Source organism: Micromonospora sp. NPDC047756, assembly GCF_055587245.1.
Window position 1 is genome coordinate 394,038 of record NZ_JBVJGQ010000005.1, and the last position, 53,954, is coordinate 447,991.

At 70.7% G+C, this 53,954-nt stretch carries 54 protein-coding genes and 3 tRNA genes; 31 read left to right on the top strand and 26 right to left on the bottom strand.

Going from position 1 to position 53,954, the window contains the following annotated elements:
• On the bottom strand, positions 1 to 208 hold a 208-nt coding region (locus tag ACZ6NZ_RS18470), incomplete at its 3' end, for a hypothetical protein (protein ID WP_465859202.1).
• 227 nt (positions 209 to 435) lie between these two features.
• On the opposite strand from ACZ6NZ_RS18470, the gene ACZ6NZ_RS18475 reads away from it, so the two are divergent.
• The 3 genes from ACZ6NZ_RS18475 to ACZ6NZ_RS18485 are packed head-to-tail and all read left to right on the top strand — an operon-like array spanning position 436 to position 2,080.
• Complete coding sequence (locus ACZ6NZ_RS18475) at positions 436 to 918, top strand: DUF6232 family protein (RefSeq protein ID WP_355005366.1); 483 nt, start codon at positions 436 to 438, stop codon at positions 916 to 918.
• The gene (locus ACZ6NZ_RS18480; RefSeq protein WP_465859204.1) at positions 915 to 1,304 is read left to right on the top strand and encodes a DoxX family protein; all 390 of its coding nucleotides are present in this window, start codon (positions 915 to 917) and stop codon (positions 1,302 to 1,304) included. Before ACZ6NZ_RS18475 ends, ACZ6NZ_RS18480 begins: the two co-directional genes overlap by 4 nt.
• 47 nt (positions 1,305 to 1,351) lie before the next feature.
• Positions 1,352 to 2,080: a hypothetical protein gene (locus ACZ6NZ_RS18485; RefSeq protein WP_465859205.1), complete on the top strand. Its 729-nt coding sequence runs from the start codon at positions 1,352 to 1,354 to the stop codon at positions 2,078 to 2,080.
• 24 nt (positions 2,081 to 2,104) lie between these two features.
• On the opposite strand, the gene ACZ6NZ_RS18490 is transcribed toward ACZ6NZ_RS18485, so the two are convergent.
• The gene (locus ACZ6NZ_RS18490; RefSeq protein WP_465859206.1) at positions 2,105 to 2,563 is read right to left on the bottom strand and encodes a rhodanese-like domain-containing protein; all 459 of its coding nucleotides are present in this window, start codon (positions 2,561 to 2,563) and stop codon (positions 2,105 to 2,107) included.
• Positions 2,564 to 2,633: 70 nt separating this feature from the next.
• Between ACZ6NZ_RS18490 and ftrA the strand changes: the two genes are divergently transcribed.
• A complete protein-coding gene (gene ftrA, locus ACZ6NZ_RS18495; protein WP_465859207.1) occupies positions 2,634 to 3,665 on the top strand; it encodes a transcriptional regulator FtrA in 1,032 nt (343 codons plus the stop codon).
• Positions 3,666 to 3,707: 42 nt separating this feature from the next.
• Here ftrA and ACZ6NZ_RS18500 read toward each other — a convergent pair whose 3' ends face one another.
• The gene (locus ACZ6NZ_RS18500; protein WP_465859208.1) at positions 3,708 to 4,604 is read right to left on the bottom strand and encodes a ribokinase; all 897 of its coding nucleotides are present in this window, start codon (positions 4,602 to 4,604) and stop codon (positions 3,708 to 3,710) included.
• 23 nt (positions 4,605 to 4,627) lie between these two features.
• A complete protein-coding gene (locus ACZ6NZ_RS18505) occupies positions 4,628 to 5,428 on the bottom strand; it encodes an ABC transporter ATP-binding protein (protein WP_366612894.1) in 801 nt (266 codons plus the stop codon).
• A gap of 119 nt (positions 5,429 to 5,547) precedes the next feature.
• Between ACZ6NZ_RS18505 and ACZ6NZ_RS18510 the strand changes: the two genes are divergently transcribed.
• Together ACZ6NZ_RS18510 and ACZ6NZ_RS18515 are read left to right on the top strand one after the other, a co-directional pair.
• Positions 5,548 to 6,546: an ABC transporter ATP-binding protein gene (locus ACZ6NZ_RS18510; protein WP_465859210.1), complete on the top strand. Its 999-nt coding sequence runs from the start codon at positions 5,548 to 5,550 to the stop codon at positions 6,544 to 6,546.
• Complete coding sequence (locus ACZ6NZ_RS18515) at positions 6,543 to 7,556, top strand: ABC transporter permease subunit (protein ID WP_366612898.1); 1,014 nt, start codon at positions 6,543 to 6,545, stop codon at positions 7,554 to 7,556. The genes ACZ6NZ_RS18510 and ACZ6NZ_RS18515 overlap by 4 nt, the downstream gene beginning before the upstream one ends.
• Positions 7,557 to 7,680: 124 nt before the next feature.
• Here the strand turns inward: ACZ6NZ_RS18515 and ACZ6NZ_RS18520 are convergent, their stop codons facing one another.
• Positions 7,681 to 8,856, bottom strand: coding sequence for an ROK family transcriptional regulator (locus ACZ6NZ_RS18520; RefSeq protein ID WP_366612900.1), 1,176 nt, complete (start codon positions 8,854 to 8,856; stop codon positions 7,681 to 7,683).
• A 168-nt stretch (positions 8,857 to 9,024) separates the two neighbouring features.
• Between ACZ6NZ_RS18520 and ACZ6NZ_RS18525 the strand changes: the two genes are divergently transcribed.
• The 4 genes from ACZ6NZ_RS18525 (at position 9,025) to ACZ6NZ_RS18540 (ending at position 12,321) form a co-directional block, all read left to right on the top strand.
• On the top strand, positions 9,025 to 10,479 hold the full coding sequence (locus ACZ6NZ_RS18525; RefSeq protein WP_465859213.1) for a glycoside hydrolase family 3 N-terminal domain-containing protein: 1,455 nt from the start codon (positions 9,025 to 9,027) through the stop codon (positions 10,477 to 10,479).
• Between the two features lie 162 nt (positions 10,480 to 10,641).
• Positions 10,642 to 11,169, top strand: a complete 528-nt coding sequence (locus ACZ6NZ_RS18530; protein ID WP_465859214.1) for a hypothetical protein — start codon at positions 10,642 to 10,644, stop codon at positions 11,167 to 11,169.
• Positions 11,166 to 11,660: a thiol-disulfide oxidoreductase DCC family protein gene (locus ACZ6NZ_RS18535; RefSeq protein ID WP_465859216.1), complete on the top strand. Its 495-nt coding sequence runs from the start codon at positions 11,166 to 11,168 to the stop codon at positions 11,658 to 11,660. The genes ACZ6NZ_RS18530 and ACZ6NZ_RS18535 overlap by 4 nt, the downstream gene beginning before the upstream one ends.
• A complete protein-coding gene (locus tag ACZ6NZ_RS18540) occupies positions 11,623 to 12,321 on the top strand; it encodes a TetR family transcriptional regulator (protein WP_465859217.1) in 699 nt (232 codons plus the stop codon). Before ACZ6NZ_RS18535 ends, ACZ6NZ_RS18540 begins: the two co-directional genes overlap by 38 nt.
• A gap of 344 nt (positions 12,322 to 12,665) precedes the next feature.
• Here the strand turns inward: ACZ6NZ_RS18540 and ACZ6NZ_RS18545 are convergent, their stop codons facing one another.
• Positions 12,666 to 13,328, bottom strand: coding sequence for a GNAT family N-acetyltransferase (locus ACZ6NZ_RS18545; protein ID WP_465859219.1), 663 nt, complete (start codon positions 13,326 to 13,328; stop codon positions 12,666 to 12,668).
• Between the two features lie 169 nt (positions 13,329 to 13,497).
• Here ACZ6NZ_RS18545 and ACZ6NZ_RS18550 point away from each other — a divergent pair, with 169 nt between their 5' ends.
• Together ACZ6NZ_RS18550 and ACZ6NZ_RS18555 are read left to right on the top strand one after the other, a co-directional pair.
• On the top strand, positions 13,498 to 13,689 hold the full coding sequence (locus ACZ6NZ_RS18550) for a DNA repair protein (protein ID WP_465859221.1): 192 nt from the start codon (positions 13,498 to 13,500) through the stop codon (positions 13,687 to 13,689).
• 150 nt (positions 13,690 to 13,839) lie between these two features.
• Positions 13,840 to 14,358, top strand: coding sequence for a hypothetical protein (locus tag ACZ6NZ_RS18555; protein ID WP_366612912.1), 519 nt, complete (start codon positions 13,840 to 13,842; stop codon positions 14,356 to 14,358).
• Positions 14,359 to 14,368: 10 nt separating this feature from the next.
• Here ACZ6NZ_RS18555 and ACZ6NZ_RS18560 read toward each other — a convergent pair whose 3' ends face one another.
• Complete coding sequence (locus ACZ6NZ_RS18560) at positions 14,369 to 15,097, bottom strand: Clp protease N-terminal domain-containing protein (protein ID WP_465859223.1); 729 nt, start codon at positions 15,095 to 15,097, stop codon at positions 14,369 to 14,371.
• Positions 15,098 to 15,157: 60 nt separating this feature from the next.
• Positions 15,158 to 16,156: a glycosyltransferase gene (locus tag ACZ6NZ_RS18565; RefSeq protein WP_465859225.1), complete on the bottom strand. Its 999-nt coding sequence runs from the start codon at positions 16,154 to 16,156 to the stop codon at positions 15,158 to 15,160.
• 112 nt (positions 16,157 to 16,268) lie between these two features.
• On the opposite strand from ACZ6NZ_RS18565, the gene ACZ6NZ_RS18570 reads away from it, so the two are divergent.
• Complete coding sequence (locus tag ACZ6NZ_RS18570; protein ID WP_465859488.1) at positions 16,269 to 17,084, top strand: DUF72 domain-containing protein; 816 nt, start codon at positions 16,269 to 16,271, stop codon at positions 17,082 to 17,084.
• 9 nt (positions 17,085 to 17,093) lie between these two features.
• On the opposite strand, the gene ACZ6NZ_RS18575 is transcribed toward ACZ6NZ_RS18570, so the two are convergent.
• Both ACZ6NZ_RS18575 and ACZ6NZ_RS18580 read right to left on the bottom strand, forming a co-directional pair.
• A complete protein-coding gene (locus tag ACZ6NZ_RS18575; RefSeq protein WP_465859489.1) occupies positions 17,094 to 18,920 on the bottom strand; it encodes a glycoside hydrolase family 15 protein in 1,827 nt (608 codons plus the stop codon).
• 116 nt (positions 18,921 to 19,036) lie between these two features.
• Positions 19,037 to 19,363, bottom strand: a complete 327-nt coding sequence (locus ACZ6NZ_RS18580; RefSeq protein ID WP_465859227.1) for a hypothetical protein — start codon at positions 19,361 to 19,363, stop codon at positions 19,037 to 19,039.
• A gap of 202 nt (positions 19,364 to 19,565) precedes the next feature.
• Between ACZ6NZ_RS18580 and ACZ6NZ_RS18585 the strand changes: the two genes are divergently transcribed.
• Positions 19,566 to 19,991 (top strand): VOC family protein, encoded by a 426-nt coding sequence (locus ACZ6NZ_RS18585; RefSeq protein ID WP_465859229.1) that lies wholly within the window; start codon positions 19,566 to 19,568, stop codon positions 19,989 to 19,991.
• 10 nt (positions 19,992 to 20,001) lie between these two features.
• On the opposite strand, the gene ACZ6NZ_RS18590 is transcribed toward ACZ6NZ_RS18585, so the two are convergent.
• On the bottom strand, positions 20,002 to 21,216 hold the full coding sequence (locus ACZ6NZ_RS18590; RefSeq protein WP_465859230.1) for an FUSC family protein: 1,215 nt from the start codon (positions 21,214 to 21,216) through the stop codon (positions 20,002 to 20,004).
• Positions 21,217 to 21,273: 57 nt separating this feature from the next.
• A complete protein-coding gene (locus tag ACZ6NZ_RS18595; protein WP_355005386.1) occupies positions 21,274 to 21,570 on the bottom strand; it encodes a DUF6582 domain-containing protein in 297 nt (98 codons plus the stop codon).
• Positions 21,571 to 21,717: 147 nt separating this feature from the next.
• Here ACZ6NZ_RS18595 and ACZ6NZ_RS18600 point away from each other — a divergent pair, with 147 nt between their 5' ends.
• Positions 21,718 to 22,017, top strand: a complete 300-nt coding sequence (locus ACZ6NZ_RS18600) for an amphi-Trp domain-containing protein (protein ID WP_465859232.1) — start codon at positions 21,718 to 21,720, stop codon at positions 22,015 to 22,017.
• A gap of 186 nt (positions 22,018 to 22,203) precedes the next feature.
• On the top strand, positions 22,204 to 23,451 hold the full coding sequence (locus ACZ6NZ_RS18605; RefSeq protein ID WP_465859234.1) for a DUF1996 domain-containing protein: 1,248 nt from the start codon (positions 22,204 to 22,206) through the stop codon (positions 23,449 to 23,451).
• Positions 23,452 to 23,496: 45 nt separating this feature from the next.
• On the opposite strand, the gene ACZ6NZ_RS18610 is transcribed toward ACZ6NZ_RS18605, so the two are convergent.
• Positions 23,497 to 26,163, bottom strand: coding sequence for an RICIN domain-containing protein (locus ACZ6NZ_RS18610; protein ID WP_465859236.1), 2,667 nt, complete (start codon positions 26,161 to 26,163; stop codon positions 23,497 to 23,499).
• A gap of 382 nt (positions 26,164 to 26,545) precedes the next feature.
• A complete protein-coding gene (locus ACZ6NZ_RS18615; protein WP_465859238.1) occupies positions 26,546 to 29,530 on the bottom strand; it encodes a glycoside hydrolase family 3 protein in 2,985 nt (994 codons plus the stop codon).
• A 12-nt stretch (positions 29,531 to 29,542) separates the two neighbouring features.
• On the opposite strand from ACZ6NZ_RS18615, the gene ACZ6NZ_RS18620 reads away from it, so the two are divergent.
• On the top strand, positions 29,543 to 29,668 hold the full coding sequence (locus tag ACZ6NZ_RS18620; RefSeq protein WP_393223206.1) for a hypothetical protein: 126 nt from the start codon (positions 29,543 to 29,545) through the stop codon (positions 29,666 to 29,668).
• A gap of 112 nt (positions 29,669 to 29,780) precedes the next feature.
• On the opposite strand, the gene ACZ6NZ_RS18625 is transcribed toward ACZ6NZ_RS18620, so the two are convergent.
• Together ACZ6NZ_RS18625 and ACZ6NZ_RS18630 are read right to left on the bottom strand one after the other, a co-directional pair.
• Complete coding sequence (locus ACZ6NZ_RS18625; RefSeq protein ID WP_465859240.1) at positions 29,781 to 30,131, bottom strand: DoxX family protein; 351 nt, start codon at positions 30,129 to 30,131, stop codon at positions 29,781 to 29,783.
• Between the two features lie 76 nt (positions 30,132 to 30,207).
• On the bottom strand, positions 30,208 to 31,146 hold the full coding sequence (locus ACZ6NZ_RS18630; protein ID WP_465859241.1) for an oxidoreductase: 939 nt from the start codon (positions 31,144 to 31,146) through the stop codon (positions 30,208 to 30,210).
• A gap of 95 nt (positions 31,147 to 31,241) precedes the next feature.
• Between ACZ6NZ_RS18630 and ACZ6NZ_RS18635 the strand changes: the two genes are divergently transcribed.
• From ACZ6NZ_RS18635 to ACZ6NZ_RS18660, 6 genes are all read left to right on the top strand, one after another.
• Positions 31,242 to 31,877 (top strand): TetR family transcriptional regulator, encoded by a 636-nt coding sequence (locus tag ACZ6NZ_RS18635; protein ID WP_366612937.1) that lies wholly within the window; start codon positions 31,242 to 31,244, stop codon positions 31,875 to 31,877.
• A 122-nt stretch (positions 31,878 to 31,999) separates the two neighbouring features.
• A complete protein-coding gene (locus tag ACZ6NZ_RS18640; protein ID WP_465859243.1) occupies positions 32,000 to 32,332 on the top strand; it encodes a hypothetical protein in 333 nt (110 codons plus the stop codon).
• Positions 32,329 to 32,757: a MerR family transcriptional regulator gene (locus ACZ6NZ_RS18645; RefSeq protein WP_465859245.1), complete on the top strand. Its 429-nt coding sequence runs from the start codon at positions 32,329 to 32,331 to the stop codon at positions 32,755 to 32,757. Before ACZ6NZ_RS18640 ends, ACZ6NZ_RS18645 begins: the two co-directional genes overlap by 4 nt.
• Positions 32,754 to 33,098: a YnfA family protein gene (locus ACZ6NZ_RS18650; RefSeq protein WP_366612943.1), complete on the top strand. Its 345-nt coding sequence runs from the start codon at positions 32,754 to 32,756 to the stop codon at positions 33,096 to 33,098. Before ACZ6NZ_RS18645 ends, ACZ6NZ_RS18650 begins: the two co-directional genes overlap by 4 nt.
• A gap of 131 nt (positions 33,099 to 33,229) precedes the next feature.
• Positions 33,230 to 33,646, top strand: coding sequence for a hypothetical protein (locus tag ACZ6NZ_RS18655; RefSeq protein ID WP_465859247.1), 417 nt, complete (start codon positions 33,230 to 33,232; stop codon positions 33,644 to 33,646).
• A 102-nt stretch (positions 33,647 to 33,748) separates the two neighbouring features.
• Entirely contained in the window at positions 33,749 to 34,507 is a 759-nt protein-coding gene (locus tag ACZ6NZ_RS18660) for a hypothetical protein (protein ID WP_465859248.1), read from the top strand.
• Between the two features lie 460 nt (positions 34,508 to 34,967).
• Here the strand turns inward: ACZ6NZ_RS18660 and ACZ6NZ_RS18665 are convergent, their stop codons facing one another.
• Both ACZ6NZ_RS18665 and ACZ6NZ_RS18670 read right to left on the bottom strand, forming a co-directional pair.
• Complete coding sequence (locus tag ACZ6NZ_RS18665; RefSeq protein ID WP_465859250.1) at positions 34,968 to 35,387, bottom strand: carboxymuconolactone decarboxylase family protein; 420 nt, start codon at positions 35,385 to 35,387, stop codon at positions 34,968 to 34,970.
• A gap of 225 nt (positions 35,388 to 35,612) precedes the next feature.
• Positions 35,613 to 36,485: an SDR family NAD(P)-dependent oxidoreductase gene (locus ACZ6NZ_RS18670; RefSeq protein ID WP_465859252.1), complete on the bottom strand. Its 873-nt coding sequence runs from the start codon at positions 36,483 to 36,485 to the stop codon at positions 35,613 to 35,615.
• 205 nt (positions 36,486 to 36,690) lie between these two features.
• Here ACZ6NZ_RS18670 and ACZ6NZ_RS18675 point away from each other — a divergent pair, with 205 nt between their 5' ends.
• Positions 36,691 to 37,554 (top strand): helix-turn-helix transcriptional regulator, encoded by an 864-nt coding sequence (locus ACZ6NZ_RS18675; RefSeq protein ID WP_465859254.1) that lies wholly within the window; start codon positions 36,691 to 36,693, stop codon positions 37,552 to 37,554.
• 742 nt (positions 37,555 to 38,296) lie between these two features.
• Here the strand turns inward: ACZ6NZ_RS18675 and ACZ6NZ_RS18680 are convergent.
• The 3 genes from ACZ6NZ_RS18680 to ACZ6NZ_RS18690 all read right to left on the bottom strand — a co-directional run bounded on the left by ACZ6NZ_RS18680 (position 38,297) and on the right by ACZ6NZ_RS18690 (position 41,822).
• Positions 38,297 to 38,372: transfer RNA gene (locus ACZ6NZ_RS18680), tRNA-Lys, on the bottom strand.
• A gap of 61 nt (positions 38,373 to 38,433) precedes the next feature.
• Positions 38,434 to 41,511 carry a VWD domain-containing protein gene (locus tag ACZ6NZ_RS18685; RefSeq protein WP_465859256.1) on the bottom strand — a complete coding sequence of 1,026 codons (3,078 nt, stop codon included), beginning with the start codon at positions 41,509 to 41,511 and terminating at the stop codon, positions 38,434 to 38,436.
• Positions 41,512 to 41,746: 235 nt separating this feature from the next.
• Positions 41,747 to 41,822, bottom strand: a tRNA-Lys gene (locus tag ACZ6NZ_RS18690).
• A gap of 187 nt (positions 41,823 to 42,009) precedes the next feature.
• Here ACZ6NZ_RS18690 and ACZ6NZ_RS18695 point away from each other — a divergent pair.
• Together ACZ6NZ_RS18695 and ACZ6NZ_RS18700 are read left to right on the top strand one after the other, a co-directional pair.
• A complete protein-coding gene (locus ACZ6NZ_RS18695; protein ID WP_465859258.1) occupies positions 42,010 to 43,272 on the top strand; it encodes a L,D-transpeptidase in 1,263 nt (420 codons plus the stop codon).
• A gap of 248 nt (positions 43,273 to 43,520) precedes the next feature.
• On the top strand, positions 43,521 to 44,813 hold the full coding sequence (locus ACZ6NZ_RS18700) for a L,D-transpeptidase (RefSeq protein ID WP_465859260.1): 1,293 nt from the start codon (positions 43,521 to 43,523) through the stop codon (positions 44,811 to 44,813).
• A gap of 110 nt (positions 44,814 to 44,923) precedes the next feature.
• Here the strand turns inward: ACZ6NZ_RS18700 and ACZ6NZ_RS18705 are convergent.
• Both ACZ6NZ_RS18705 and orn read right to left on the bottom strand, forming a co-directional pair.
• Positions 44,924 to 44,999: transfer RNA gene (locus ACZ6NZ_RS18705), tRNA-His, on the bottom strand.
• A 112-nt stretch (positions 45,000 to 45,111) separates the two neighbouring features.
• Positions 45,112 to 45,702, bottom strand: coding sequence for an oligoribonuclease (gene orn / locus ACZ6NZ_RS18710; protein WP_357352045.1), 591 nt, complete (start codon positions 45,700 to 45,702; stop codon positions 45,112 to 45,114).
• Positions 45,703 to 45,774: 72 nt separating this feature from the next.
• Here orn and ACZ6NZ_RS18715 point away from each other — a divergent pair, with 72 nt between their 5' ends.
• The gene (locus tag ACZ6NZ_RS18715; protein WP_465859262.1) at positions 45,775 to 47,058 is read left to right on the top strand and encodes a glycosyltransferase 87 family protein; all 1,284 of its coding nucleotides are present in this window, start codon (positions 45,775 to 45,777) and stop codon (positions 47,056 to 47,058) included.
• A gap of 120 nt (positions 47,059 to 47,178) precedes the next feature.
• On the opposite strand, the gene ACZ6NZ_RS18720 is transcribed toward ACZ6NZ_RS18715, so the two are convergent.
• The 3 genes from ACZ6NZ_RS18720 to ACZ6NZ_RS18730 form a co-directional block, all read right to left on the bottom strand.
• Complete coding sequence (locus tag ACZ6NZ_RS18720; RefSeq protein WP_465859490.1) at positions 47,179 to 48,189, bottom strand: hypothetical protein; 1,011 nt, start codon at positions 48,187 to 48,189, stop codon at positions 47,179 to 47,181.
• A 149-nt stretch (positions 48,190 to 48,338) separates the two neighbouring features.
• Entirely contained in the window at positions 48,339 to 49,073 is a 735-nt protein-coding gene (locus ACZ6NZ_RS18725) for a YcnI family copper-binding membrane protein (protein ID WP_366612836.1), read from the bottom strand.
• 17 nt (positions 49,074 to 49,090) lie between these two features.
• Positions 49,091 to 50,758 carry a copper resistance CopC/CopD family protein gene (locus ACZ6NZ_RS18730; RefSeq protein WP_465859264.1) on the bottom strand — a complete coding sequence of 556 codons (1,668 nt, stop codon included), beginning with the start codon at positions 50,756 to 50,758 and terminating at the stop codon, positions 49,091 to 49,093.
• Between the two features lie 172 nt (positions 50,759 to 50,930).
• Between ACZ6NZ_RS18730 and ACZ6NZ_RS18735 the strand changes: the two genes are divergently transcribed.
• The 4 genes from ACZ6NZ_RS18735 to ACZ6NZ_RS18750 are packed head-to-tail and all read left to right on the top strand — an operon-like array spanning position 50,931 to position 53,866.
• Positions 50,931 to 51,521: a sigma-70 family RNA polymerase sigma factor gene (locus ACZ6NZ_RS18735; RefSeq protein WP_465859266.1), complete on the top strand. Its 591-nt coding sequence runs from the start codon at positions 50,931 to 50,933 to the stop codon at positions 51,519 to 51,521.
• 32 nt (positions 51,522 to 51,553) lie between these two features.
• Entirely contained in the window at positions 51,554 to 52,078 is a 525-nt protein-coding gene (locus ACZ6NZ_RS18740; protein WP_366612839.1) for a MauE/DoxX family redox-associated membrane protein, read from the top strand.
• Positions 52,071 to 52,787: a DsbA family protein gene (locus ACZ6NZ_RS18745; RefSeq protein ID WP_465859268.1), complete on the top strand. Its 717-nt coding sequence runs from the start codon at positions 52,071 to 52,073 to the stop codon at positions 52,785 to 52,787. Before ACZ6NZ_RS18740 ends, ACZ6NZ_RS18745 begins: the two co-directional genes overlap by 8 nt.
• Positions 52,784 to 53,866, top strand: a complete 1,083-nt coding sequence (locus ACZ6NZ_RS18750) for a hypothetical protein (RefSeq protein ID WP_465859270.1) — start codon at positions 52,784 to 52,786, stop codon at positions 53,864 to 53,866. The genes ACZ6NZ_RS18745 and ACZ6NZ_RS18750 overlap by 4 nt, the downstream gene beginning before the upstream one ends.
• Positions 53,867 to 53,954 lie beyond the last annotated feature (88 nt).

Sequence of the window (53,954 nt, forward strand, 5' to 3'; positions counted from 1 at the left end):
CGCGGGCGGCGCGGACGGCGGCGGCGGGCGGCGCGGGCTGCGGCGGCGGGCGGCGCGGGCTGCGGCGGCGGGCGGCGCGGACGGCGGCGGCGGCGGGCGGGCGGCGGCGGGCGGCGCGGGCGGCGGGCGGTGCGGGCTGCGGCGGCGGCTGCGGCGGCGGCGGGATCCAGCGGCGGTGACTGCGACGCGGCGACGCGTGATGTCGCAAACGATTCAGCTCCAAAGGACCATCGCACCATCACCTCTGCCCGGCTGACGGCGGACCGCGGACCGCGGACCGCGGACCGCGGTCCGCGGACCGCGGACACCCTCGGCGCCCCACCGTCTCTCGAGGGCGATAGACCGCGCCGAGAACGGGGCGGGGACGGGGCGAGGACGGCCGGACGCCGGGGGCCGAACTGGGCGAGGCTTGCCCCGCGGTGGTTAGGCTTAGTGATGACCCTCTATTACCGGGACGACGCGGTGCAGGTGACCTCCGAGTCGATCCGGGCGGGTGGTCACGTGATCGCCCTGTCCGACGTGACGTTCGTCTGGCACGCGCGGGGGCAGAAAACCCTCGCCGTACGGGGCCGTGTGCTGGGGCGCGGTGTCCTGGTCCTGCTGCTCTCGCTGCCGCCGCTGGTCGCCGTGGTCTGCGTGCTGTCGCTGGCCTGGTCGGCTCAGGATCGAGGCAACTGGCAGCTGGCGCTGATCATCCTGGCCGCCTGCGCGGCGGGGGCGCTCGCGCTGGCACCGTTCCTGGAGATCCCCCTCGGCTGGCTGGACCGCTCCTACGAGCGTGGCAGCCACGTGCACGAGTTGTGGGTGCAGCACCACGGTCGGGAGGACCTGCTGGTGCGCACCCCGGACGCGCTACGGTTCGGGCAGATCTACCGGGCCGTGCAACGCGCCGTCGAACAACAGGGGGACCACCGATGACCACCCGCCGCCGCGAGGCCGTCGCCCTGGCCGGCCTGCTGGCGACGGCCGGCGTCACCCATCTGGTACGCCCCGGCGTCTACGACCCGATCGTGCCGCGTGCGCTGCCCGGTCCGCCCCGCTTCTGGACGTACGCCAGCGGGGTCGCCGAACTGGTGGTGGCCGCGGCTGTCGCGAACCCGGCCACCCGGCGGGCCGGCGGCCGGGCAGCCGCCGCCCTCTTCGTCGCCGTCCTACCGGCGAACGTCAAGATGGCCGTGGACTGGCGGCGCCGACGCCCGACACAGCGGGCCATCGCGTACGGCCGGGTGCCGTTGCAGGTGCCGCTGGTCTGGTGGGCGCTGCGGGTGGCCCGTGCCGAGACCCCCGGTCGACAGGGACGCTGACCAGCTCCAACGCGCGGTTGTGGCAAGGCCGACGCACACTTGACCCCATGGCGATTCCCCTCCCCACCCCGACCGCCGTGGTCGGTCTGACCCGTTCCGCTCTCGACCAGGCGCTCGGCTCGGCCGCGTCGATGGCTGCCGTGCCCGCCCGCGCGTTCGCCGTACTCGACGGGGTGGAGCAGCTGCTGGCCCGGATCAACGGCGTGGTCGACCGGATCGAGACGACCCTGGATCGGACCGACCAGGTGCTCACCGACGCCGAGGGCGCGGTTCGCGAGGTGGCCGTCATCAGCGCCGCCGCGACCACCGCCATCGACACGGCCACCGAGGTGGCCACCGCCGCCGCCGCGGTGGTCGCCGAGGCCGACCGGGTCTCCCGGGTGGCGGGCATCGTGGTTGCCGAGGCCGACCGGGTCGCGAACCGCGCCTCCGTCACCGTGGGCACCGCGACGGAGGCCGCCGCCACCGCTGCCGAACTGCTGGCGGCGTACGAGCCGGCGCTGCGTCGGGCCGCGCCGATGGCCGAGCGGTTCGTCGAGGAGCTGAGCCATGAGGAGATCACCGCGGCGATCCACCTGATCGACGAGCTGCCCAAGCTCCGCGAGCATCTGACGGCGGACATCCTGCCGATCCTGGCCACGCTGGACCGGGTCGGCCCCGACCTGCACGACCTGCTCGACGTCACCCGTGACCTCAAGCTCGCCGTGGCCGGTATTCCCGGGCTGGGAATGCTGCGCCGCCGCGGCGAGAAGCTCGCCGACGAGCCGGTGGGGTGAGCGCCAGCCCGCCCGCGCCGTGGCTCAGCAGTCGCAGGTGGTCGTCGTGGCGGGCGCGGTGAGGTCGTCGACCGGTCGTCGGGTCAGCCCGGTCTCCGTCACCACCGGCAGCCCCTCCCTGACCCAGTATTCGAACCCGCCGAGCATCTCCTTCACGGGATGGCCCAGCCGGGCGAACTCCAGCGCCGCCCGGGTCGCACCGTTGCAGCCGGGACCCCAGCAGTAGGTCACGACCGCCGACCCCGGCGGGATCAGCTCCGCCGCCCGGGTCGCGATCTCGGCGGTGGGCAGGTGCACCGCGCCGGGGAGGTGCCCCTGCGCCCAGGCGGCCGCGCCGCGGGAGTCGACGACCACCAGACCCGGGGTACGTGCCGACAGGTCGGCGTGCACGTCACTGACGTCGGTCTCGACGCTGAGTCGCCCGTGGAACCAGGCGGCGGCGGTGGCCGGGTCGGCTGACGGAACGGCGAAGGTGAAGGTCATGCACCGATCCTCGCCGGGGCCGGACCACGGAGCGAGTGGCGGGAACGACATCCTGCGCTAACATCCCGCCATGCCGATCCCGACGGCCACCACGACCGGTCCGCGCCCGCTGCCCGCGCCTCGACGACCGGCGGCCGCGCACCGGGTCGCCGTGCTCGCGTACCCGGGGATGTCGGTGTTCGAGACCGGGATCGTGACCGAGGTGTTCGGACTGGCCCGGCCCGAATTCGACGTCGACTGGTACGACCTCGTGGTCTGCGCCGAGCGGCCGGGGCCGGTGCCGGTAATCGGCGGAGCGAGCCTGCACACCCCGTACGGTCTGGCCGAACTGGCGGCGGCGCGGACGGTGATCGTGCCCGGCGTACCGGACGTGACCGCTGACCCGTCGCCCGAGCTGGTGACCGCGCTGGGTGAGGCGCGTCGGCGCGGGGCCCGGATCATGTCGATCTGCTCGGGCGCGTTCGCGCTGGCGGGAGCGGGCCTCCTGGACGGCCGCCGGGCCACGACCCACTGGCGGTACGCGGAGCTGCTGGCGCGGCGCTACCCACTGGTCGAGGTGGACCCGGACGTGCTCTACCTCGACGACGGCGACCTGCTCACCAGTGCCGGCAGCGCCGCCGGGCTGGACCTCTGCGTACACGTGATCCGGCGTGACCACGGCGCGGCGATCGCCAACGCGGTCGCCCGACGACTGGTGATCCCGCCGCACCGCGACGGCGGGCAGGCCCAGTTCGTCGAGGCGCCGGTGCCCGCCGACCCGGCCGACGACCGGATCGCGGTCAGCCTCGACTGGGCACTCGCCCACCTCGCCGAGCCGCTGAGCGTCGCCCAGCTCGCCGAGCGGGCGCACATGTCGTCCCGCACGTACCTGCGGCATTTTGCCCGAGCCACCGGCACCAGCCCGATTCGTTGGCTTGTCGAGCAACGGGTCCGCGCCAGCCTGACCCTGCTGGAGGAGACCGACGCCGCTGTCGAGCAGGTCGCCCGCGCGGTGGGCTTCGACACCCCGGTGACCTACCGCCACCACTTCGGCCGGGTCATGCTGACCTCACCGTCGGCGTACCGCCGGGCCTTTCGCACCGGCGCCGGCCAGCGGGCCTGACAGGCCGCGACGGTCGGGCGGCTCGGTGCGCGAGCGACGGGGTCAGGCCGGCGCGTACAGCTCGTCGATCTCGGCGCGTTGCGGTAGCGCCACCGAGGCGCCGAGCTTGCGGACGCAGGCAGCGCCGGCCGCCGACGCCCAACGCACCGCGTCGACCAGGTCGCGCCCTTCGCCCCAGCCGACGGCCAGCGCGGCGGTGAACGCGTCACCGGCGGCGGTGGAGTCGACCACGTCGACCCGTACCGCCGGCACGTGCACCTCGGCACCGTCCCGGTCGACGTACCAGGCGCCCTCCCCGCCGAGGGTGAGCACGGCCCGGGGAGTCAGGTCGAGCAGCGCGCGCGGCTCCTCCCGACCCCGGCCGGCCAGGGCCTGCGCCTCGCCCTCGTTGACGACCAGCAGGTCCACGGCGGCCAGCAGCTCGGGTGGGAGGTCCCGCGCCGGGGCGGCGTTCAGGATGACCCTGGTGCCGGCCTCGCGGGCGGCCTCCGCGGCGGCGGTCACGGTCTGCACCGGGATCTCCAGTTGCGCGACCAGGACGTCCGCCGTCCGCACGGTGGTCAACTCCTCCTCGCTGAGGCCGACCAGGGCGTCGTTCGCGCCGGGGGTGACCACGATGGCGTTGTCCCCCTGGGCGTTGACCATGACCAGCGCCACTCCCGAGGTGCCGTAGACCACGCGGAGCTGACTGGTGTCCACGCCGGCCGCGGTGATGCGGGCCTTGAGGGTGACACCGAAGGCGTCCGAGCCGATCGCGCCGAGGAAGGCACAGGACGCGCCGGCCCGGGCCGCGGCCACGGCCTGGTTGGCACCCTTGCCGCCGGGCACCATCACGAAGTCGGTGCCGAGCATGGTCTCGCCCTGCCTAGGCAGGGCGGGCGCCATCGCGACGAGGTCCATGTTGGCGCTGCCCACCACGGCGACCCGGGTCTGTGGCACGGCCGTCTCCGCCTGTCCGATGCTCAGGCGGCGCGGGCCGTGAAGCGGTCGCCCGACCGCTCGACGACGAGTGGCAGCCCGAAGGTCTTGGAGAGGTTGTCACCGGTCAGGGTCTCGGCGAGCAGGCCCTGGGCGACCACCCCGCCCTCGCGCAGGAGCATCGCGTGGGTGAACCCGGGCGGGATCTCCTCGACGTGGTGGGTGACCAGCACCATCGCCGGGGCGTCCGGATCGTACGCCAGCTCGGCCAGTCGGGCGACCAGGTCTTCCCGACCGCCCAGGTCGAGACCGGCGGCGGGCTCGTCGAGCAACAGCAGCTCCGGGTCGGTCATCAGGGCACGGGCGATCTGCACCCGCTTGCGCTCACCCTCGGAGAGGGTGCCGTATCGCCGTTCGGCGAGACCACCGACGCCGAGTTGACTCAGCAGTGCCCGCGCCCGCGCCTCGTCGCCACGGTCGTAGTTCTCCCGCCAACGGCCGACCACCGACCAGGCGGCGGTCACCACGACGTCGCTGACCCGCTCGTCGGCGGGCAGCCGCTCGGCGATCGCGGCGGTGGTGAGCCCGATCCGGGTACGCAGCTCGTTGACGTCGGTGCGGCCGATCCGCTCGCCGAGCACGTGCGCGACACCCGTGGTGGGGTGCAGCCGGCCGGCGGCGAGGTTGAGCAGTGTGGTCTTGCCGGCGCCGTTGGAGCCGAGCACGACCCACCGCTCGTCCAGTTCGACGCGCCAGGTCAGGTCCTGTAGGAGAGCGGTGCCGGAGCGGCGTACGCCGACGCCGTCGAGGCTGACCACCAGATCCGGGTTCACCGCACCATCCAACCACGCAGCGCCGGGGTGCCCCCCATGGGCGGCACCTCAGCCATAGGGTGAAGCGCCGTGTCATTGATCACCAAGTCCGGAGGACGGCCCATGCCCAGCCGACGTACGGAGCTGCGCAGATGAGCGCGGTCATCGAGATCGAAGGTCTCCGCAAGAGCTTCCGCAGCCTGCGCAGCGGCCAACGGGTGGCGGTCGATGGGTTCGACCTGCTGGTCGAGGCGGGCCAGGTCCACGGCTTCCTGGGCCCCAACGGCTCGGGCAAGACCACCACCCTGCGGGCCCTGCTCGGGCTGGTACGCGCCGACAGCGGCCGGATGATGGTGCTCGGCGAACCGTCGCCGGAGTTGCTGCCCCGGGTGGCGGGTCAGGTCGGCGCCATCGTGGAGAGCCCGCAGTTCTTCGGCAACTTCACCGGCTACCGGACGCTGCGGCTGTTGGCCCGCGCCGGTGGTGTGCCGGCCTCGCGGGTGGACGAGGTGCTGGATCTGGTGGGCCTGCACGACCGGGGCGATGAGCGGGTGAAGGGCTACTCGCTGGGCATGAAGCAGCGGCTGGCGGTGGCGTCCGCGCTGTTGAAGGACCCGCGTCTGCTCATCCTGGACGAGCCGGCGAACGGGCTGGACCCGGCGGGCATCCGGGAGATGCGGGACCTGATGCGGTCGCTGGCGGCCAACGGGGTGACAGTGCTGGTGTCCAGTCACATCCTGGGCGAGATCCAGCTGATCTGCGACCACGTCACGATCATCTCCCGGGGGCGGCGGGTCGCGACCGGTCGGGTGGACGAGGTGCTGGCGGGCCACGACCGGCACGAGTTCCTGGTGCGGGTGGCCGAGCCGGAGCGGGCCGTCGAGCTGCTGCGCGCGGCTGAGCTGACGGCGGTGGTGGACGGCGGAGCGTTGGTGGTGAGCGGGGTGAGCGACCCGACGGCGATCAGCCGGGTGCTCGGTGAACAGGGTCTGTGGGTGGGCGAGCTGACGCCGCTGCGGCCGGATCTGGAGAGCGTCTTCCTGGAGCTGACCGGCGCGTACGAGCATCCGTCGGTGCCCCGGCAGGTCGGCGACCCGTCGCTGCCGCAGGGCGATGCTGTGATCGACCTCGATCGGGGAGTGGACGCGTGAACCTGGTGCGTGCCGAGTTGGAGCGACTGTCCGCGCGTCGCTTCGTACAGCTCATGGTGGTCCTGTTGGTGTTGGCGTTCGCCGTCACGGCGGCGACCACCCTTGCCGGTTCCCACAAGCCGAGCGTCAGTGAGCTGAACTCGGCGCAGACGCAGGCCGCCGAGGCGCGGCGTGACCTGGAGGCCACCCACCAGGAGTGCCTGGCCCGCCAGGAAGGCACCGTGACCTCCGACACGAACAGGTACTTCCCCAGCGACTGCTCCGAGATCGACCCGATCCGGCAGGACCGGCTGCCGATCACCGCCGACTTCCTGCCGGGTGTGTTCACCTTCGCCGAGCAGGCAAAACCGTTGCTGTATTTCCTCATCGCGTTCCTGGTGCTGTTCGGGTTCCTGGTCGGCGCGTCCTACATCGGCGCGGACCTGACCTCGGGCGGGGTGGTGAATCTGCTGCTCTGGCGACCGCGCCGGTTGACGGTGCTCGCGGCGAAGCTGGGTACCCTGCTCGGCGCTGTGCTGGTCCTGGCCCTGCTGGCGTCGGTGCTCTATCTCGCCACGTTCTGGGTGATCGGGCAGGCTTTCGGGTTGCCGGGCCGGCTGGACGGTGACTTCTGGCGCTCGCTCGGCGCGGTGCACGGCCGTGGCCTGGTGCTGGTGCTGCTGGCCTCCGCGCTGGGCTTCGCGATCGCCACGCTGGGTCGGCACACGTCCGCGGCGCTCGGCGCGCTCGCCGCGTACGCGGTGGTCTGGGAGTTGGGTGGCCGAGTGGTCCTGGAGATCATCGACGCGCGGAGGTCCGACCTGTTCATGCTGTCCAGCCACATCGGGGCGTGGCTCAACGGCGAGGCGCGGTTCTATGACGAGCAGGTCTGCCGGGGCAGCAGCCAACTCCCGTACTGCGAGGGGTTCTACACGGTGACCTGGCTGCCGGCGCTGTTGGTGCTGCTGGCGATCACCGGCGGGCTGACCACGGCGGCGTTCGCCGTGTTCCGTCGCCGCGACCTGATCTGAGTCGAGGCCGTCGGGTCGCCCCGGTTCGGGCGGCCCGACGGAACGGCCGAGCCGACGCCCGGCAGGAGCTTGCAAGCTGTGGGCGCGCGGTGAAATATTCCTTCACATGACCGCCGCAGCGGGCTCAGCCGACGGTGGAGCCGAACACCTCGTCGCGTACGGCGTCCAGGGCGGTGCGCAGCGCGCCGTGCAGGATCGGCTCCTCGGTCAGCCCGGTCGGCACCACTCGCGGCTGGACCAGCGTGATCGCGGCGACCTCCTGCTGCACCCGGTCGGCGAGCGCCGCGCCGCCGGCCTGGCCCACCTCGCCGGCGAGCACGACCAGCGGTGGGTCCAGCACCACGCAGGTGCTGGCCACGCCGAGCGCGAGCCGACGGGCCAGTTCGTCGAGCATCGGGCCGCCGTCAGCGCCAGCGGCGACGGCCGCGCGGACCGCCTCGGCGGCGTCGGCGTCCGGGTAGCCGTGCTCGCGCGCCACCGCGCGCACCGAGTCCGCACCGATCAGCTGCTGGAAGGCCGGCTTGGCGCGGCGCGAGACGTCGCGCGGGATGGGCGCGCCGGGCACCGGAAGGTAGCCGATCTCGCCGGCGGCACCGCTGCTGCCGTGGTGCAACCGCCCGCCCAGCATGATCGCCAGGCCGACGCCGGCACCCACCCAGACCAGCACGAAGTCCGACAGCCCCCGCGCCGCGCCGGACTGCGCCTCGGCCACGGCGGCCAGGTTGACGTCGTTCTCGAAGACCACGGGCGTGTGCAGGTCGTCCCGCAGCGCGGCCAGCAGACCACTGTGCCAGCGCGGCAGGTTGAAGGCGAAGGTCATGTCGCCGGTGCCGGGGTCGACCAGGCCCGGCGTGCCGAGCACGATCCGTCGTACGCTGCTCAGCTGCGCCTGGGCGCTGCTGGCCGCCTGCACGACGGCGTTGTGCACCACGCCCACCGGGTCGTCGGTGTCCCGGGTCGACTGCTCCACCCGGCCGATGACCGCGCCGGTGATGTCGGCGCAAGCGGCCACCACCCGGTCCGGCCCGACGTCCACGCCGACCACGTGCGCGCTGCTCGGGCGGACGGCGTAGAGCTGGGCGTTCGGTCCTCGCCCGCCGGCCTGCTCGCCGACCCGCGCGACGAGGCCGCGCTCCTCCAGCCGCTCGACGAGTTGCGAGGCGGTGACCTTCGACAGACCGGTCAGCTCGCCGAGTCGAGCTCGGGTCAGCGGGCCGCGTTCGAGGAGCAGTTCCAGCGCGGCACGGTCGTTGAGCGCCCGCAACAGACGGGGGGTGCCGGGCAGCCGGGTCGCACTCATGACACGTCCTCTAGTTTTAGTAAACTTTGCTAACTGTAAACCGACCTGCGAACGGGTAGCCGTAGCGTAACGGTCACCCGACGGTGGGACGCTCCGCCGAGTCGGCAGGGCCAAGACCACCACCGGTACGACGTTTCGTACCCGCGGGGGCACCGAAGGGGGAAACACGTGGGGTTGGATCCAGGACTGCGCCGGCTGGCGCTGGGCACACTGCTGGCCGCGTACCCGGGGCCGGTCCCGCCGGACTGGGCGGTCGACCTGCTGGCCGACGGGTTGGCCGGGCACACCCTCTTCGGCACCAACGTGCACGACCCCGCGCAGGTGGCGGCGAGCACCGCGGCGCTGCGCACCGGTCGAGCCGACGCGCTGATCGCGATCGACGAGGAGGGTGGCGACGTGACCCGGCTGGCGCACGCCACCGGAAGTCCGTACCCCGGCAACGCCGCCCTGGGCGCGATCGGCGACGTGGCCCTCACCCGACGGGTCTACCAGTCGATCGGCGCCGAACTGGCCGCGCTCGGCATCACCGTCAACCTCGCCCCCACCGTCGACGTCAACACCGCCGACGACAACCCGGTGATCGGCACCCGGTCCTTCGGCGCTGATCCGGTGCGGGTGGCCGCCCACTCGGCCGCCGCCGTGGCCGGGTTGCAGGCCGCCGGCGTGGCCGCCTGCGCCAAGCACTTCCCCGGGCACGGTGCCACCGTCACCGACTCCCACCACGAACTGCCCACGGTGGACGCTCCGCTGGACCTGCTCCGCCAGCGGGACCTACCGCCGTTCGCGGCCATCGTCGCCGCCGGGGCGCGCGCCGTGATGACCGCGCACATCCGGGTGCCGGCGCTCACCGGCGCCGACCCGGCCACCTTCAGCCGCGCCGTGCTGGTCGACCTGTTGCGCACCGAGTACGGCTTCACCGGCACCGTCATCACCGACGCGCTGGAGATGAAGGGCGCCGCGGTGGCCGCCGGCGGGGTCGGGCCGGCCGCGGTTCGGGCCCTGAGCGCGGGTGCCGACCTGCTCTGCATCGGCGCGAAGGTCGACGCCGCACTGGTCGAGCGGGTGGCCGCCGAGATCGTCGAAGCGCTCGCCGACGGCCGGTTGGCGAGGGCGCGGGTCGAGGAGGCGGCCGGCCGCGCCGCCGATCTCGCCGCCTGGACCCGGGCCGCCAGCGGGTCACCCGCCACCGGCGACACCGAACTGGGGTACGCGGCAGCGCGTCGAGCGGTCCGGGTGGATGGCCTGCTCACCGGCCTGGACCAGCCACTGGTGGTGCAACTGCACACCGAGTCGACGATCGCCGAGGGTCGGGTGCCGTGGGGCCTCGGTCCACACCTGGACGGGGTGTCGGAGATCCGGGTGATCGCCGCCGAGACCGACCCGGCCACGCTGCGCGGATTGGCGGGTGACCGTCCCATCGTCCTGGTCGGACGACACCTGCACCGGCTGCCCGGCGGCCCGGACCTGATCGCCGACCTGGCGGCCCAGCACCCCGTGACAGTGGTGGAGATGGGCTGGCCGGCACAGTGGCGGCCCGTCGGCGTCCGCGCCTTCGTCACCACCTACGGCGCGAGCCACGCCAACGGTCGCGCCGCGGCCGAGGTGCTCGGCCTGGCCGGCTGAGCCTCGACGCTCTCCGGCCGGGCTGAACCGCTCGGCCGGAGGTCGCGCCCCAGCATCACACCGGAGTGTCCACAGTCACTCATCGCCACTTCTTGAACATGTTCAACATCGGCCCTACTCTGATGACGTCGGTAGTTGAACACGTTCAATAGGGGCGTCCACATGGACATCAAGGTCTGGATGTACGTGATCTACCTCGCGGTCAGCGTCGGCCTGACCTTCTGGGTGGCACGAGCACTGTCCCGCAACGGGCAGGTCTTCCTGGAGGAGGTGTTCGCCGAGGAACGCCTCGCCCGAGCGGTCAACAGCCTCCTGGTGGTCGGCTTCTACCTGCTCAACCTCGGCTACGTCACGGTGGCGATGAAGCACCCCGACCCGGTCGATTCGACCAGCCAGGCCATGGAGGAGCTGTCTCTCAAGATCGGTCTGGTGCTGCTGGTGCTCGGCGCGCTGCACTTCTTCAACGTCTTCGCGCTCGGCCGGTACCGCCGAAACCGACTCCGCCAGCTCGCCACCCACCCCCCGCTCGCCCCGATCGGCCGACTCCCCATGCCGCCCGCCCCGCCCGGATCGCAGTTGGTCGGCGCGTACCCGGGCGGACCCCAGCCGGCCGGCGCACAGCCGGCAGGACCCCCGCCGGCCGGCCCGCAGCCGGGCGTCGGCCCGACGAACATCCCGCCAACCCGATGACCGTGCCCCCGACCGGTGGCGGCGGTCGGCTCCCGGATCCCACCGCTCACTCCGGCGGTGGGATCCGGGGGTTCACCGTCCTGTTCGACGCCGCCTGCCCGATCTGCCGCGCCGCTCGCCGCTGGTTGTCGTCCCGCGCCCAGCTCGTACCCCTGGAGTTCGTGCCGGCCGGGTCCGCCGAGGCCCGGCGGCGCTTCCCCGGCCTGAACCACGACGCGACGCTGCGCGACCTCACCGTGATCGCCGACACCGGCGAGGTGTACGCGGGCGACGGCGCCTGGTTCGCCTGCCTCTGGGCGCTGACCGACCATCGGTCCACGGCCGAGCGGCTGGCCCGACCGCACCTGCTGCCCCTCGCCCGGCAGACGGTGGCCGCCGCCTCGGCGATCCGCGAGCGGATCCGCGACCCGTGGGCCGAGCCGACCGACGAACCGGCGGGATACGGTGACCTCGATGACCGAACAGCCTGCGCAGACGACCACTGCGGGTGACCCAGCCACCGCCCGGGGCGAGCAGACCCGGCAACTGATCCGGGACACCGCGATGCGACTGTTCCGCGAACGCGGATACGCCCAGACCACCATGCGGGCGATCGCGCAGGAGGCCGGCGTCGCGGTCGGCAACGCCTACTACTACTTCGGCTCCAAGGACCACCTGATTCAGGAGTTCTACGCCCAGTCCCAGGTCGAGCACCGGGCCGCCGCGCAGCCCGTGCTCGATCGGGAGGAGGCGTTCGGTCCCCGGCTCGCCGGGGTGCTGCACGCCGGGATCGACGTGTTGACGCCCTCACACGGATTCGCGGCGACCTTCTTCAAGACGGCGGCTGAGCCCACCTCGCCGCTGAGCCCCTTCTCCGCGGAGTCCTCCGGCCCCCGACAGGCGGCCATCGACCTCTTCGGCGAGGTGTTGGCCGGCTCGACGGCAAAGGTCGACGCCGAGCTGCGTCCCCAGCTGCCCGAGCTGCTCTGGCTCGCGTACATGGGCGTGGTCCTCTACTGGGTGCACGACCGATCGCCGGGCCAGACCAAGACCCGCCAACTGATCGACGGGGCCGTGCCACTCCTCGACCGGCTCGTGGCGCTGTCCCGGCTCCGGGTCCTACGGCCGGTGACCCGACAGGTGCTCGACCTGATTCGCACGCTCCGTCACTGACCCGTTCGACCCACCTGTTCGGCGAAGCAGCAGGTCAAGTCCGCTTTTCGACACTCCGAACCGACAGCTTCAACCTTGCCCCGAGCCTGTTCGATACGTAGCGTGATCGACACGTAGCGGTCCGCCGCTACACCCGGAACCGGGGCCTGGGGGGAGGTTGCGGACCGTGGATCCGGCCCGGGATCCACGGTCCGCGCCCATCACCCCGCCCCGCCCCCGCCCCCGCGCCCGCGCCAACCCCCGCCCGCGATCTTGCAGTTTCGGTTGTCGAAATCTGTGGGATGTCCGGGTTCGTCGCGACAGAAAGTGCAAGATCGCGGCTGGCTTCGGCGGCTGCGGGCCGGTCAGCGCGGATAGACGCCGTACGCGCGCCAGCCCCGGTCCGGGAAACCAGCGGCTTCGGCGACTCGGGCCGAGGCGTTATTCTCCCGCTCGTGCAGGTAGGTGGGGATCGCCCCCTCGTCGAGCACCCGTCGCGCGGCCTGGGCCACCAGCCGACGGGCGAGGCCGCGCCCCTGGGCTGCGGGCACGGTGCCGACCGCCAACTCGTGCCCGTACGCGTCGTGCCGTTTGATCGCCGCACCGGCCAGGTAGGCGCCGTCCGGGTCACGGACCACCAGCACCGGGCGGTCGAAGAGTCGCAGCCACGGCGGCAGCCCGGCGGCGGTCGGCTCGGTCCACTCCCCCACGTCGGGCAGCGGGGCGGGTGCCCGGCTCCACCGGAAGGGACCGTCGTGTACGCAGAATTCGGGCCGACCGACGGCCTGCGGCAGCGCGGCCAGCAACCGGGCCGGCGTACGCCGAACCAACGCGCGGATCGCCGCCACCCGGTCGGGTGCCACGGAGAGCACGGCGCTCTGCCCGGTGTCCACGGCTAGCGCGGGGCGGAGCCGGCCATCCCAGGCCGGTTCGGCACGCCGCTGCGAGGCGACCACGTGCAACCCCGGCCCGGCCGGCCACTGGCCGAGCCAGGTGGCCAGGTGCAGGTGGAGTCGCCGGTCGAGCATCGGCACCTCCCCGCGTCACCCGACCCGTCGTCGATCACCGTACGCCGAACGGCAGGGCCGGGCGCAGGATACGACAGGGCCGGGCGGAAAGGGTGCGGGAACCGAGCACTGAGATCGACCGTCATAGGTATTTCCATATCTGGACACCTTTGTTTGGGACGGTGAACGCATGCCGATTCAGCCGAACGACCACTACCAGCAGAACCCCGAGCGACTCTGGCGGGCGGCGGAGGCCGTCGGAGGCAACCCGCCCCAGCCGCGCTACCGGAACCCTCGGACGGTCGGCGGCGACCTGTCGTGGGCGGGACTGAACAAGCTCTCCGTCGACAGCTCGGGTAGGCACCGCTTGAACAGTCAATGACGCACCACCGAGTGGGTGGCACCGAGAGGCAGCCTCTGAGGTTCGCCCTGGGCCGACACACCCGAGGAGGTCCAGCGGCGTCTTTCGCACACCTGTCGGGTAATTTCTTGTGGTCCGCCATCCCGGCCTACGACAGGAGAAGCTCCGCGCATGGGCAAGAAGACGATCCACGTCTCCGACTTCACCGGCACGGTTCTGCAGCAGGACGACGAGGTGGTCCGCGTCGTCGTGCTGGAGCACCCGGACCTGGTCGCCGGGCCCGTGCAGTTGGACGCCACCCCGGGCGAGGTGGAGAACATCGACGACGCCGCGCTGGACGTGGCGGTGGTGGAGATCCACGACCGGCACGGCCACGGTGAGCCCCGCCGGGTGGTGCTGACCGCCAGCGAGTTCGACGCGATGGCCACCGACGTGCCGATGGCGCAGCTGTTGAAGACGGCCGAGCGGGTTCGCCCGCCCAAGGCCCGCAAGACCACCGAGAAGGTCGACTACGGCACGCTGGAGCACGCCGGCAAGCCACACCGGGGCCGGGTCACCGAGGAGGAGGCCCGACTGGTGCGCGAGCGGCTCGACGAGGTCAACAAGCGCCTCGCCGACGCGGGCGTACGCCAGATCGACCCGGCCGATCCGGAGCACGCCCTGCGTTACGGCTTCCCTGAGGCGTCCTGACCCCGGCTTCTCACTTCTGTGCGACGGCGGCGGCGAGGGCGCTGGCCAGGTCACCCTCGACCGTCGCCTTGTCCAGGCCCAGGTCGGTGAGCACGCCGGCGCCGTCCTCCTGCTCCAGCAGGGCGAGCAGCATGTGCTCGGTGCCGATGTAGTTGTGCCCGAGGCGCAGCGCCTCCCGGAAGGTCAGCTCCAACGCCTTCTTGCCGCGCGCGTCGTACGGGATGAGGTCCGGCACCTGCTCGGCGCGCGGCGGCAGGACGGCACCGACCGCCTCCCGTACCGCCTCGGGGGTGGCGCCGCGACCAGCCATCACCCTGGCGGCCAGCCCTTCCGGCTCGGCCAGCAGGCCCAGCACCAGGTGCTCGGGGCCGATTTCGGCGTTGCCGCTGGCGCGGGCCTCCTCCTGCGAGGCCATCACCACGTTGCGGGCGCGCGGGGTGAACCGGCCGAAGCCGGCGTTCGGGTCGAGCGCTGCCGCGTCGGTCGCCTTCGGCACGAAGCGCTTCTGGGCGGCCTGCTTGGTGACGCCCATGCTGCGGCCGATGTCGGTCCAGGAGGCGCCCGAGCGCCGGGCCTGGTCGACGAAGTGCCCGATCAGGTGGTCGGCGACCTCGCCGAGATGGTCGGCGGCGATGACCGCATCGGTGAGCTGGTCCAGCGCGTCGGTGTGCGCGGTCTTGATCGCCTGGATCAGGTCGTCGAGCTTGACGGTGTTGCCCATCTGAAGAGGATCTGTCATGCGTCAACCATAGGTTGACGCATCCTCATCGTCAACCCTTAGTTGACGATGGTGGTCCCATCAGGCGACGTAGTCCGGCAGGAGCCGCGCGACGGCCGCCGGCGACGGCATATCGGCGATCTCCTCGGAGATCAGTCGTGCGGCGTCGCGCTGGTCGACCCGACCACGCCCCGGCAGCAGGAGGTGCGTCTGCTCGGCGATGGCGCTCGCGTCCGTCTCCCCGGGAAGGAGCCGAAGACCGACCCCGGCCGCGGTGAGGGCCTCCGCGTTGGCGAACTGGTCCGCGCCCTGCGGCAGCAACAGCTGGGGTACGCCCGCCGCGAGCGCGCCGAGGGTGGTGCCGCTGCCTCCGTGGTGCACCACCACGTCGGCGAGCGGCAGCAACTCCGCCTGCGACACCCACGGAACCACGCTGACCTGGTCGGGGATCTCTCCGAGCTGCTCCGGAGGCACCCGTCCCGCCGCGACCACCACCTGCGCGCCGAGCGTCGCCAGACCGGCGATGGCCGTACGGAGCAGCTCCGGCGTGCCGAACGCCGTACCGAGGGTCAGGTAGATCAGCGGCCGGCCCCGGCGAGCGGGCAGTGGGGCCGGCGTGGAGAAGGCGACAGGTCGCAGCTCGATGCGGCGTTCGGTGGCGAGGAAGTCCCGGTCCTGCAGCGAGGGCGGCCAGATGTCCAGGTGCGGCCTGCCGACGACCTCGGCGTTCCTGGTGGGCAGTTCCAGGCCGATGCCCTCGGGGAACATCCGGCCGAACCCGTGCCACAGGCCCGGGATCCCGGCCCGATGAGCCGCCACCGCCGCCCCCGGCAGCCCCCACTCGTGCACCACCAGGTCGGGCCGCAGCCGCGTCAGCTCCGGTGCGAGGTCCTCGGCGTACACCTCGTAGAAGGCGTCGCCGGGACGGAACGGCCGCAGGCCGTTCGCGGCGAGTGGCGCGTGCACCTCCGTACCGGCGGCGAAGTGGACCTCGTGCCCGGCGTCCCGGGCGGCGATCGCCAGCGGGATCAGCGGGTAGGTGTGACCGACGGACGCAAGACTGGCGAACAGCACACGCATGGCGACGGACCCTACCTGCCGCACCGTGGGCCCGGTCGGGTCCGACGGTCCGGATACGGTGGGTCCGGTCACGTCGGGAGGGCGGGTCATGCGTCTGCACGTGGGGTGCGCGATGTGGAGCCACCGGTCGTGGCCGGGCCACCAGCTGCCGCCCACCGAGCGCCTGGCGCACTACGCCAGTTGGTGCGACGCCGTGGAGGGCAACACCACGTTCTACGCGACCCCGGCCCGGGAAACCGTGGCCTCGTGGGCCGCGCAGACGGACCCCGGTTTCCGGTTCGTCCTCAAGCTCCCCAAGGTCATCACGCACGAACGTCGGCTCGCCAATGTCGACGAACCACTGCGCGCCTTTCTGGACGCCATCGAACCGCTCGGCCCACGCGCACACGCCCTCTGGATTCAACTGCCCGGCTCGTTCGCGCCCGCCGACGTCCCGGCCCTGGGCCGTTTTCTGCAACAGCTCCCGCGGTCCCACAGCTACGCGGTGGAGGTGCGCCATCAGGCGTTCTTCACCGAGGAGCGAGCGGCGCGACTACTCGGGGCCACCCTCGCCGCCGCCCGCGCCGAGTGGATCCCCTTCGACACGACCGCCTTCTTCGCGAGCCCGCCGACCAGTGACGCGGAGCGGGACGCCTGGACCAAGAAGCCTCGCGTGCCGCTCCGGTCCCTCGCGCTGACCGACCGGCCGATCGTCCGCTACCTCGGCCGCGACGACCCGACGCGCACGGTCGAGGGGTGGCAGCGCTGGGTCGACGTGACAGTGACCTGGCTACGCGAGGGGCGCTCGCCCACGATGTTCATCCACACCCCGGACAACGCCGAAGCGCCGACGCTCGCCCGCCGGTTCCACGACGAGGTACGGGCCCGCGTACCCGGGCTCGACGCGTTGCCCGAGCCGATCCCGGTCGAGCCGTTGACGCTGTTCTGACCGGCCCGGTCAGCCCTGCTCGAGCAGGTCGTCGAGGTGGGCCGCCGTGCTGATCAGCGAGAGGTGGCTGAACGCCTGCGGGAAGTTGCCGATCTGCTCGCCGGTCGGCGCGATCTCCTCCGAGTAGAGGCCGAGCGGGTTGCTGTAGGTCAGCATCTTCTCGAAGGTCAACCGGGCGTCGTCGATCCGGCCGGCCAGGGCCAGCGCCTGCACGTACCAGAAGGTGCACATGTTGAAGGTGCCCTCGGTGCCGGCGAGACCGTCCGGCGAGGCCCTCGGGTCGTAGCGGTAGACCAGGCTGTCCGAGACGAGGTCGGTGTCCATGGCCCGCAGCGTCGACTCCCACATCGGGTCGGTCGGCGAGATGAAGTTCAGCCCGGGCATCGCCAGCAGCGAGGCGTCCAGGATGTCGGACCCGTAGTGCTGCACGAACGCGCCGCGTTCCTGGTTGAACCCGCGTGTCATCACCTGCTGGTAGATGGCGTCGCGTTCGGCGGACCAGCGGGCGGTGTCGCCGGGGCGGCCCCGGCGTCGCGCGATCCGGATGGCCCGGTCCAACGCGACCCAGGAGAGCACCCGGCCGTAGGTGAAGTCCTGCCGGCCGGATCGGGTCTCCCAGATTCCGTCCTCGGGTTGGTCCCAGTGGTCGCAGAGCCAGTCCATCAAGCCTGCCGTCTTGCGCCACCCCTCGTACGGCGGGATCAGACCGTTGCGGTCCGCGAGTTCCAACGAGATGAGCGCCTCGCCGTAGATGTCGAGTTGCAGTTGGTCCGCCGCGCCGTTGCCGATCCGCACCGGTGCCGAACCGCGGTAGCCCTCCAGGTGACCCAGCACCTCCTCCGGGATGTCGGGCGAGCCGTCGATGCGGTACATGATCTGCAACGGCATTCGGTCGTCCCGTGCCTCACGGATCCGCGCGTCGAGCCAGAGCAGATACTTCTGGGCCTCGTCGGTGAAGCCCAGGCGCAGCAGCGCGTGGACGGAGAAGGACGCGTCCCGGATCCAGGTGTAGCGGTAGTCCCAGTTCCGCTGCCCGCCGATCTGCTCGGGAAGCCCCGCCGTGGGCGCGGCGACAAGGGCGCCGGTCGGTGCGTACGTCATCAGTTTGATGGTCATCGCCGACCGCTCGACCACCTCCCTCCAGCGGCCCTTGTAGCGGGAGCGGCCCGCCCACCGCCGCCAGTAGTCGCGGGTCTCGGCGAGCAGTTCGCACGCCTCGTCGGTGGTGAGTCCCCGGGGCGCGTCCGGGCGCGCCGTCTCCAGGACCACCCCGCCGATGTCGCCCGCGTGCAGGCTGAACGACGCGGACACACCCTCCGCGTCGCGGCGGATGTCCCTCGCCTCGAACTGCCGTAACGAGCCCTTGAAGGGAGTGAGGGTGAGAGTCAGCGTCGGGCTCCGGAAGATGTCACCCTCGGGGTGCACCTCCAACTCGTACGGATCACGCCCGTAGTTGAACCGCGGGCGGCAGTGGAAGCGGAACTGCATGCTTCCCCGCACCATGCGAACCAGTCGGATCAACCGGTGCCGGTCGGTGGCCTGCGCACCGGTGACGGGCATGAAGTCCAACAGCTCACCGACACCGTCAGCGCTGTGGAAGCGGGTGATCAGGATCGGCGTACCGGGCAGGTAGAGCTGTTTGCTGGAGTAGGCGACGCCGTCGGGCGAGAGCTGGAAGTGGCCGCCGTTGCGGCGGTCCAGCAACGCGCCGAAGACGCTCGGCGAGTCGAAGCGCGGCGCGCAGAACCAGTCCACGGTGCCGTCCGTGCTGATCAACGCAGCGGTCTGTAGGTCACCGATCAGACCGTGGTTCTCGACTGCCGGGTAGCTCTGCACGTCGTCCCCCACCATCCGTGCTGGCAATGGCAGCGACTACCCGGGAACTGGCGGAAGATGCGGGCCCGGGACGGGGCGGCGCCGACCTCGCCCCGTCCCGGTACGCGATCAGCCGCTCAGCTGGCGCGGAAGCTCGCGTACTGCCCGGCCGGATAGGTCCGGAGCGTGCCCACGCCCGTCGCCTGCCCGGAGCAGTCCGCGCTCCGGTAGAAGGTGACGTCCTGGAAGCCGCTCCAACCGACGTGGCTGTCGGCGGTCGCTGGCAGCGGCGTACATGCACCGGTCGGGGCCGGGAAGTGCGCGACCGCCGTGGTGAACGTCCCGCTGTAGAAGGTCAGGCCGGATTCCTGGGCCGAGGCGGGCGAGGCCAGGACGCCGAGCCCGGCGGTCATGATCGCGGACATGGTCAACACTGCGCCGGCCCGGGCTGCTCTTGCTCGCATGCGCGCACTCCAATGCGTCGATGGATCTTCCCACCATCGTCGCCGCATTTTGTTGACATCGCAAGAATTTGGTTGAGGTGTTCACCTGTTTCCGAGGTTCCCCTGGACAACGTCGAGACCCACCGCTCATTGAGGAAGCAAACCTTCCGCAATCGTCGATAGCGTCATCACCAACGACATCGACGAGACGAGAGGACATCCGATGAGCCTGCGAGGATTCGCCACACTGAACATCTGGGCGGACGACGTGGCAGCGGCCACGGCCTGGTACGCGGACTTCCTCGGGATCGAGGCGTACTTCATGCGCCCCGGCCCCGACGGACGCCCGGCCTACACCGAGTTCCGCATCGGGGACTACCAGGCCGAGCTTGGCATCATCGACAGTAGGTACGCGCCGGCCGGCGCGGCGACCGGGCCCGGCGGCGCGGTCATGCACTGGTGCGTCGACGATCTCGACGCGACAGTCGCGCGGCTGTTGACGATGGGTGCCACGGAGTACCAGCCGATCACCCCGCACGGGGACGAGGGGTTCGTCACGGCGGCGGTCGTCGACCCGTTCGGCAACGTGCTGGGCGTCATGAAGAACCCGCACTACCTCGACGTCCTCGCCTCGCTCACGACGACCTGACGCGCCGGGCTCAGCCCCACCCGTCCGGATCCGCCGTCCGCCGCACCAGCTCCGCCGCCCGGTCGGCGTCCAACCCGCTGGCGATGAGCAGGTCCTGTGCCGCCGTACGAAACTCACCGGCGGCGATCATGCCGGAGTAGCCCAACCGGTGGGTGTGCGGGCGGGTCGGATCCGGTGCGGCTGCCCCCTGCGCCTTCCCGATCAGCTCGACGGCCGCCAGGATCTGTTGGCGGGCCTCCCGTGGCTCCTCCCGTGCGCGGATCGCGCATCTGAGGGTCTGCACGCTCGTTGCCAGCAGGTCGATCGCCGCGGGAAACTCCTCGGATATCGGCTCGTCGTCCCGAAGGGCCTTCGTGAGCCGCCTCGCGATGGACCGGCAACTGTGCAGGCTGCGCTCCATGTGGCGGACGGCTTCGGTGTAGAAGGCCAGGGATGGTCGTTCACGCCAGCGCAGTGGTGCCAGTCGGACCACCTCCTGTGCAGCGTCGAGCCCTTCGTCCAGCGCGGTCAGCCGAGGGCTGAGCGTCCGCAGCGCGCCCAGACCCCGCTGGGCCGCGCCGAGATCGCGACGGCGGAGCGCCGCGGCCAGGTCGTGCAGGGCGGTGACGGCCGGGTCGAGAACAGGTTCGGCCAGCCGTTGCACGGTCCGCTGCGGGTGGATGGGCACCAGCAGCAGACCGACCGCCAGGCCGATCAACCCGCCGACAGCGGCGTCGACGAAACGGGGCACTGACAGGTCCCGTACCGGCGGTTCCAGGGTGGCGATGAGCACCGCGGTGCCGCCGGCCTGGGTGAGCAGCGAACCGCCGCCCTTGAGCAGCACCGCGACGATGATCGCCAGCACGACGACCACACCCGTCTGCCAGGCCCCGATGCCGAAGAACGGCATGAGGGTGTCACCGACGGCGAGCCCGAGGACCACCCCGACCAGCAGTTCGATGGTGCGCCGCAGGCGTGAGCCCATCGAGGCGGCCACGATGCCGACCGCCGTGGTGGGCGCGAGGACCGGGGCGGGATTGCCCAGGAACTGGAACACCACGAACCAGGCCAGCGCTGCCGCGACGCCGGCCTGCACGGAAAGCAACCCGTAGAGGCGGAGTCGCCAGGCGCGGGTGCGCAGCCCGTGGCGCACCCGCTCGCGCAGGCCGTCCCACCTGCGGCCGACCCGGGACCCCTCACGCGGGGACGGGTCGCCGCCGGTTGCTGGCTGCTGCTTCGCGGGCATCAGCGCCGCTTACCCACCGTAGGCGACCTCATCCGGCAGGTACGCGGCCAGAACCGGTCAGTGGGCCGGATTCGGCGTGTGCGGAAGTTTGCCGAGTTGACGCCAGTTCGTCTCCGCGACCTCGACATCGTAGTGCGCGGCGGCGGCGAGGATGTTCTGAAATGCCAGGTCGCGTTCCTTGTCGGTAACGCCCTGCACCTGGTCGAACCGGGCGATGGCGTTACGGACGTGGCCCGCGTCGGTCATCGGCTCCTTACGTTTGTCGGGGAACGCGAAAACGCTCTCCGGCAACTCGCGCTTGTCCTTGTCCGACAGGCCACCGTGTTTCTCGTGGGGTTTCCAGGTCGACGTCATCCCCCACCAGTACCCGCCAACTGTCCGGCAGCACCTCGCTCGCCGACATTTCCCCTGCTGACCGCCCACCACCACAAGATCCATACCATGCGGCCGACGTGCGTGCGGCCGAAGCCCTTCCCCGGCGGTCCTTTGTGGAGTGCGAGCATGGCCGGCATGGATATCTACGAGGACGCCCGTACGGTGTCACGCTCGGACCTGGCCGCCTGGCTGCGCCAGTTGGCGAACCAGTTGGATTCCGACGGGCGGCTCTTCTACGGCGCCGCGGGTGCCGTGTCCGTGGCGGACACCGTGCGGTGCGAGTTGGAGATCGAACGGGAGAGCGAGACGGAGGTGTCCGTCGAGATCGAGTTCTCCTGGACCGAGCCGACCTCCACGCCGGCGGCGAACGAGATCGAGGAGTCTTCGAGCGGGGAGCAGCAGGCCGAGGTCACGCCGGAGGCGTGATATCGGGCCGACGACGTACCGAACGGCGGCCACCGAGACCGGTGGTCGCCACCGTCGCCACTGCCGCAGAAGCAGCTTCTTTTAAGAAGGCTTTAGGAAGCTGTCGGTCGTGATCGGGGAGCGCCTACCATACGGCGGCCGTGGCCGTCCGGGTCAACGCCGTCGTCTGCTCGTTGGGAGTGACCCGTGTCGTACGCCCCGTTGCCCGAACCGGACGCGAGCCAACCGCCGCCCCGTCACCGCCCGCCGAGCTGGTTCACCCGTAACCGGCTGGGCGCGGCAGCGGGAGCCGCGGTCGCGCTCATCATCGCCGCCGGCGGCGTGTACCTGGCCAGTGGCGACGTGACGCCCGAGCCGTCGAACGCGGCGAACGCGGCGAACGCGGCGAACGCGGCGAACGCGGCGAACGCCCTCGAATACCCGTCACCGCCGGCCGGGCAGTCGGCGTCGCCCGCCGTTCCGGCATCGACCGCCCCGACACCGTCAGCCGCCACGACCCCGTCGACCGGCGCGACACCGTCTACCGCTGGCGCGCCGAAGGCCCCGGCGACCGGCTGGATTCCGGTCGACCGGGCGACCTGGAAGGCGCAGGCCGACGCGTACCGGGCGTTGAAGATCGACCCCGTCCCGTCCGGGGTGGGCAACCTCCCGGAGTTCCGGGCCGACTGCCAGTACAGTCACCGGCTGCCGGACGACCCGATCGTCGCCCCCGGCCTACCGGGCGCGTCACACATGCACTCCTTCGTCGGCAACAAGGCCGTCGACGCGAGCACCGTCGCCGGCGACCTGACGAAGTTCACGGCCACCTCCTGCAAGCCGGTCCAGGACCACTCCGCCTACTGGGTGCCCACGCTCTACGACAACGCGACGGGAAAGCCGGTCGAGACGAGCGGGTTCCGGGTCTACTACCGCTCGCTGGCCAAGAACTCCACCGGCCAGATGCCGATGCCCAACGGCCTGCGCATGATCTCCGGTGACGCCAAGAAGAAGAAGCCGACCCCGCGGGGCGCGACCGGCCAGTTCTACTGCGCCTTCTACGGCCCCGGAGACCTCGACGGCATCGCCCGCAGCACCAACGGCAACTGGCCCATCTGCGGGGGCGACGCGACGCTGCACTTCATGATGCAGTTCCCCGACTGCTGGGACGGCAAGCACCTGGACAGCCCCAACCACAAGGACCACGTGGCGTACGGCAGCGGCAACTCCTGCCCGACCAGCCACCCGGTCCGGATCCCGGCGATCACCTTCGACATCCAGTACCCGGCGAAGGGCACCCCGGCGGGCTACTACCTCTCCTCCGACAAGGAGGGTAAGAGCGCCTCGTCGATGCACGGCGACGCGTTCGTGATGTGGGACGTCGACACCATGAACAAGCGCACCAAGAACTGCGTCCAGCAACGCCGGACCTGCGACAACTACGGCTACCAGAAATAGCCGGGGCCAGGCCCGTGTCGGCCTGGCCCCGGGGTTCCGGGTGGGTCAGCTACGCAGCGTCCACTGCTGGTTCGTGCCGCCGTTACAGGACCAGAGAATCATCTTCGTGCCGTTGGCGGTGGCGGCGCCGTTCGCGTCGAGGCAGAGCCCCGACTGGGCGTTCGTGACGGTGCCGTTGCTGTTGAGGTTCCACTGCTGGTTCGTGCCGCCGTGGCAGTCCCAGATGATGACCTGGGTGCCGTTGGCCGTGCCGTTCCCGGAGGCGTCCAGGCACTTGTTGCCGTAGACGGTCAACTGCCTGCTGCTGGTGTGGGTCCACCGCTGGTTGGTGCCACTGCCGCAGTCCCAGAGCTGCGTCTGGGTGCCGTTGGTGGTCGACGAGTTGGGCACCTCGACGCAGCGGCCGGACTGGGCACCCACGAGCTGTCCCTGCCCCGTACCGCTGCCACCGCCCTGCTGCTGCCGGACGATGAATGTCGACTCCGCCGACCGGTTGCCCTGGGCGTCGACGACGTAGAGCCGGTACTCACCCTGGGTTGCCGGCACCGCGATGGAGGTGGCGTTGCCGGCCGCCCTGGTCATCGTCGCCCCGGCGGTGAAGCTGGTCGTGCCGGACGGGGCCAGCCAGACCGACCTGGTGGCGTCGCCGGTGCTCCGGATCGGGATCGACGCCGTGGTGCTGGTGACGAAGGTGCTGGCCGGCAGCACGTAGTTCGGTGCCGAGTAGGTGCTCGCCGGGACGATGTCCCGGTACGCGTCTTCGAGGCCGGAGTTCGCCGCGATGCTGTAGGCGGTCGCCGGCCAGACATAGTCGGAGGAGACGAGGATGTCGGCGACGGTGCTGTTCGGCAGGTTCTTGTTCGAGACCTTGTTGATCGGGCCGTAGATCTGCGTGATGCTCAGGTCGTGCTTCCGGCCGAAGTCGTCTGAATTGATCATCCAGGTGACGTTCTTGTCGATGCTCAGCACGTTGTCCCGGAACGTGATGAACGCCGAGCCCTCGTCCGGGTGCAGGCCGTACTTGTGACCTGACGGAACGCCCTGCAGGTAGTTGTTGGTGATCGTGGTGCCCGGCTGGCTGCCCAGCGTGTAGATGGGCGCCGTGTCACTCAGACGCTGCACCGTGTCGATGATGTGGTTGTAGCTGATGGTGTTGTTCCGCGCCGTTGTGGTGGGGCGGTTCGGCTGGATCGAACCCGAGGACCCGTCGAAGTTCCACCAGCCCCACCCCATGGTGATGCCCGACCACGGAGCCTTCTCGATCCGGTTGCGCTGGATCGTCAGCATGTCGACGAAGTACGCCGAGATGGGGCTGTGCCCGTTGAACAGGACGGCGCTGTCGTAGATGTAGTTGTTCTTGATGTCGATGTTCTTCGGCAACCCCTCGACCTGCGGAAGGTACTTCTCCCGGTTGGTCGACGTGCCGTCGCCGATGTAGACGTGCTGGGGATGGCCGACGTTGATGGCCGACCCCGCGATGTCGTTGGTGGCGTTGCCGATCAACTGCGTGCCCTGCACGTCGTTGACCAGGCTGATGCCGTCCGCGCCGGTGTGCTCGATCCGGTTGCGCTGCAACAGGAGGCCGTCGGCGTTCTGGATCTGGATGATGCCGGGGGTGAGGTCCACGTTGCGGTAGTGGTAGACGTGGAAGTTGCCCTTCGCGTACGCCTGCGCGCCGAGGTTGCCCTGCTGCGCCTGCTTGAAGGACGAGCCGGCGACGTTGAACAGGTTCCAGTCCGAGTGCCGCACGGTCAGACCGGAGAACGTGATGTTGCGGGCGTGATTGGTCGTCGAGGTGCCGGCGACCCGCAGCACGGTGGTCACGTTGTTCGGCGCGTAGACCGTCGCGGTGGACATGTTCTCGGCGCTGGCCTTGTAGTAGTAGACCGTCTTGGCGCCCTTGTCGTAGTAGAACTCACCCGGCGCGTCCAGGAACTCGTACGCGTTCATGAGTTTGTGGACGCCGCCGACCTGGGCGTTGCCGTTGAACGCGCCCTGCGCGATGGCCGCGCCCGGCTGCTGGAACAGGGCGACCCGGCTCCCGCCGTCGGTGGTCACCTGCCGGACGCCGACGATGGCAGTGGTCCAGGTCGTGCCCGTCTCGATCTCGATGTCGTCCTGGTTGCGCGGGATGGCGGGGAAGTCGTTCTGGTTGTACCTGGCGCCGTCACACTGCGACCCCGACTCCCAGGCCCAGGCGGCCTGGTTGGCCGTGACGTTGTACGTCCCGAAGCACCCGCCCGAGCTGACCGTCTTCGTCGCCATGACAGCACGCTTGTCGTTGACGTAGAGCGCCCGCAGCTTGTTGGCGCGGTCCAGTGGCGCCTTCCAGATGTTGCCGCTGTGCTGGGTCCACCCGGTCACCTGGACGCCACCGTCGAGGATCGGCTTCTCGTTGGCGTAGGCCCCGTAGCTGATCCGGTATCCGTTGGTGCCGGAGTCACTCGACCCGAATTCGATGGTGCTGGTCACCGGATAGGTGCCGCCCCGGAGGAGGACGTTGACGTCGCCGGTCAGGTTCCCGCTTATCGTTCGAACGACGTCCCGCGCACGTTGGATCGTCTTGAACGGCGACTGCAACGTTCCCGCATTGGCGTCGTTACCGTCCGGGGCGACGTAGTAGGTCGCCTGGACCGCGGCCGAGGCCGGGAGTTGGTTTGTCAGCACTGCCGGCAGCGTGGCGGCGACAAGCGCCGCCGTCAACACTGACATTCGAGCGGTGGATAAGGCTGACTTCACGTCTGTTCCTCTCACTGGTCGTCGATGTGGTGCCCAAAGTGCGTATCGAGCGACGAGTAGGGAACAGCGACGCCACGAAGGGCCGGCGGGGATTTCCGTCGCCCCGACCGCACTCTTTGTTAACCGCCCCGAAATTCTTACTGGGAGCGTAGGTCACACGTCTGACCAATGCAACAGTCAATCGGAGGGCGTCTATGCAGAAATGCCTACGGACCGGGCAGATCAACCAAGTCGCCCGGACACCCCTGATCGCGTCGTCCGACGAATCCACAGTGCTGCGACGGCGTCGCCGCTGAGCACCGAGCCGGCACGCGGCCCGGGGCCGGGTCGCGACGGACCCGGCCCCGGTCATGTGCTACCTGATGGAGAACTCCGCCAGCCGCAGCGGGGAGTCGAACACCAGGTACACGTCGTGGGTGCCGACAGCCCGGGCCAACCCGGTGCTGGCGCTGACGTACCGGTAGTCGTCACCGGTGCTGGGCACAGCGGCAGTGCCGAGCAGGCGGCCCGTGGGCGAGCCCATCCGGATCTGGATCGTGCCGGCACCCGCACCGGCCTTGGCGACCTTCGCGGTGAAGGTGCGCTCGCCGCCGCGCAGGGCGGAACCGTCGAAGGAGATCCACTGGCCGGCGGCGGTGGCACCGACCGCCGTACCGCGCGGTTTCGTCTCGTCGACGAGCCGGACCCCCGCGTACCTGTCGAAGTTCTCCGCCCGGGTGGGCCGGGACAGGTCGCGGGCCGGAATGGTCTCACCGCGGACCCGGACCGCGGCGCGGGCGCGGATGTCCTCGACGGACGCCCCCACCATCAGGTCGTGGACGGACGACTCGACCACCCACCTGCTGCGGGTGACGTCCCAGTGCGCCAGGTCCGCGGCGGGCAGGCGCAGGGTCACCGTACGGGTCTGCCCGGGCGCGAGTTTCACCTGCTGGAACGCCTTGAGCTGGCGGATCGGGGTGGTGTCCCGCGAGGTGCGCTGGTGGGTGTAGAGCTGAACGACCTCGGTCCCGGTCCGGCTGCCGACGTTCGTCACGTCGACACTGGCCGTGATGGTGCCGTCGGCCGCCACCGACTGGGCACCGGTACGCAGCTGGCCGTACCGGAAGCGGGTGTACGACAGCCCGTGGCCGAACGGGTAGAGCGGCTTCGCGCGGTTGTAGAGGTAGGTCTGCCCGGACGAGATGATGTCGTACTCCAGCAGGTCCGGCGGTAGTTGCGCGTCCGATCGGTACCAGGTCTGGGTGAGCCGGCCGGACGGGTTGCGGTCGCCGAAGAGGACGTCGGCGATGGCGTGACCGGTTTCCGCGCCAGCGTGGGTGGTCCAGAAGATGGCCGGTACGTGTTCCTGTTCCCATCGGATGGTGACCGGGTAGCTGGTCTGGAGCACGAGCACGGTCCGCGGGTTGGCCCTGACCACCGCCTTGACCAGCGCCTCCTGGCCGGCGCTCAGCGCCGTCGAGGTCCGGTCGTGCGCCTCGCGACCGTTGATGAACGGGTTGCTGCCGACCACCAGCACCGCGGTGTCGGCCGCCTTGGCCGCCGCCACGGCCCGGTCGATGCCGCTGCTGATCACCTCGCGACTGAAGTGGGTCGCGGCGTCGGGAGTCGATGCGCCGAGCTTGAGGGCGCCGTCGTCGCCGATCGTCACGTACGTGTCGGCGCCGAACCAGCTCTCCTTGGTCTCGTAGCCGACGTAGCGCAGCACCACGGTTCCGTCGGCCTGCGGCTCGAGTTTGAACTGCTGCTGGACGTACCAACCGTTCGGCTGTTCGTCGCGGGTGATGAACGGCCCCCAGTTGTAGCCGAGGTAACGGCCGCTGGCGGCGTTGCGCAGCGTCACCACGTCCTGCCCCCAGTCGACCACGTCGAACTGGGCGACGAGCGCCGGGACGGCACCGGTCCCGAGGACCGGGTCGGCGTCGGTGGTGCCGGTGGCCGAGACGTACCGGCCGGTCGACACGTCCTTCAGGGCGATCCGGTCCGCCCCGTCGAGCCCGCGCACACTGGCCGAGCCGCCCAGGCGTTCGCGGATGCCGTCGAGCGCCGTCACCTGGTAGGGCAGGTCACCGCCGTACCAGTCCGAGTAGAGGGTGTCGGCCAGCGGGCCGAGCACCGCCACCTTGCGGGTCCGGGCCGGGTCCAGCGGCAGCGCCTGCCGCTCGTTCTTCAGCAGCACCATCGCCTCGCCGGCGGCCTGCCGGGCCAACCGCTGGTGGTCGGGGCTGTTGATGACGTCCGGGGTGATGCCGCCGTACCGGCCGCCACCCGGGTCGAACTCACCCAGCCGGAACCGGACGTTGAGGATCTCGCGGATCCGGGCGTCGATGTCGGCGTCGGTCAGCAGACCGGTGGCGAGGGCCTGCTTGATCGCGGTGATGGTGGGCTGCGCGTTGGTGTCGTCGGTGATGAAGCTGCTCAGGCCGGCCTTGATGATCGCCGCGTTGCCCTCGGCCTGGGTGGCGTAGTACTTCTGGGTGTTGACGAGGTTGTTCGGCGCCCAGGCGTCGGTGACGTTCATCAGCGGCCTGTCGGTCCAGTCCCGGAACACCGTCATCGGGTCCGGGTCCACTGTCGCCGGACGACCGTTGACCAGGTTGTACGACGCCATCACCCCGGTCGCCGCACCGGCCGCGATGGCCGGTTTGAAGGCGGCGCGGTCGTACTCGTTGAGCACCCGAGGCGGCACGTTCGAGGAGGTCACGTCGCGTCGGACCTCGTTGTTGTAGGCCAGGTAGTGCTTGAGGGTCGGTGCGCTCTTCAGGTGGTTCGGGTCACCGCCGGTCATTCCCGACCCGTACGCGGTGGAGATCTTCGCGGTGAGCAGCGGGTCCTCGGAATAGCCCTCCTCGTTGCGGCCCCACCGGGGGTCGCGCAGCAGGTTGACCACCGGCGCCCAGAGGTTGAGCCCCCAGACCCGGGGGTTCTGGGCGTGGTAACCGCGCGCCTCGTCGCCGACGGCCGAACCGACCTGCTCGATCAGGTCGGGGTTCCAGGTGCTCGCCATGCCCACCGGCTGCGGGAAGACGGTGCCGCGAGCCTTGACCACCGCGCCGTTGTTGTCGATGTCGGTCGACCAGGCCACCCCGTGCAGCGCCTCGGTGCCGGTCTTGAACAGGCCGATGCCCAGCCGGGGGATGGCCGGCTGGTACTGGTGCAGCCAGGAGATCTTCTCGTCCTGCGTGAGCCGGCCGAGCAGGTCGTCGACCCGGACGTTCACGGGCAGGCGGGGATCTCGAAACGGGTAGGTGGGTTCGGCGAGCGCGGTGCCGGGAACGGCAGGTAGGGCCAGTAGGGCGAGCGCGAGCGCGGTGATTCCGCGCCGAAGGCACCATTTCCGCATGCGGTTCTCCTCATGTCGTACGACAGACGCCCGGCGGGCGCCGAGGCCGGCGTGACCAGGCTCGACACCCGGCTGACGGGCCTGAACGACGAATCGTCGAAGCGCTTCGACGACCCGGCCGCGTCACCACGGCCATGATTGCTGTGATCCGCGCAACTATAGATGCCCTTCGATGACCGGGCAATAGCCGCTCCGGCGGGATGACGTCGTCGGGCCAGCCCAGGACGTCGCGGACGGCATACCAGCCGAATCACCAGTGGTAGAGCAGGTTCACCGTCAGCGCGGCCGACTCGGTGACGAAGAAGACGGCCCAGCCCACCAACTGACGGGAGCCGACGCGCAGATGAGCGATGAGCGCGCCGATGAAGTACAGCACCAGCCCGGCGGCGGCGAGGGTGCCCAGCAGCGGTACGGCGAAGCCGGCCAGCAACCCCACCGAACCTGCCGCCAGCGCCATGCCCAACCGTGGCACCCATGACCGTGGCACGCGCTTCATGTCCGCCTGGGCCTTCGGATAGTCGTGGCCGATCAGGTAGGTGATGGCGGCGAAGCCGGTGAAGATCGACGCGACAATGGTGACCGTGACGTAGGCAGCGAACATTCTTTCCTCCGTTGTGTGTGCTCGCCCCCTGGACGGTTTGGCACGGCGGAACGTGACGGCTGCTGAGGCGCAGCGATCAGTTCGTCGGTCGCAGCGCGCCGAACCGTACGCCGGTGGCCTGTTCGGACAGTTCCCACAGACGGCGGCCGTGCTCGGGGTCGGTCGCGGCGGCGGAGAGCCTCGCCGGCACGGGGTGGCCGCGCAGTTCGCCCGGCCCGCCCGGGGCGACGAGCTGGCCCGGCTGAGCGCCGGGGTCGGTGGCGGCGAACAGTTGCGGCCAGACGCCGCGATCGACCGGCTGGGCGAGGAGTGGGTTGCCGATCCGGCCCAGCAGCAGTCGCCAGATCGGCGTGGTGGCGCTGCTCTGCAGGTTCGTCGCGGTGTAGCCGGGGTGGGCGAGGAAGCTGCCCAGCGGACTCGCCACGGCGCTGAGCCGCCGGTGCAGCTCGTAGCCGAAGATGGCGTTGGCCAGCTTGGATGTGTTGTAGAAGCCCATCGGGGAGTAGCCCCGCTCGCCGGTCGGGTCGGCGAAGCGCATCTTCGCCTGCCGGTGGTTGACCGAGGTGACGGTGACCACCCGTGGATCCCGGCCGGCCAGCAGGAGGTCGAGCAGGAGCCCGGTGAGAGCGAAGTGCCCGAGGTGGTTCGTGGCGAACTGCATCTCGTGACCCTGCGGGCTGAAAGTGCGCGGCAGGGCCATCACCCCGGCGTTGTTGATCAGCACATCCACCCGGCGATGGTCGGCGTGCATCCCGTCGGTGAACTCCCGCACCGAGTCGAGGTCGGCGAGGTCGATCCGCCGGACTTCCAGGTTGACGCCGGGCCGGGCCGCGGCGATGTCGGCCGCCACCCGGCGACCTCTCTCCTCGTCGCGGACGGCCAGCACGACGCGCGCACCACGAACGGCGAGTGCCCGGGCCGTGACCAGGCCGAGGCCCGCCGTGGCACCGGTGACGACGAAGGTACGGCCGCTCAGCTCGGGAATCTGTTCAGTGGTCCAACCATCGACAGTCATGCGACCCACTGTGCTACTGGTGGCACTCAGTGTCAAGGAGTGCGCGCAATGCCAACAACGGCACCATGCGGCAGCGAATGACGTAGCATCGGCTGATGACATCCCGTACGGACAACAGCCTGGCCGAGCGCAAACGCCAGCTCGTTGCCGACGAGTTGCGTGACGCCGCCCTGATGCTGCTCGCGACCAAGGGTTTCGACGCGGTGACAGTCGACGACATCGTGGCAGCGGCCGGCATGTCGCGGCGCACCTTCTTCCGCTACTTCGCGTCCAAGGAGGACGTGGTCGTCCGGTTCCTGGCCGACACCAGCGCGGACATCATCACCGAACTCGCGGCCCGACCTCCCGCCGAGCCACCGTCGGTCGCGCTGCGCCACGCTCTCTGGGTGCCGCTCGCCGCCTGCAACGACCACCCGGAGCACTCTGAGCGGGCCCGGGTCGTCGTCCGTCTGATTCTGGACACCCCCGCCCTGCACGCCCGCTGGCTGGAACGCCAGATCGAGTGGCGCACCGAGCTGTCCGCCGAGCTGGCCAACCGCCGTCGCCTCGACCCGCACACCGACCCCTACCCACGGATGGCCGCCGGAATGGCACTGCTGGCACTCGACACGGTGCTTCAGCGGTGGCAGCCGGGCGACGACGAGCAGCACCTGGCCGAGCTGATGGACCAGGCGTTCGCCGTCGTGGCACCGGCCCTCGACGGGCCGGCCGCGTCACCCGCCGCCGGCTGAGCCCGAGTCAGCGCGGCTTCAGCGCCCCGCACCGGCGACCTTCAGCTGTGGTAACCGATCGGCAAGCCTGCTGGGCGTCCGGCTTGCATCCGGTACCCGGGTACACGCTTACCGTCGTTGGCATGACCACTGACTCCCCGGCGTGGGTGCCCGAGTCGTGCACCTTGCCGATCGCGCAACGGCCGCTGCGGCTGGCCGAGTTCGACGACCTGTTCGCCACCTCCCTGCTGGCGCAGCAGCGGCTGTCCCCCACCGAACTGTTGTGGCGTCTCGACCCGGCCGCCGAGGCGACCGCCCGCAGCCTCATCGGCCGGGAAAGCTCCTGCTGCTCGTTCTTCTCGTTCACCCTCGCCGCCGACAGTCACACGCTGCGCATCGACGTACGGGTGCCGGCCGGGCACGCCGACGTCCTCGACGCGCTCGCGCAACGGGCCGCCGCCGGGCTGACGGCGTGAGCGGGTTGCGCAGCGGCCAGGTCGCCGCCGCGGCCGGGGTGAACCCGCAGACCCTGCGCTATTACGAACGCCGCGGACTGCTCGCCGAACCAGACCGGAGCCTCGGTGGGCACCGCCTCTACCCGACCGAAACGGTCACCGTGCTGAGGTTGATCAAAGCGGCGCAGCGGCTCGGGTTCACCCTCGACGAGGTCGCCGAGCTTCTCGACGCGGGCCAGCACCGTCACGGTCGCCACCCCGACGCGGGCCTACGGGCCCGCGCCCACGCGAAGCTCACCGAGGTCGAGGCGAAGATCGCCGATCTGCAGGTCATCGCCGGCACGCTGCGCGCCGCGATCAAGGCCGGCTGCGACGACCTCGTCGAGTGCGCCGCGCAGCCGTGCTGCCCCATTCCCCTCACCACCATCGGTACGGTCCACGGATGACGGTCGTCCGCTCGATCCTGTTGTTCGTCGTCGCCGCCCTGTTCGAGATCGGCGGGGCGTGGCTGGTCTGGCAGGGCTGGCGCGAACACCGCGGCCTGTGGTGGATCGCCGCCGGAGTCATCGCCCTCGGCGCGTACGGATTCGTCGCCACCTTCCAACCCGACCCGAACTTCGGACGGATCCTCGCCGCCTACGGCGGCGTGTTCGTCGCCGGATCACTCGCCTGGGGCGTGATCGTCGACAGGTTCCGGCCCGACCGGTGGGACATCATCGGCGCCGGCATCTGCCTGATCGGCGTCGCCCTGATCATGTACGCGCCGAGATCGGCAGGCGGCTCCTGATCGCGCCGAAGGTGTTCGGAGTGTTCGGACCTGTTCGGACCTGTCCGCGCGTCTGTCATTCACCAACGGATCGCGCCCACCATCGATCGTGACGACCGCACCGGTCGTTTCTCGACGGTAGGAGGTTGCCGATGATCCGCAAAAGTTCACGCTGGTTCGGTGCCACGCTGATGGCGTTGGTGCTCACGGCCACCGGGCTCGTGGCCACCACGAGCACCGCCTCGGCGGGGTACCCCATCCTCGTGTATTCGGCCGACCCGTACTCCGCCGGCAACGGCTTCGCCATCTACACCAACTCCGGATTCGATTCGGCGTTCCGAGCCTGCGACGAGGGCGCAGCGGACGGTCGCCGTACCATCGGCCGGATCTGGTGGGAGCCCGTGTACGCCGAGGTCACGCTCCACGCGGCGGGCGGCAGTGGCACCTGCTCCGAGCCCTACTACGTCAGACTGCTGGCGGGCACGAGAGTCTATGTCGAAGCGTGCGAGCGCAAAGGCGCGAACGGCGCCGACGAGAAGTGTCGAACGACCTGGGACATCGTGTCGTGACTGAGGTCGGCCGGCCGGCGTTCGTCAGCCGGCCGGCCGCCGAGCACTCGTCGCTGGGTTCTGAGGTACGGTCGGAGTCAGGTTCACCGATCGGCTCTGGCGATGATCGGAGAGAACATGGACGATGGCCTACGATCGATCGCCCTCACGGGCACGTGCGCGGCGTTCGTCGCCACACCCGTCCTCGGGGCGTTGCTCGGCGACGGAGAGCAGACCGACCGCTACGACACGGTGATCACCCCTCCGGACTACGCCTTCGCGGTCTGGGCGCCGATCTTCGCCGGATGCATCGCCTCGACCATCGGTCAGTGCCTGCCGCAGGGCCGAGGTGAGCCCATCAGTCGTGCGGTCGGGTGGCCGCTGGTTGGTGCCTATGCGATGAACACCGCTTGGTCGGTTGCCGCGCAGAGCGACCGTTTCGCGCTCACGCCGTTTCTCCTGCCGGCCGCCGCCGGCTTCGCCGCCACCGCTCATCTGCGCCTGCAACGCGCCCCCGACACGACCACGTGGGCCGCGCTCACACCGCTGAGCACGGGCCTCCTCCTGGGGTGGACGACGGTGGCCAGCGCCGTCAACATCGCCGCGGCCAAGGTCGCCTCCGGCACCTCTCCGGACGCGCCGCGCACAGTCACCGCGTCCGCCGTCGGACTCCTCGCCACCTCCGCCGTGGCAGCCGGCGCGGTCGCACGAAGCCGGCGAGGGCGGCTGCCGCTCGCACTGGCCGCCGGGTGGGGGCTGCTGACCACGGCCCTGTCCCCCAACCGACCTCGCCGTGTCCGCGTCGTCGCCGCAGCCGGTGCTGCCATGATCGCCGCAGCCGCCGTGCGTACGGGACGCAATCAGCGCACGAGTCGCGGGTAGACCGCGCCTGCGGGCGTCGGCACCTCTTCGGTTCACCGACGAAGAAGGCCCCCCGGACCCTGTGTGATCCACCGGTCAGGACCGTGATCATTGGTGCGCCGCCAGGGACTCGAACCCCGAACCCGCGGATTAAGAGCCCCGCCTATGTCGTGTTCATGGGTCCCACGTGGCATCGACGGTCCCACGTGCCCGTGCTGATCCAGCGTCTGCGGCCGCTGGGTGCCAACCGCTAGCTACCTGTCCCCGGCGAGCGAGCACCCGACGAGCACCCGCACATCGCGGCGACGCCGACACGGAAGCCAGCCGGGTTGGCCGGCGGTTGGACTTCGACCTGGTCTTCACAACCGGCATCGATACGTCATCGAGCCGCGGAACCTGAACCGGCACTTCGTCCGGCTCATGGCGCTGGCCGGAAGGGGTCAGGCCCGGTCCAACCGGACCGGGCCTGACCCCTGAACCCCTACTTACCAGGCTCTGAGCGTTGCGGGTTCTCTGCAAAGACCTGAGCCGCGACCTGGTAGCCGTCGAACGCGCGTGCTACGCCAGCGTAGGCCGCGACCTGAAGGAAGACTTCGGCGATCTCTTCCTTGGCGGCGCCGGCGTTGAGCGCGATGCGAAGTTGACCACGGAGGGGCTCCAGGACGCCGAGTGTCGCCGCGATGGTGACGGACACCAGTGCCCGCGTCCGTGTATCTAGGTGCTCGGTGCGCGGCCAGACGTCTCCGAAGGCGTGCATCGTCGCGATGCGTTTGAAGTCTGCGCCGTTAGCTGGCTCACCAGGCGTGGCACCAAGAAAGCGCTCCAAGCGGAAGCCCAGCAGACGCTCAGCCGTGTCCAGCGCGGCGGCGTAGCCCGGGTCCGTCGGATCGTTCGTCGTCACGATAATCACTCTTCCATCTATAAGGACAAGGCAGGCGAGATCCGGCATTTCGAAGGTGACTGAGGATCGTCACCTCAGTCGAGCTGATCAAGTCGCAGGTCCGGGCCGGGCAGCGTCTCGCTGTGGGAGCCATGGCTGACGGCCGCTGGCCGGCCCCGGTGGCGGTTGCCGGGATCGGCCAGCCGACCGAGCCGCCTGTCACCCCGAGACGGATTCAGCGCATGGTCAGGAGATCTGCCAATCGATCGGTTGCTCGCCCGGGCGCGGGATCAACGCAGTGAACAGCGGGCTGGGCTCCGCGAGGACGGCAGTACGGAACTCCGCCCAGTAGCCGTCGGTGCCCAGGATCTGCTTGGCCCTGGGAATGGCTGCCGAGTCCGGTGCGGAGTAGTAACGGACCTTGGTGTTGTCCCCGTCGACGGCGGCTCGGTACACGACGTCGGCGGTAATCGAGGGGTCGGAGCCGGTTGGCGGGTTCTTGGAGAAGAACGCATCGATTCCAGCCTGATAGTCCGCCGGGACGTCCTGCGCAATGTCGATCTTCGTGAAGATGCGGGTGGAGTGCTGTCCGGGCAGGACGGCCTTGACCGCGATGCCGAAACCGGCCACCTCCAGGCTCATCCCCTCACTCAGCGCCGCCACGGCTGCCTTAGAGGCAGCGTAGACGGCGCTGTACGGATAACCCTGCTCGGCGGTCAACGAGGAGATGTTGATGATCGTTCCGGAGCGCTGGGCGCGGAAAATCGGCAGGAAGGCCCGGCTGAGCGCGATCAGTCCGAACACGTTGGTCTGGAACTGCCGGTGGATCTGGTCCATGCTGCTCACCTCCACCGGCCCCATCTGGTAGAAACCCGCATTGTTGACCAAGACGTCGACCTGTCCGAACTGCTCCACCGCGGTCTGCGCGAAGGGCCCTGCCGCCTGCTCGTCATCGACGTCCAGCAGCAGCGTCCTGACCCGCTCCAATCCATCGTGCACCGTCAGGTCGGCCTCCTTGCGGACCGTCGCGACCACGTTCCAGCCTTCGGAGGCGAACTTCTCGACGATGGCCCGGCCCATTCCAGTTGCGGTACCGGTCACCACGATCGTTTTCGACATGGAGGACTTCCTCTCCCATTAGTTCCCGGCCCGGACATCCGTGCCTCTATTGGCTTTGCTGTTGTCCGGGCAAGTGGTGGCTTGCTGATGCGTCCAAGTGTCATCGCGGTTCATCGGGCCGACCAGGTTCGGTTCTTCATGGGAAAGTTCATCATGGGAAAGACAGTCCCAGGTATCCGCCGATGCCCGGGGGTAGATTGGGTTCATGTCCAAGCGCCCGGAGTTCAGCGTGAGCAATCCGCTTGCTGAGTTTCTGCGGGCCAGTCGTGCACGTATCCGGCCGGACGACGTCGGCCTACCCGACGGCGGCCGGCGGCGCCGCGTTCCCGGGCTGCGCCGTGAAGAGGTCGCCCAGCTGGCCAATGTCAGCGCGGACTATCTGGCCCGGCTCGAGCAGGGACGCGTCACCACTGCGTCATCCGAGGTCCTCGACGCCCTCGCGGACGCGCTTGGTCTGGACCACGACGGCCGGGAGTACCTGCACTCGATCGCAGGGCCGAAACAGCGCCCAGGGTCCCGTACTCAGACCACGTCGCGGGTTGACCCGCAGACCCAGCGATTGCTCGACAGCCTGTACGAAGTTCCCGCCTACGTATTCGGCCGGAGACTGGACATCCTCGCCTGGAATCCCCTGGCTGCTGCCTTGTTCACCGATTATGGGGCACTGCCGGAGCGGCACCGCAACCTTCTCTGGCTCACTTTCCTCGATCCGGGTTACCGGGAATTGAACACCGACTGGGCCAGGGCCGCTCAGGAATGCGTCGCCTATCTACGTATGGAGGCCCGGAACTACCCGAACGATCAGCGCCTGGCCGAACTTGTCGGGACGCTCTCCGTCAAAGACGCGGACTTTCGCACATGGTGGGGCCGCCACCTCGTGACCGGCGCCACGCTGCGCCGCAAGAATTACCAGCACCCGCTGGTCGGCCCACTCACCCTCGATTCGCAGCAATTCGACGTCAGCGGCAAGTCCGACCAGCACCTCGTGGTGTTCACCGCCGAACCAGACAGCTCATCCCACGAGGCGCTGAAGTTGCTCGCCCAGTGGGCGAACACGCCGGTGGCTTGAAATCCCCGTTCCGAAAATGCCCTGCCTCGAATTCGGCATCGTGGTTGTAGACCCGACCCGTGGCCGGGTCGTGCGCGTCGTGATCGATCACAAATGTGGCCTGGGGCGGATGGAACGCGTGGGAAAGCCGGCGGAGACGGCCGGCGGCCAGGGCCCCGGCAAAAACAAGGGATGCCCGGCTTTATGTGGCCTTTGCTGGTGGTAGCAGGGCAGGGATGACCGGTTCAAATGATCATCGAGGTTCCTGCGGCTTGTCGATCGTCCGAAGTGAGCCATGCCCGCTTTGCCATCATCGCTGATCTCGTCCGTGTCCGACGCACCGGCTGTCACCGTGCCCGAGGCCGCTGCTGGGCTGCCCGCAGCGTTGACAGGTCTGCCAGATCCTCGCGCCCGTCGCGGTGTCCGGCACCGGTTGACCGTGGCGGTGACCGCAGCGGTCTGTGCCGTGCTGGCCGGCTACCGCTCCGAGCGACACGTCCCCGAGGCCGTCGAGTTGCCCGGGCGACCCGTCCGCGAGAACGACAAGGTGCATGTGCTCCTGACGCGAGCAAAGCAGGTTCGCGTAGCCGACGACGACACCAACCTGGAACCACGAATCGAAGATGCCCGGCGACGTCCACCAACGCAGGCCCTGTCGCTCCAGGCACGGAACGGTCGAACGGCTTCCGAGCACCCGGCTACGGGCACGGAACATGAAGAAGGCCCCGACCCAGGTGGAAACTCAGGTCAGGACCGTGATCGTTGGTGCGCCGCCAGGGACTCGAACCCCGAACCCGCGGATTAAGAGTCCGCTGCTCTGCCAGTTGAGCTAGCGGCGCTCGCCGGCAACGGGACGAGACGCTAGCACGCGGGCGTCACCCGGAAAGGCCGGGGTTCGCCTCAGCGCAGCGTCAGCGTGACCTGCCCGGTTGCGACTCCGGACGGGTCCACCACCACCGTGTACGCGCCGGAGGACGGCAGCGTGGTCGGCTCGATGGCACCAGCCCCGTTGATCACGCAGCCGCTGGTGATCGGGCTGCCGTCGGGGGCGCGTAGCTCCACCACACCGCACTGGTCCGGCAGGTCGGAGGCGGTCGCGGTCAGACTCACCGACGTACCGGCGTCGGCAGTGAACCGGTAGGTGGTGACCGCGCCGGGTCGGTCGACGGTGGCGACCACCGGCGGACCGCCGACGGTGATCGTCGCCGCCCGGTCGCGGCTGCTGACCAGCCGCAGTGTGGTCGCGCCGGTGGTGCGTCCGGTCGGATCGACCACCACTGTGTACGCCCCGTCGGCGGGCAGCAGCGTGCCGTCGATCTCGCCGACGCCGTTGATCACGCAGCCGCTGCTGAGCAGCCGGTTCTCGGGATCGCGTAGCTCCAGCGGGGAGCACTGGTGGGGAAGTGTGCTCGTGGGCACCTCGACGAAGACGCGATCGCCCTGCTGCCCGGTGAACCGGTACCGGGCCCACGCGCCGGGCTGGTCCAGAGTCGCGGTGACGTCCGGGCCGTTCGGCTGCAGCGTGCCGTCGACGTCCCGGGCCACGTACACCCGGACGGCGGCTCGTCCGGTGTCGCCGGGGGCGGCGGCGACCCGCACGGCGTACGTGCCGGCGGCGGTGAGGTCGACGCGGTCGATGTACCCGGCGCCGTTGATGTTGCAGCCACCTCCGATCAGCTGGCCGGTCGGGTCGGTGAGCACGTACGGCGAGCAGCGGTCGGCGATCCCGGGGGCGGTGACGTCGACGAAGACGGCGTCACCGGCCCGACCGGGGAAGGTCAGTGGTGCGCCGCCGGGGGTCAGGCTGGCGGTCGCGACGGGTACGGCGGTGATCGGCGGGGCGACGGGCGGGGCGACCCGCTCGGTGGTGGCGCTGGCCACGGCGAACTCGGGGCGGCCGCTGACCGCGACGTCGAAGACGCACTCGGCGAGCTGGGCCGGGGCGGTGACGCCCGCCCAGCGGCAGATCTGCTCGGCTGTGGCACGGCGGGCCGGGTCGAGGTCGCCGACGGTGACCTCCCGTTCGGGGAAGGCACGGTCGGTGAACGTGCCGGCGTCCTGCCCGTCGTCGTAGTGCAGCAGCGAGCGGCCCGGGGTGATCCGCCAACTGTCCGCGTACGCCGGGTAGAGCGTGGCGAACGGCACCGGCTGGGTGAGCGCGGCTCCGGAGGAGGGTGCGATGTCATCGGCCGGGTCGCCGTCGAAGTCTCCGAGCAGGCCGCGGACCTTGCCGGCCCGCCCGTCGGCGAGCTTGACCAGTACCCGGTAGCCGTAGTGGCCGATCTGGTCCACCGCCGCCGCGGAAGCGTCCGGCCACGTCACGTCGTACCCGTCGGCGGGTCCGGTGTCGGAGGGGCGGCGGGTGAGGGTGCCGCCGCCGGGCAGGTCGGTGCGTTCCGGCGGCGCGGCCAGTGCCGCGCCGTCGACGTGCACCTGGGTGCCACCGGCGGTGAGCGTGAGCGCGACCCGGTGGACGCCGACCCGGAACGCGACGGCCGAGTTGACCGAGGCGTTTCGGGTGCCGGCCATCGGCGTCTGGCGGACCTGCACCTCCAGCGGGTCGCCGCCGGTGGCGGTGACCAGCGTGAACTCGCCCACGGCCTGGAAGTCGTAGGCGACCCGGTCGAACGTGACCAGGTGCGGGTCGCCATTGCTGCCGCCGCAGGTGGCGCCCTCCTCGCAGAGCTTCACCGGACCTTTCTGCGGGGGCTTCTTCTTCGGCGGTTTCTTGCACTCGTCGAGGTTCTTGGGCAGCGTCTTCCCGTCGTACTCGATGCGCGGTGGCAGGCCCTTCGCCGCCCGGTAGCGGTTCTCCGCGAGGGTCGCCTTCACCTCGGCGGTACGGATTTCGGTGCTGCCGCAGTCGCCCTGCGGGACCTTGTTCTGGGAGATGTCGTCGGCGTGGTTCAGCTCGTGGTAGAGCGCGGCGCAGGGGTCCCGGGCCACGCCGTCGCCGTACGGCTCGACGGAGGTCGGATTCCAGGTGACGGTCGAGGAGCCCTTCCCGTCCGGGCTGTCCGGGGTCTCGAACGCGCCGGAGCCGCCGGTGGTCGGGATGATCCGCACTCGGGGAGACTTCTTGTCCCGCAGCCGCGGGAGCAGACCGGAGGGGTCCCCGCCGGGCGCGGCGAACCCCTTCAGGCAGGTGTCGACAGCGCCCTGGAAGTCGACGCCGCTGACCGGCACGCCACCGGTCGGGTCCACCGTGTAGTCGGCGCGGGCCGGTCGGGGTCCGCCGACGGCCAGTGCGCCGACCGCCAGCAGCAGGGCCACGGCGGCGGCGGTCGGCCGGCGGCGCTGGCGCAGGAGGGCCACCACCAGCACAGCGGTGAACAGCGTCAGCAGCAACGCCGCGCCGGCCAGCCACAGCCAGCGCGGGCCGGTCGCACCGTCGTCGCCGCCGACGGTGAAGGTGGTGGTCCGCAGCGTGGTCCCGCCCGCGCAGAGGCTTGTCGCGCCGGTCACCGGCAGTGGCAGGTAGCCGGCGGTCACCTCGTACCGGCCGGGGGCACCGACCGGCCAGAGGGTGTCCAGGCCACCGCCGTCCGGGGTGGCTGCCACCGAGCGGAGCATCACCGCGTCCGGCGTGTCACCGTCGTGCAGGCGGGTGCCGGTCAGGCTCACCGTCGTGCTCGCACCGGCCTCCACAGTGCTGAGACCGGCGGTGGCGGCAGCACCGATGCCGTCGTCGTGGAAGCTGCGGGCGAGCGTCGGCGTGAGGTCGCGCCCGTCGAGGCGTACCCCGGTCACCTGGACGGTGCCGACGGCGTTCGTCGGCACCGCGCACGCCGCGCCTGTCGTGTTCGTGACCGTGAGGTCGAGGCGGACCTGGTCGCCGACCCGGTAGTCGGCCTGGCCGGGCCGCAGGGCCAGGCCGAGGCCGCCGTCGGCGGGTGCCGCGACGGCGTTCACCGCGCCGGCTGCCAGGGCGGTCAGCAGTACGGGAAGAGTGACCGCGAGTCGCACCGTCCACCTCATGGTGCGGACTGTAGGGGCGCGACGGCCGATCTTCGCACGCTCTGTCGGGGACCGGTCCCGGCCGTGACCGGACGTGGAGCAGAGCGACCCATCGGAGTTGCCCACCTGCCCGGAGTACGAGAGGGCGCTACGGGTCCGCCGCACGGCCATCGACGCGCAGCGCGAGGAGCTCGTGCGCTCGTACCACCAAAAAGCCCCGACCCGGTGTGAACCACCGGATCAGGGCTTTGGTTGTTGGTGCGCCGCCAGGGACTCGAACCCCGAACCCGCGGATTAAGAGTCCGCTGCTCTGCCAGTTGAGCTAGCGGCGCTCGTTCGGCAACGGAGAGAACATTAGCACCCCTCCTGAGCGGCCTCCAATTCGGTTCCCCGGGTCCCCCCTTCGGTCGAGCTTTGCCGGCAAAAGCCCCGAACCGGGCAGCACCGTCAAGATCGGGGCGTGGGTCGCGGCGTCGATGCGGCACGATGTCCGCCAGGTACGCGAGAACAGAGGTGGGCATGGCACGGTTCACGCGAGCCGGGGCGGTGGTGGGCGCCCTGACTCTGGCGGCGTCGCTGGCACTGACCGGATGCGGCGGCGACGGAAAGAAGCCGGAATTCGTTGGCGGGACGTCCTCGGACGCGAGCGCTGCCCCCGGCTCAGCCGCACCTTCGACACCCAGCACACCGAGTGGGCCGGCGCTCGCGCTGAGCCCGGCGAACGGCACGAAGAACAGGCCGGTGAGCACGGAGATCAGCGCGAAGCTCCCGGACGGCGGGAAGGTGTCGGCTGTCACCCTGACCGCGGACGGCGGCGGCTCGATCGAGGGCAAGCTGCGTAGCGATGGCTCGTCCTGGGTGCCGTCCGCTCCGCTGAAGTGGGGCACCCGCTACACCGCCACGGTGACGGCGAGCGCGTCGGACGGTACGAGCAGCCAGGGCACCAGCAGCTTCACCACCATGGCCAAGCCGAAGTCGACGATCGGGTCGGGCCTGTACCTCTTCGACGACAAGAGTTACGGGGTGGCCATGCCGGTGGTCACCGAGTTCCACCCGGGCATCCCGAAGAAGGACCGGGCGGCGGTGCAGAAGCGGATGTTCGTCAAGACCGACCCGCCGCAGCCGGGGGCGTGGCACTGGGTCAGCAACGGCACGCAGGCCTACTACCGGGCTCCGGAGTACTGGAAGCCGGGCACCACCATCACCGTGCGGATCGCCCTGGCGGGGGTGCCGTTGAGCAACGGCAGGTACGGCGACATCGACCGCAAGGCCACCGCCAAGATCGGCCGCTCGTTCGAGATGAAGGTCGACAACGCCAACAAGAAGATGACGGTGTACGAGAACGGCGCGCCGGTACGCACCATTCCGGTGAGCCTGGGCAAGAAGAGCACCCCGTCGTCGAGCGGCACGATGGTGGTGATGGAGAAGAAGGAAGCCACTGTCTTCGACACCCGCGACGACCCGGATCCGGCCAACCGCTACGTGACCGACATCCAGTTCGCCCAGCGGCTCACCTGGGGTGGCGAGTACATCCACGCCGCGCCCTGGTCGGAGCACGTGCAGGGGCGGCAGAACGTCTCGCACGGGTGCGTGAACGTGTCGATGGCGAACGCCAAGTGGTTGTTCGGCAAGACCCGGATCGGTGACCCGATCACGATCAAGGGCACCGAGCGCAGGATCGCCGCCGGTAACGGGTGGACGGCGTGGAGCCTGAGCTGGTCGGAGTTCATCAAGGGCAGCGCGTTGCCGGTGCCCAGTGGTGGGGCCGGTCCGGCGGTCTGAGCCCTCGGCCTCGTTGCGCCGGCCCGGCCGTTGGCCGGGCCGGCGTACTCTTGCACTCCCGCCGCTCGATGACGGCGCGGCGACCCCCGCCCCCGGGCACGGAGACGAGCCAGGCTCACGAAACGCCGGATAGTAGCAGGATTCGGGCACTATTGACGGCGTGTTTCGGTTCACCCTCGGCAACCGGGGCCGGCTCTGGCGCGTCAGTAAGAGACGATGGGGCAGCGACCACAACTGTGAGGGACTTCATGCGAGCTAGCCAGGACCAGCTGATCAGGCCCGGTGGGCGACGCCGCGTGTTCGCGGCCGGGCTCCTCGCCGTGGCGCTGGCCTTCACCTCGGCCTGCACCGACGGCGACGGCGGCAAGTCGTCCTCGTGGCACGGTGGCGGCGAGAACCCGGCACCGAAGGCCGCGGCGACGATCAGTGAGCCGGCGGCCGACGCCAAGGACGTGGCAGCGTCCACCGGCATCACCTTCACCACGAAGGACGCCGTGGAGACCGCGGTCGAGCTCAAGGACGCCGCCGGCAAGGCGGTCGAGGGCACCCTCGCCAAGGACGGCAAGTCGTGGCTCCCGGCCGGCGCGCTGGCCTACGGCACGAGCTACACGGCCACCGTGACCGCCAAGGGCGACGACGGGCTTCCGGCCACCGCGACCAGCACCTTCACCACCATGGCCAAGCCCGGCAACCAGGTGCGGGTGAGCAGCTTCCTCGGCGACAACCAGGTGGTCGGGGTGGGCATGCCGCTGATCGTGAAGTTCAGCCGGGACATCCCGGAGGACTACCGCGACGACGTGCAGCGCCGGATGACCGTCACCTCCACCCCGGCCCAGGAGGGGATCTGGCACTGGGTCAGCCCCACCGAGATCCGCTACCGGCCGAAGGAGTTCTGGAAGCCCAACAGCAAGGTCTCCTACCGGGTGCAGGCCGGCGGCCTGCCGATGGGTGCGGGTTGGTACGGCCGCGCCGACCTCTCGGTGGACATCAAGATCGGCGCCGCGGTGGTCATGACCGTCGACAACAAGACGAAGCGGATGACGGTGACCCGCAACGGCTCTGTGATCAAGACCATCCCGGTCAGCCTCGGCAAGAAGAGCACCCCGTCGTCGAGCGGCACGATGGTCGTCATCGAGAAGCTGCGCAAGACGGTCTTCGACACGTTCGAGGAGCTGGGCCCGGAGGAGGGCTACCGCACCAAGATCGACTTTGCCCAGCGCCTCACCTGGGGCGGGGAGTTCATCCACGCGGCACCCTGGTCCGAGGGGCAGCAGGGCACCACGAACGTGTCGCACGGCTGCGTCAACGTGTCGATGGCCAACGGCGACTGGCTCTTCAAGAACACCCAGGTCGGCGACCCGATCACCGTCAAGGGCACCGAGCGCAGGCTCCAGAACGGCAACGGCTGGACCGACTGGAACATGAGCTGGAACGAGTACGTCAAGGGCAGCGCCCTCCCGTACGAGCCTCCGGCCGACCCGGACGCCACCACCCCGACCCCGGACGGGACGGCCACCCCGTCCCCCACACCGACCGCCTGAGCCAGCCGACGAAAGCCCCCTCCTCGGAGGGGGCTTTCGCGTCGTCCCCTGTTTCGCCCCCACAACGACTCAGGCCCCCTCCGAGGAGGGGGCCTGAGCAGTGAAACCAGTGGGGTGACTGAGGGGAATTGAACCCCCGACAACCGGGACCACAACCCGGTGCTCTGCCAACTGAGCTACAGCCACCACGCCGCCGTCGCCCGGTTGATCGCTCCGGGCGGGGTGCGGACCAATAATAGCCACACCCCGACGTACCTCGTCCAGCGGGTTCCCTGCTCCCCCGGACGAGCCGGCGCGGTCAGAGTTCGGCGGCGATGGCCTTGGCGGTCTCGACGTCCGGGCCGGGCAGCGGAACGAAGACGGTGCGCCGGTAGTACTCCAACTCCCGGATGCTCTCCCGGATGTCGGCCAGCGCCCGGTGCGCGAGACCCTTCTGCGGCTGACCGAAGTACACGCGGGGGTACCAGCGGCGGCAGAGTTCCTTGATCGACGACACGTCGATCATGCGGTAGTGCAGGTGGGCGTCGAGGCGGGGCATGTCCCGGGCGATGAAGCCCCGGTCGGTGGCGATCGAGTTGCCGCAGAGCGGCGCCGTACGCGGGTCCTTGACGAAGGTGCGGACGTACTCCAGGACCAGGTCCTCGGCCTCGGCGAGGGTGACCGCCGAACGACGGACCTCCTCGGTGAGGCCGGACTTGGCGTGCATCGTCTGCACGACCTCCGGCATCCCCTCCAGCGCCGCCTCGTCGGCGTGGATGACCACGTCGACACCGTCACCCAGCACGTTGAGGTCAGGATCGGTGACCAGTGCCGCAACCTCGATCAGTTTGTCCCTGCCGAGGTCCAACCCAGTCATCTCACAGTCGATCCAGACGAGGAGATCAGCCACCGGGACAGCCTACGCGCAGCCCACGCCCCGCGGCTGCGCGCTCTCGGCGGAGCGGACCGCTAGGGTTTCGGGGTGCCAGCAGAACCCGTCGCACCGCCCGCCGTCACCGAAGACGATCCCGGCGGCCGTACGGTCCGTCGTCTGGTCGCGGTGGTGGCCCTCGGCGCGGTGCTGCCAGCGCTGTACCTGCCCGGCCTCGTGCACAACTTCTTCGATCTCAAGATCTACATGTCCGCGATGGACTGGTGGCGCGTCGGCCACCCGCTCTACGACTACGTACAGCCCGACCGGGTGCAGGGCGAGCTGTACTTCACCTACCCGCCCTTCAGCGCGCTGCTGCTGTGGCCGTTCGGCCTGTTACGGCTCGGCGCCACCGTGGCGATCTTCACGGCGCTCACCGTGCTGGCCGTGGTGGTGACCACCCGGTGGCTGGTAACGCCGGTGATCGCCCGACACCACCTGCCCCGCACGTTCACCCTGGTCGCCGCCGTCCTGCTGGTGCTGGCGGTGGAGAGCATCCGCGAGACGATCACCTTCGGCCAGATCAACATGCTGTTGGTCGTGCTGATTCTGGCCGATCTGCTGTTCGCGGTGCCGCAGGCGCGACGCTGGGCCGGGGTGGGCGTGGGGCTGGCGACGGCACTCAAGCTGTTTCCCGGCATCTTCATCGTCTATCTGCTGGCCACCCGGCGGTGGCGGGCCGCGGCGGTGGCGAGCGCGACCGCCGCGGCGGCGACGCTGCTCGCGGCGGCGATCGCCCCACGTGACTCGTGGCGGTTCTGGACGCACGAGTTGTGGACCACCGAGCGGGTGGGACGCACCGACATCGTCGGCAACCAGTCGCTGTTCGGCCTGCTCAGCCGGTTCACCGAGCCGGAGAAGCCGGACCGGCTGCTCTGGCTGCTGCTGGTGACCGCGGTCGCCGGCTACGGGCTGTGGCGGGCCGCCCGCGCCGCGCGGGCCGGTGACGCGTTGACCGGCCTGACGTTGACCGGGTTGGTCGGCGCCCTGGCCAGCCCGATCACCTGGACCCACCACATCTACTGGTTCGTGCCGGCGGTGGTGCTGCTCGCCGACGCGGCGTTGAGCGCGAACCGTCCGGACGAGGCACGCCGGCGTCGGTGGCTGGCCGGGCTGGCCCTGGGCATCACCGCCGTGACCATCTACGGCGTGGTGACGTTCCAGGCCTGGGGCGCGGGACCGGTCCGCACCCACGACCCGGTGGACTTCGTCGTGCAGAACACCTACGTGCTGCTCAGCCTGCTGCTGCTGGCGGCGTTGCCGGTGCGCTCGACACTCGATGCGGAAAATCGCACCAATTGGACAGACCTCCCGAGTAGCCACGTTCGCCGCTAATCTGTCCTCATCTACCTCAAGCGTCGCTCGGGTAGCACCGCTCCCCCGGTGAGGGTGGCCCTCCGCGTCGGCAGCGCGGTGGGCCACTCGCCGTCTCACCCACCACCACCGGCCGGGCCGTCACCCGATCGGGCCGCCACGGGCCGGGTCGTCACCCGGTGCGGCCACCACCGGCCGGGCCGTGGGCTCGTCCACGTCGGCCGGCGGCCAGGCGAGACTCAACGTCACCTCCGGCGGGCGGGGCAGCCGGACCGGTTCGTCCAGGTCGGCGAGGGTGGCCGCGCGGGCCGCGCCGATCGCCGACCGGGCGGGTTCCGGGGCGCCGGAGCCGACCGGGGCGAGTTGTCGGAGCGGCAACGGCGGGGACGGCTCGGGTTGCCGGGGGCCCAGGCCACTCAGCGAGCTGACCCCGAGCCGGCCGGCGAGCACCGGCACCTGATCCGGCTCGACCACGAAGATCACCTCGCGTGGCCGTAGCGGCCGCAGCAGGAGCAGCGCCGCGCACACCACCAGCAGCACGCCGACCGTCAGCAGAGCCCAGGTGGCCGGGCCGGTCCACCCGACCCGCAACTCGGCGTGCAGGTCCAGGGCGAGGTCCTCCTCTCCGTCGGGGCGCATCACCACCAGACTCATGGGTTCGCCGGCGAGGTCGTCCGCGCTCCACTCCAGCGAGCCGATCCCCTCGCGTACCCAGAAGGGTTGGCCCAGCGGTGTGACGACCCCGTCGGCCGGCGCGACGCCCGGGGTGCCGGCGGCCGGATCGAGCCGGACCGGCAGCGGACCCCGGGCCAGCGCCACGCGGCGAACCGTGGCGTGCGGCACCGCCTCCAGCCACCCACGCACCTCGGCGGTGGGCGCCAAGCCGACGAAGGCCGGCCCGCCCGTGGTGCGGGCGTCCAGACGCAGCCGGGTCTGCGCGGTACGCGCGAAGGGCGCTTCCTGCCGCAGCAACCGGTCGAGGTCGGTGACGACGATCGCGTGACCGGGCGTGCGGACAGTCTCGAAACGGGCGGCGAAGGACCCGCCGGGGTCGGCGTGTCGGGTCACCAGCCACAGCCCGCCACCGGCGAACAGCGCCGGAATTCCCACCACCAACAGCAGCACTCCGGCGATCACCCGCACGAACCGCATTCGCACCGTCCCCCTCCGTAGCCAAATACCCGGCCGACCTTACCGACGTAGCCCGTCTGATCAGGGGATATCCACGGCACGGTCGGCATCGACTCCGGAAAGCGCGCTGGCCCGCCGGAAGATCCGGCGGGCCAGCGGGTGAAACGGGGTCAGACCTTCGCGACCGGCTCCCGGCGGGTACGCGTGAACGCCAGCCCGCCCAGCACCAGACCGGCCAGACCGGCGACGAGACCGGCCACACCGAGGCCGACCGCGAGCCCGTTGCCGTCGTCGTCGTCATCGTCGTCGGGCGAGGCCACGGCCGCGCTGGGCGAGGCCGAGCCCGCCGGCGCCGCCGCGGCGGCCAGGGTGAGCACCGGAGCGGGGTTCTCCGGCTCCTCGGCACCCGGGGCCGGCTCATCGATCCACCGCGAGATGTTGCCGTCCGAGTAGGTCTGCAGGGTCTTGAAGACCATCGACTCGACCTGCGGCAGCGGCCCCATCGAGACGGGGAACTCCTGGAACTGACCCGGCTTCACCCCCGCGTCGGCCGAGGCCGTCCAGGTGATCTTGGAGACGGCTTCGGTGAGCTGGCTGCCGTGCACCTCGATCGGCGGGTCCACCTTGCGCTTCTCCGTGGCGACCGTCCAGCCGGGCACCGGCATCGTCGACACCGAGCCGACCGGGGCGTTCTCCGGCAGCACCACCTCCAGCTTGATGGTCGACGCGGTGTCACTCTCGTTGGGCACCCGGAACGCCACCCGGGCGTAGCCACCCTGGGTTGCCTCCTTCGGGTTCACCGTGACGTGCGCGGACGCCGGTCCGGCGAAGCCGAGCACAGCGGTGGCGGCGGCGGTGAACGCCAGGGCGGCAGCGGCGGTTGCGGTACGCCGGATTCGGGTCATGGGTTTCGCGAACCTCTCTAACGGATGGGCACGGTGGCGGTCACCGTGGCCTGGTCGATGTCGGTCGTTCGAGCGGTGATCTTCAGCTGCCACTCGCCGGAGGTCGGCATGCTGATGTCGCCGTAGGCGTGACTGTCCGTCAACCGCAGCAACGGCACCTCGATCGGCTCGATCCCGGCCGAGGGCAGCGCGGCTGTCGCCTTCCACTCCTCGACCAGCAGTGGCTGGTTGGCCTTGTCGTACGCGTACAGGTGCACCGTGTTGTTGCCCCGCCCGGCCGGGCTCACCTCGACCTCGACGGACAGCAGCGGGCTGGAGAGCCTGGTGCTGAAGAGGCCGGACTCGGCCCCGGCGGACGGCCCGGCCGCGGCGGTGCGCGCGGGCGTGGTCTGCACGAGCGTGGCGGACACGGCCAGCACCACGACGGTGACGGCCAGCTCCACCAGGACCGCCCGGCGCACCGGCACCGGGCGTTGCGCCGCGACGCGACTGCGCACCAACTTCCGGGAGTACGCGGCCACGGCGATGACGATCGCGAACAGCCCGATCTTGGCCAGCAACAGGCGCCCGTACGTGGTGTCGAAGAGCGCCTGCGGGGTGGCCACCTCGATCAGCGCCTGAACGGTGCCGGCCAGCAGCAGCGCCGAGACGGCGAGCGCCGCCCAGCGCGACCAGATCGGCAGGATCGCGCCCAGCTCCCGCTCGTCGGCCTGGCGCAGCAGGAAGACGGCGAGCATGAGCAGACCACCCAGCCAGACCGCCATGCTGCCCAGGTGCACCGCGTCGACCACCACCGAGACCGCCGGTGCCGGGGAGGCCGCCGCGTGCCCGGCCAACGGCCAGGTCAGCAGCGCGGCGCCGCCGAGCACGGCCAGAATGATCGCGTCCGCGCGGCCCGCCGGCCGGGCCAGCAGCGGGCGGAGCAGGAAGACGGACGCCGCCAGCAGGCCGAGTCGAACCAGGTGGGCGGCGCCGAAGGTGCTGCCGAAGACAGTGCCGAACCCCTCGCCGGTGACGTCGAAGAAACCACCACCGGCCGTGTACGGCACCTGCAACCACAGGTCGGCGAGGGTGGCGACGGCCACCAGACCAAGGCCGGTCCAGGCCAGCCGGGTCGGCCCCCGCCGGGAGAGCCGCCGCGGCCACAGGGCGGCGAGCACCAGCGCCGGCCCGACCAGCAGCACCAGGCCGGCGTAGCCGAGGAAGCGGGCGACCTTCACCGCCGTCTCCACCACCGGGTTGGCGCGGCTGTCCGTGCCGGAGTCGACGGGTGGGGTCGAGGGCGCGCCGACCGAGTAGGTGAACGCGCCGGAAACCGGGTGGCTGTCGGCGGAGATCACCCGGAAGCTGACCAGGTAGGTGCCGCGCGAGCCGGCCGGATCCACCGGGATGGTCACGACGGCGTCACCGAACGACGGTTCGCCCCGGTCGGCCCGGGAGCCGTCCGGTGCGATGATCCGGATCTTGCCGGGCACCTTGCGGACCGACTCGCTGAACGTGAGAACCACCTCGGACGGCCCGCTCGGCACGATGGAGGAGGCGGCCGGGCTGCTGCTCTCCAGCACCGCGTGGGCGCTGGCGGAGGTGGCTGGCGCGATCAACAGGGCGACGACGGTGACGAGGAGGCCGGCGGCTGCGGCCAGCCTGGCGGCCCAGCGGCGGGGGGCGACAGTCATGCCGGACATGGTCGCCGATAGGTGTGCCTTTCGACGACCCGAGGGGGGTGATCGCGTCGGTGGTCGCACGTCATGAAGTGGTAGTCGGCCCGGAACGGAGAAAAGTTCCCGACGTGGTGCAGACCATCCAAGGGTCGAACGATCCTGACGCGCCGCCGGCCGCCGCGTAACCTGGTGTGTCGTGATCCCTGTCCCGCGTGACTCCGGTGCCGTCAGTCCGGCTGAGCCGGCCGACGAGGTCGCCCGGGACCCGGCAACCGAGTGGGCGCTGACCGCCCGCCACGGCGACCCGACCGCCCAGGCGGCGTTCGTCCGGCTCACCCAGGCCGAGGTCTGGCGGTTCGCCGCCGCCCTGGTCGACCCGGACAGCGCCGACGACCTGACCCAGGAGACCTACCTGCGGGCGTTCCGGGCGCTCCCCGCCTTCGAGGGTCGCTCCAGCGCCCGCACCTGGTTGCTCGGCATCGCCCGCCGGGCCTGCGCCGACCACCTGCGCACCGTCATCAGGCGTCGGCGGCTCGACGAGCGCCTGGCGGCGAACGCGTACACCGACCGACCGCACCCCGACCCCGCCGGTCAGTTCGGCGCCGCCGACCTCGTCCGTCGCCTCGGCCCCGAGCGGCGCTCGGCGTTCGTGCTCACCCAACTGCTCGGCCTGTCGTACGCCGAGGCCGCCACCGTCGAAGGGGTGCCGGTGGGCACCATCCGGTCCCGGGTCGCCCGGGCCCGGGACGACCTGGTCGAGGCGGTCGGCGACGCCCTGACCGGCTGAACGCGGAACTTCCGGCGCGGACGGAACGACAAATGAGCGTGACAGCACCTTCCCCCCGGTGGGGCCGTTGGCCACTGGTCCGCCCGTGGCTCGGCATCGCGGCCCGACTCGGCCTCGCCGCCGTCTGGCTGGTCGCCGGCGCGTCGAAGGTCAGCGACCTCGCCGCCTCCGGGCGGGCGGTCAACGCGTACCAGGTGATGCCGTACGACCTGGCGACCGTGATCGGCGCGGCGCTGCCCTTCGTCGAGCTGGCGTTGGGCGTGCTGCTGCTGCTCGGGCTGGCCACCCGGTTGGTCGCCGGGGTGTCCGCCGCGCTGCTGGTGGTCTTCATCGCGGGGATCGCCTCGGCCTGGGCGCGGGGGCTGGCCATCGACTGCGGCTGCTTCGGCAGCGGCGGGCAACTGGCGGCGGGGCAGGCACCCAGTTACCTCCCGGAGATCCTCCGGGACCTGGGATTCTTGGTCTTGGCCGGATTTCTGCTGATCTGGCCTCGTACGCCGGTATCGGTGGACGGGTGGTTGTCCGGCGAACCCGTTGTGGAGGACGAGGATGAGTAGTCGCAAGGGGCAGCGGGACGCCGCCCGGGTGGTCCGCGAGCAGTTGGCCCGCGAACGGCGCCGCCGCCGCACGATCTGGGTCTCCGCCGCCGCGGTCCTCGTCCTGGTCATCGCCGCCGGCATCGGCTGGGCCGTCTGGTCCAGCCAGCGCTCCGACGACTTCACCACCCCACCCGGCGCCAACGCGCAGGGCACCGGCATCGTCACCGGCGGCGGGCCGGTCACCGTCGACGTCTACGAGGACTTCCTCTGCCCGGCCTGCAAGCAGTTCGAGCAGACCAGCGGGTCCACCCTCGAACAGCTGGTGGCCGACAACAAGGCGAAGGTGGTCTACCACCCGGTCGCGTACCTCAACCGCTTCTCCACCACCCAGTACTCCACCCGCTCCTCGGCCGCCTCCGGCTGCGCCGCGGCGGGCGGCAAGTACCACGAGTACGCCAAGGCGCTCTTCGCCCAGCAGCCGCCGGAAGGCAGCGCCGGGCTCACCGACGACACGCTCATCGACATCGGCACCAGCGTGGGCCTCGATCGGGGCTCCTTCGGCAGTTGCGTCAGGGACGGAACGTACAAGGGCTGGACCGAACACGTCACCGACGACGCCAGCCGCAGCAACGTCACCGGCACGCCGACCGTCAAGGTCAACGGTCAACCCGTCGAGAACCCCACCCCGGACGCTCTCACCGCAGCCGTGGCGGCGGCCGGCAAGTGATCCGTACCCTGCTGGGCCGCGCCGCCCTGGTCGCTGCCGCAGCCGGCCTGGCGACAGTGATCAGCGCGGCGCCCGCCGCCGCCCACGGCGCGGACGCACCCGACGGCACCGACTACCGCACCCGGACCACCGGCGTCGCACCGGCACGGCCAGGGCTTGAGGTACGCGTCATCGAGGCGGGCGCCCGACTGGAACTGACCAACCGCACCGGCCGCGCCATCGAGGTCATCGGCTACTCCGGCGAGCCGTACCTGCGCGTCGGCCCGGACGGGGTCTTCGAGAACAGCCACTCCCCCGCCACGTACCTGAACCGCACCATCGACGGGGACACCGAACTCCCGGCCGAGGCCGACCCGGCCGCCGCGCCCTCCTGGCAACGGGTCGACGACGGCACCACGGCGCGCTGGCACGACCAGCGCGCGCTGTGGCAGGAGTCGACGCCACCGGCCGCGGTACGCGCCGCACCGGACCGCGAACACCGGGTCCGGGACTGGGCCGTCCCGCTGCGCGACGGCACCGACCCGGTGACGATCGGCGGCACGCTGGACTGGGTGCCGCCGCCGGACGCGTACACCTGGTGGGCCGTGACCATCGTGGGGCTGCTCGCGGTGGGCGCGCTCGGCCTGTTCGCCGCCACCGCCCCGGCCGGTGCCCGCGCGCTGTCCGCGCTCGGCGTGCTGCTGATCGTCGGCGGCGCGCTGGCCGTCGGGTACCCGGTGGGACGGGAGTTGGACGCGGGCGCCCAGGGCGTGGGCGGGGTGCTCGTCGGGCTGCTCTCCGGGCAGATCTGGCCCCTGCTCACCGGGCTCGGCGCGATCGCCGCCGGCTGGTACGCGCTGAGCCGCCGCCCGGCCGCCGACTTCGTGGTCGCCCTGGCCGGGGCCTGCCTGGCGCTCTTCGCCGGAGCGTCGAACGCCGCCGTGTTCGCCCGCGCCATCGCCCCGGTGCCCTGGTCACCCGCGACCGCCCGGGTGATGGTGGCGACCTTCCTGATCACCGGCGCCGGCGCGACAGCCGCCGGCATCCTGCGCCTGCATGCCACCTCCCGCACCACCACCGCAGCAGTCCCCACCCCCTGACCCCCGCGCGGCCCCCCCGCGCCGCGCCGCCCGCGCGCCGCGCCGATCTTGCGCACGGCGCCGATCTTGCACTTTGGGTCGCCGTTAC

Excerpts from the sequence above, each read along its gene's own strand:
- ACZ6NZ_RS18510 (WP_465859210.1), top strand. The coding sequence starts at position 5,548 with ATGAGCGCGGTCATCGAGATCGAAGGTCTCCGCAAGAGCTTCCGCAGC.
- ACZ6NZ_RS18545 (WP_465859219.1), bottom strand. The coding sequence starts at position 13,328 with ATGCTCGACCGGCGACTCCACCTGCACCTGGCCACCTGGCTCGGCCAG.
- ACZ6NZ_RS18620 (WP_393223206.1), top strand. The coding sequence starts at position 29,543 with ATGTCGTACGACAGACGCCCGGCGGGCGCCGAGGCCGGCGTGACCAGG.
- ACZ6NZ_RS18720 (WP_465859490.1), bottom strand. The coding sequence starts at position 48,189 with ATGCGGTTCGTGCGGGTGATCGCCGGAGTGCTGCTGTTGGTGGTGGGA.
- ACZ6NZ_RS18595 (WP_355005386.1), bottom strand. The coding sequence starts at position 21,570 with ATGACGTCGACCTGGAAACCCCACGAGAAACACGGTGGCCTGTCGGAC.
- ACZ6NZ_RS18490 (WP_465859206.1), bottom strand. The coding sequence starts at position 2,563 with ATGACCTTCACCTTCGCCGTTCCGTCAGCCGACCCGGCCACCGCCGCC.
- ACZ6NZ_RS18580 (WP_465859227.1), bottom strand. The coding sequence starts at position 19,363 with ATGCGAGCAAGAGCAGCCCGGGCCGGCGCAGTGTTGACCATGTCCGCG.
- ACZ6NZ_RS18635 (WP_366612937.1), top strand. The coding sequence starts at position 31,242 with ATGACATCCCGTACGGACAACAGCCTGGCCGAGCGCAAACGCCAGCTC.
- ACZ6NZ_RS18625 (WP_465859240.1), bottom strand. The coding sequence starts at position 30,131 with ATGTTCGCTGCCTACGTCACGGTCACCATTGTCGCGTCGATCTTCACC.
- ACZ6NZ_RS18550 (WP_465859221.1), top strand. The coding sequence starts at position 13,498 with ATGCCGATTCAGCCGAACGACCACTACCAGCAGAACCCCGAGCGACTC.
- ACZ6NZ_RS18740 (WP_366612839.1), top strand. The coding sequence starts at position 51,554 with ATGAGCGTGACAGCACCTTCCCCCCGGTGGGGCCGTTGGCCACTGGTC.
- ACZ6NZ_RS18670 (WP_465859252.1), bottom strand. The coding sequence starts at position 36,485 with ATGTCGAAAACGATCGTGGTGACCGGTACCGCAACTGGAATGGGCCGG.
- ACZ6NZ_RS18650 (WP_366612943.1), top strand. The coding sequence starts at position 32,754 with ATGACGGTCGTCCGCTCGATCCTGTTGTTCGTCGTCGCCGCCCTGTTC.
- ACZ6NZ_RS18540 (WP_465859217.1), top strand. The coding sequence starts at position 11,623 with ATGACCGAACAGCCTGCGCAGACGACCACTGCGGGTGACCCAGCCACC.
- ACZ6NZ_RS18520 (WP_366612900.1), bottom strand. The coding sequence starts at position 8,856 with ATGAGTGCGACCCGGCTGCCCGGCACCCCCCGTCTGTTGCGGGCGCTC.
- ACZ6NZ_RS18640 (WP_465859243.1), top strand. The coding sequence starts at position 32,000 with ATGACCACTGACTCCCCGGCGTGGGTGCCCGAGTCGTGCACCTTGCCG.
- ACZ6NZ_RS18475 (WP_355005366.1), top strand. The coding sequence starts at position 436 with ATGACCCTCTATTACCGGGACGACGCGGTGCAGGTGACCTCCGAGTCG.
- ACZ6NZ_RS18570 (WP_465859488.1), top strand. The coding sequence starts at position 16,269 with ATGTGGAGCCACCGGTCGTGGCCGGGCCACCAGCTGCCGCCCACCGAG.
- ACZ6NZ_RS18590 (WP_465859230.1), bottom strand. The coding sequence starts at position 21,216 with ATGCCCGCGAAGCAGCAGCCAGCAACCGGCGGCGACCCGTCCCCGCGT.
- ACZ6NZ_RS18685 (WP_465859256.1), bottom strand. The coding sequence starts at position 41,511 with ATGAGGTGGACGGTGCGACTCGCGGTCACTCTTCCCGTACTGCTGACC.
- ACZ6NZ_RS18565 (WP_465859225.1), bottom strand. The coding sequence starts at position 16,156 with ATGCGTGTGCTGTTCGCCAGTCTTGCGTCCGTCGGTCACACCTACCCG.
- ACZ6NZ_RS18560 (WP_465859223.1), bottom strand. The coding sequence starts at position 15,097 with ATGACAGATCCTCTTCAGATGGGCAACACCGTCAAGCTCGACGACCTG.
- ACZ6NZ_RS18555 (WP_366612912.1), top strand. The coding sequence starts at position 13,840 with ATGGGCAAGAAGACGATCCACGTCTCCGACTTCACCGGCACGGTTCTG.
- ACZ6NZ_RS18675 (WP_465859254.1), top strand. The coding sequence starts at position 36,691 with ATGTCCAAGCGCCCGGAGTTCAGCGTGAGCAATCCGCTTGCTGAGTTT.
- ACZ6NZ_RS18535 (WP_465859216.1), top strand. The coding sequence starts at position 11,166 with ATGACCGTGCCCCCGACCGGTGGCGGCGGTCGGCTCCCGGATCCCACC.
- ACZ6NZ_RS18660 (WP_465859248.1), top strand. The coding sequence starts at position 33,749 with ATGATCGGAGAGAACATGGACGATGGCCTACGATCGATCGCCCTCACG.
- ACZ6NZ_RS18745 (WP_465859268.1), top strand. The coding sequence starts at position 52,071 with ATGAGTAGTCGCAAGGGGCAGCGGGACGCCGCCCGGGTGGTCCGCGAG.
- ACZ6NZ_RS18730 (WP_465859264.1), bottom strand. The coding sequence starts at position 50,758 with ATGTCCGGCATGACTGTCGCCCCCCGCCGCTGGGCCGCCAGGCTGGCC.
- ACZ6NZ_RS18700 (WP_465859260.1), top strand. The coding sequence starts at position 43,521 with ATGCGAGCTAGCCAGGACCAGCTGATCAGGCCCGGTGGGCGACGCCGC.
- ACZ6NZ_RS18480 (WP_465859204.1), top strand. The coding sequence starts at position 915 with ATGACCACCCGCCGCCGCGAGGCCGTCGCCCTGGCCGGCCTGCTGGCG.
- ACZ6NZ_RS18600 (WP_465859232.1), top strand. The coding sequence starts at position 21,718 with ATGGCCGGCATGGATATCTACGAGGACGCCCGTACGGTGTCACGCTCG.
- ACZ6NZ_RS18615 (WP_465859238.1), bottom strand. The coding sequence starts at position 29,530 with ATGCGGAAATGGTGCCTTCGGCGCGGAATCACCGCGCTCGCGCTCGCC.
- ACZ6NZ_RS18655 (WP_465859247.1), top strand. The coding sequence starts at position 33,230 with ATGATCCGCAAAAGTTCACGCTGGTTCGGTGCCACGCTGATGGCGTTG.
- ACZ6NZ_RS18485 (WP_465859205.1), top strand. The coding sequence starts at position 1,352 with ATGGCGATTCCCCTCCCCACCCCGACCGCCGTGGTCGGTCTGACCCGT.
- ACZ6NZ_RS18585 (WP_465859229.1), top strand. The coding sequence starts at position 19,566 with ATGAGCCTGCGAGGATTCGCCACACTGAACATCTGGGCGGACGACGTG.
- ACZ6NZ_RS18725 (WP_366612836.1), bottom strand. The coding sequence starts at position 49,073 with ATGACCCGAATCCGGCGTACCGCAACCGCCGCTGCCGCCCTGGCGTTC.
- ACZ6NZ_RS18530 (WP_465859214.1), top strand. The coding sequence starts at position 10,642 with ATGGACATCAAGGTCTGGATGTACGTGATCTACCTCGCGGTCAGCGTC.
- ACZ6NZ_RS18630 (WP_465859241.1), bottom strand. The coding sequence starts at position 31,146 with ATGACTGTCGATGGTTGGACCACTGAACAGATTCCCGAGCTGAGCGGC.
- ACZ6NZ_RS18695 (WP_465859258.1), top strand. The coding sequence starts at position 42,010 with ATGGCACGGTTCACGCGAGCCGGGGCGGTGGTGGGCGCCCTGACTCTG.
- ftrA (WP_465859207.1), top strand. The coding sequence starts at position 2,634 with ATGCCGATCCCGACGGCCACCACGACCGGTCCGCGCCCGCTGCCCGCG.
- ACZ6NZ_RS18610 (WP_465859236.1), bottom strand. The coding sequence starts at position 26,163 with ATGTCAGTGTTGACGGCGGCGCTTGTCGCCGCCACGCTGCCGGCAGTG.